The 57,671-nt window shown below is 60.3% G+C and carries 41 protein-coding genes, 1 pseudogene and 1 riboswitch (2 of these 43 only partly in view); of the genes and pseudogenes, 24 read left to right on the top strand and 18 right to left on the bottom strand.

Going from position 1 to position 57,671, the window contains the following annotated elements:
- The 8 genes from POF45_RS04750 to POF45_RS04720 all read left to right on the top strand — a co-directional run.
- Positions 1-273: the 3' portion of a pentapeptide MXKDX repeat protein gene (locus POF45_RS04750; RefSeq protein WP_259494819.1), read on the top strand. It extends 24 nt beyond the left edge of the window; the window shows 273 of its 297 coding nt (coding positions 25-297); the start codon falls outside the window, past its left edge; its stop codon occupies positions 271-273.
- A gap of 316 nt (positions 274-589) precedes the next feature.
- A complete protein-coding gene (locus tag POF45_RS04745) occupies positions 590-2,296 on the top strand; it encodes a ShlB/FhaC/HecB family hemolysin secretion/activation protein (RefSeq protein ID WP_282315215.1) in 1,707 nt (568 codons plus the stop codon).
- A 24-nt stretch (positions 2,297-2,320) separates the two neighbouring features.
- Positions 2,321-18,742: a two-partner secretion domain-containing protein gene (locus tag POF45_RS04740; protein WP_282315214.1), complete on the top strand. Its 16,422-nt coding sequence runs from the start codon at positions 2,321-2,323 to the stop codon at positions 18,740-18,742.
- 10 nt (positions 18,743-18,752) lie between these two features.
- A complete protein-coding gene (locus POF45_RS04735; protein WP_259494813.1) occupies positions 18,753-19,100 on the top strand; it encodes a hypothetical protein in 348 nt (115 codons plus the stop codon).
- Between the two features lie 480 nt (positions 19,101-19,580).
- Positions 19,581-19,964 carry a DUF6896 domain-containing protein gene (locus tag POF45_RS04730; protein WP_259494811.1) on the top strand — a complete coding sequence of 128 codons (384 nt, stop codon included), beginning with the start codon at positions 19,581-19,583 and terminating at the stop codon, positions 19,962-19,964.
- Between the two features lie 59 nt (positions 19,965-20,023).
- Complete coding sequence (locus POF45_RS29780; protein ID WP_431978589.1) at positions 20,024-20,386, top strand: deaminase domain-containing protein; 363 nt, start codon at positions 20,024-20,026, stop codon at positions 20,384-20,386.
- On the top strand, positions 20,383-20,844 hold the full coding sequence (locus tag POF45_RS04725) for an SMI1/KNR4 family protein (protein ID WP_282315213.1): 462 nt from the start codon (positions 20,383-20,385) through the stop codon (positions 20,842-20,844). The genes POF45_RS29780 and POF45_RS04725 overlap by 4 nt, the downstream gene beginning before the upstream one ends.
- 234 nt (positions 20,845-21,078) lie before the next feature.
- The gene (locus POF45_RS04720) at positions 21,079-21,639 is read left to right on the top strand and encodes a hypothetical protein (RefSeq protein WP_259494808.1); all 561 of its coding nucleotides are present in this window, start codon (positions 21,079-21,081) and stop codon (positions 21,637-21,639) included.
- Positions 21,640-21,859: 220 nt separating this feature from the next.
- Here the strand turns inward: POF45_RS04720 and POF45_RS04715 are convergent, their stop codons facing one another.
- Positions 21,860-22,072 carry a hypothetical protein gene (locus POF45_RS04715; RefSeq protein ID WP_259494807.1) on the bottom strand — a complete coding sequence of 71 codons (213 nt, stop codon included), beginning with the start codon at positions 22,070-22,072 and terminating at the stop codon, positions 21,860-21,862.
- On the opposite strand from POF45_RS04715, the gene POF45_RS04710 reads away from it, so the two are divergent.
- Together POF45_RS04710 and POF45_RS04705 are read left to right on the top strand one after the other, a co-directional pair.
- Positions 22,071-22,478 carry a response regulator gene (locus POF45_RS04710; RefSeq protein WP_259494805.1) on the top strand — a complete coding sequence of 136 codons (408 nt, stop codon included), beginning with the start codon at positions 22,071-22,073 and terminating at the stop codon, positions 22,476-22,478. The genes POF45_RS04715 and POF45_RS04710 overlap by 2 nt on opposite strands.
- Positions 22,479-22,554: 76 nt before the next feature.
- Positions 22,555-23,223: an HAD-IA family hydrolase gene (locus tag POF45_RS04705; RefSeq protein ID WP_282315212.1), complete on the top strand. Its 669-nt coding sequence runs from the start codon at positions 22,555-22,557 to the stop codon at positions 23,221-23,223.
- A 141-nt stretch (positions 23,224-23,364) separates the two neighbouring features.
- On the opposite strand, the gene POF45_RS04700 is transcribed toward POF45_RS04705, so the two are convergent.
- From POF45_RS04700 to POF45_RS04670, 7 genes are all read right to left on the bottom strand, one after another.
- Positions 23,365-24,024, bottom strand: a complete 660-nt coding sequence (locus tag POF45_RS04700) for a methyltransferase family protein (RefSeq protein WP_259494802.1) — start codon at positions 24,022-24,024, stop codon at positions 23,365-23,367.
- 88 nt (positions 24,025-24,112) lie between these two features.
- Positions 24,113-24,883 (bottom strand): PA4824 family protein, encoded by a 771-nt coding sequence (locus POF45_RS04695; protein ID WP_282315211.1) that lies wholly within the window; start codon positions 24,881-24,883, stop codon positions 24,113-24,115.
- Positions 24,884-24,918: 35 nt separating this feature from the next.
- Entirely contained in the window at positions 24,919-25,272 is a 354-nt protein-coding gene (locus POF45_RS04690) for a DUF2493 domain-containing protein (RefSeq protein WP_259494800.1), read from the bottom strand.
- On the bottom strand, positions 25,260-26,915 hold the full coding sequence (locus POF45_RS04685; RefSeq protein WP_259494798.1) for a Na/Pi cotransporter family protein: 1,656 nt from the start codon (positions 26,913-26,915) through the stop codon (positions 25,260-25,262). Before POF45_RS04685 ends, POF45_RS04690 begins: the two co-directional genes overlap by 13 nt.
- Positions 26,916-27,120: 205 nt before the next feature.
- Entirely contained in the window at positions 27,121-29,841 is a 2,721-nt protein-coding gene (gene mgtA, locus POF45_RS04680) for a magnesium-translocating P-type ATPase (RefSeq protein WP_282315210.1), read from the bottom strand.
- A gap of 284 nt (positions 29,842-30,125) precedes the next feature.
- On the bottom strand, positions 30,126-30,422 hold the full coding sequence (locus tag POF45_RS04675; RefSeq protein WP_282315209.1) for a hypothetical protein: 297 nt from the start codon (positions 30,420-30,422) through the stop codon (positions 30,126-30,128).
- Between the two features lie 407 nt (positions 30,423-30,829).
- On the bottom strand, positions 30,830-31,723 hold the full coding sequence (locus POF45_RS04670) for a LysR substrate-binding domain-containing protein (protein WP_282315208.1): 894 nt from the start codon (positions 31,721-31,723) through the stop codon (positions 30,830-30,832).
- Between the two features lie 112 nt (positions 31,724-31,835).
- On the opposite strand from POF45_RS04670, the gene POF45_RS04665 reads away from it, so the two are divergent.
- Genes POF45_RS04665 through POF45_RS04655 form a run of 3 tightly spaced genes read left to right on the top strand, consistent with a single transcriptional unit; the run spans position 31,836 to position 34,090 of the window.
- Positions 31,836-32,852, top strand: coding sequence for an aldo/keto reductase (locus POF45_RS04665; RefSeq protein WP_282315207.1), 1,017 nt, complete (start codon positions 31,836-31,838; stop codon positions 32,850-32,852).
- A gap of 2 nt (positions 32,853-32,854) precedes the next feature.
- The gene (locus tag POF45_RS04660; RefSeq protein WP_282315206.1) at positions 32,855-33,652 is read left to right on the top strand and encodes an SDR family NAD(P)-dependent oxidoreductase; all 798 of its coding nucleotides are present in this window, start codon (positions 32,855-32,857) and stop codon (positions 33,650-33,652) included.
- 27 nt (positions 33,653-33,679) lie between these two features.
- Positions 33,680-34,090 (top strand): SRPBCC family protein, encoded by a 411-nt coding sequence (locus POF45_RS04655; RefSeq protein ID WP_282315205.1) that lies wholly within the window; start codon positions 33,680-33,682, stop codon positions 34,088-34,090.
- Positions 34,091-35,194: 1,104 nt separating this feature from the next.
- Here the strand turns inward: POF45_RS04655 and POF45_RS04650 are convergent.
- Both POF45_RS04650 and POF45_RS04645 read right to left on the bottom strand, forming a co-directional pair.
- Positions 35,195-36,589 (bottom strand): sensor histidine kinase, encoded by a 1,395-nt coding sequence (locus POF45_RS04650; RefSeq protein ID WP_259494787.1) that lies wholly within the window; start codon positions 36,587-36,589, stop codon positions 35,195-35,197.
- Entirely contained in the window at positions 36,567-37,250 is a 684-nt protein-coding gene (locus tag POF45_RS04645; RefSeq protein WP_092269740.1) for a response regulator transcription factor, read from the bottom strand. Before POF45_RS04645 ends, POF45_RS04650 begins: the two co-directional genes overlap by 23 nt.
- Before the next feature lie 388 nt (positions 37,251-37,638).
- Here POF45_RS04645 and POF45_RS04640 point away from each other — a divergent pair, with 388 nt between their 5' ends.
- From POF45_RS04640 to mntP, 6 genes are all read left to right on the top strand, one after another.
- The gene (locus POF45_RS04640; RefSeq protein WP_259494786.1) at positions 37,639-38,580 is read left to right on the top strand and encodes a hypothetical protein; all 942 of its coding nucleotides are present in this window, start codon (positions 37,639-37,641) and stop codon (positions 38,578-38,580) included.
- A 240-nt stretch (positions 38,581-38,820) separates the two neighbouring features.
- The gene (locus tag POF45_RS04635) at positions 38,821-39,360 is read left to right on the top strand and encodes a hypothetical protein (RefSeq protein WP_259494785.1); all 540 of its coding nucleotides are present in this window, start codon (positions 38,821-38,823) and stop codon (positions 39,358-39,360) included.
- Positions 39,361-39,598: 238 nt separating this feature from the next.
- On the top strand, positions 39,599-39,913 hold the full coding sequence (hcnA, locus tag POF45_RS04630) for a cyanide-forming glycine dehydrogenase subunit HcnA (RefSeq protein WP_259494783.1): 315 nt from the start codon (positions 39,599-39,601) through the stop codon (positions 39,911-39,913).
- Positions 39,910-41,319: a cyanide-forming glycine dehydrogenase subunit HcnB gene (gene hcnB / locus POF45_RS04625; protein WP_259494782.1), complete on the top strand. Its 1,410-nt coding sequence runs from the start codon at positions 39,910-39,912 to the stop codon at positions 41,317-41,319. The genes hcnA and hcnB overlap by 4 nt, the downstream gene beginning before the upstream one ends.
- Positions 41,312-42,571, top strand: coding sequence for a cyanide-forming glycine dehydrogenase subunit HcnC (hcnC, locus tag POF45_RS04620; protein WP_282315204.1), 1,260 nt, complete (start codon positions 41,312-41,314; stop codon positions 42,569-42,571). Before hcnB ends, hcnC begins: the two co-directional genes overlap by 8 nt.
- 177 nt (positions 42,572-42,748) lie before the next feature.
- Positions 42,749-42,912: riboswitch (yybP-ykoY riboswitch) on the top strand.
- A gap of 5 nt (positions 42,913-42,917) precedes the next feature.
- Positions 42,918-43,487, top strand: a complete 570-nt coding sequence (gene mntP, locus POF45_RS04615; protein ID WP_259494780.1) for a manganese efflux pump MntP — start codon at positions 42,918-42,920, stop codon at positions 43,485-43,487.
- A 127-nt stretch (positions 43,488-43,614) separates the two neighbouring features.
- On the opposite strand, the gene POF45_RS04610 is transcribed toward mntP, so the two are convergent.
- The 6 genes and pseudogenes from POF45_RS04610 to POF45_RS04585 form a co-directional block, all read right to left on the bottom strand.
- Positions 43,615-44,232, bottom strand: a complete 618-nt coding sequence (locus POF45_RS04610; protein ID WP_282315203.1) for a DNA-3-methyladenine glycosylase family protein — start codon at positions 44,230-44,232, stop codon at positions 43,615-43,617.
- Positions 44,232-45,032 carry an isocitrate lyase/PEP mutase family protein gene (locus POF45_RS04605; RefSeq protein WP_282315202.1) on the bottom strand — a complete coding sequence of 267 codons (801 nt, stop codon included), beginning with the start codon at positions 45,030-45,032 and terminating at the stop codon, positions 44,232-44,234. Before POF45_RS04605 ends, POF45_RS04610 begins: the two co-directional genes overlap by 1 nt.
- A 34-nt stretch (positions 45,033-45,066) precedes the next feature.
- Positions 45,067-46,149: pseudogene (locus tag POF45_RS04600) on the bottom strand (bifunctional transcriptional activator/DNA repair enzyme AdaA).
- Between the two features lie 104 nt (positions 46,150-46,253).
- Complete coding sequence (locus POF45_RS04595; RefSeq protein WP_282315201.1) at positions 46,254-48,641, bottom strand: hypothetical protein; 2,388 nt, start codon at positions 48,639-48,641, stop codon at positions 46,254-46,256.
- A gap of 230 nt (positions 48,642-48,871) precedes the next feature.
- Positions 48,872-50,548 carry a hypothetical protein gene (locus tag POF45_RS04590; RefSeq protein WP_282315200.1) on the bottom strand — a complete coding sequence of 559 codons (1,677 nt, stop codon included), beginning with the start codon at positions 50,546-50,548 and terminating at the stop codon, positions 48,872-48,874.
- Positions 50,549-50,822: 274 nt separating this feature from the next.
- A complete protein-coding gene (locus POF45_RS04585) occupies positions 50,823-51,443 on the bottom strand; it encodes a LysE family translocator (RefSeq protein WP_282315199.1) in 621 nt (206 codons plus the stop codon).
- Positions 51,444-51,735: 292 nt separating this feature from the next.
- On the opposite strand from POF45_RS04585, the gene POF45_RS04580 reads away from it, so the two are divergent.
- Positions 51,736-52,323, top strand: coding sequence for a LysE family translocator (locus tag POF45_RS04580; RefSeq protein WP_259494776.1), 588 nt, complete (start codon positions 51,736-51,738; stop codon positions 52,321-52,323).
- Positions 52,324-52,342: 19 nt separating this feature from the next.
- On the opposite strand, the gene POF45_RS04575 is transcribed toward POF45_RS04580, so the two are convergent.
- On the bottom strand, positions 52,343-53,176 hold the full coding sequence (locus POF45_RS04575) for an AraC family transcriptional regulator (protein WP_259494775.1): 834 nt from the start codon (positions 53,174-53,176) through the stop codon (positions 52,343-52,345).
- 35 nt (positions 53,177-53,211) lie between these two features.
- Positions 53,212-53,709, bottom strand: a complete 498-nt coding sequence (locus tag POF45_RS04570) for a VOC family protein (protein WP_259494774.1) — start codon at positions 53,707-53,709, stop codon at positions 53,212-53,214.
- A 213-nt stretch (positions 53,710-53,922) separates the two neighbouring features.
- Between POF45_RS04570 and POF45_RS04565 the strand changes: the two genes are divergently transcribed.
- The 4 genes in view from POF45_RS04565 to POF45_RS04550 are tightly spaced (at most 59 nt apart) and all read left to right on the top strand, a layout consistent with a single transcriptional unit that may run on beyond the window.
- A complete protein-coding gene (locus POF45_RS04565; protein ID WP_259494772.1) occupies positions 53,923-54,378 on the top strand; it encodes a (2Fe-2S)-binding protein in 456 nt (151 codons plus the stop codon).
- A 26-nt stretch (positions 54,379-54,404) separates the two neighbouring features.
- Positions 54,405-56,573 carry a xanthine dehydrogenase family protein molybdopterin-binding subunit gene (locus POF45_RS04560; RefSeq protein ID WP_282315198.1) on the top strand — a complete coding sequence of 723 codons (2,169 nt, stop codon included), beginning with the start codon at positions 54,405-54,407 and terminating at the stop codon, positions 56,571-56,573.
- 1 nt (position 56,574) lies between these two features.
- On the top strand, positions 56,575-57,156 hold the full coding sequence (locus POF45_RS04555) for a hypothetical protein (protein ID WP_259494769.1): 582 nt from the start codon (positions 56,575-56,577) through the stop codon (positions 57,154-57,156).
- Positions 57,157-57,215: 59 nt separating this feature from the next.
- On the top strand, positions 57,216-57,671 hold the 5' end (the start) of the coding sequence (locus POF45_RS04550) for a GGDEF domain-containing protein (protein ID WP_282315197.1). 510 nt of this gene lie beyond the right edge of the window; 456 of the gene's 966 nt are visible here — the first part of the coding sequence; the start codon lies at positions 57,216-57,218; the stop codon falls past the right edge of the window.

Raw genomic sequence — 57,671 nt, 5'->3', positions numbered from 1 at the left:
CTGTCCCTGTGCCTGGCCATGGGCGTCGCCAGCGTGTACGCCGCCGATACCATGAGCAACGACAGCATGAGCAACGGCTCGATGTCCAAAGACAGCATGTCCAAGGACAGTATGAAAAAAGACACAATGAAAAAGGACTCCATGGGCAAGGACACCATGAAGAAAGACAGCATGAGCAAGGACGCAATGAAGAAAGACGCAATGTCCAAGGACGCGATGAAGAAAGACAATATGTCCAACGACAGCATGGGGGCAGAAGGCTCCATGAAGTAAGGACAGCATGTCGCAGTCAGCAAAAAGGTCCTGATTCCTTCAACAAACGAACGTTAAACCTGTGGCGAGGGAGCGTGCTCCCGCTGGGGCGCGAAGCGGCCCCTCTCTTTTCGAAAAGAGGGGGACTGCTCAACAGCCTGGCGGGAGCAAGCTCCCTCGCCACAGTTATTTTGTGGAGTAGTCAATTTCTTGACTGATGTCGTACGACCGTTCGTCGCCAATATTGTCAGAATTGATACAGAATTTGACGCCAGAATAGTGGCTCTCTAATATCGCGCCACTATTTTGCTATCAGTCTCCATTCGAGGGATCGAACATGTACCCACCCGCCCTCGTGGCGAGGTTGTGCCTGGCTTTGCTGTGCCTTTCTCCACTGAATCTTGCTTACGCCGCCACCAACCCCGGCGACACCGACCTTATCCGCGACCGTCAGAATCGCTTGCTCGAAGAGCAAAGCCGTCGTCTGGAAGAACTCAAGGATCTGCCTGGCAAGGAAGCCAGACCAACGACTCCGGCAGCCCCTGCCGACAGCCGTTGCTTTCCCATCAAAGACATCGAACTCAGCGGCGCCGACAGTCTGTCCGCCGCTGAGCAGCAGCGCCTGCTCAAGTCGTATATCGGCCAGTGCCTGGGCGTCACCCAGCTCAATGAACTGCTGAAAGTCATCACCGACCGCTACATCGAGAAAGGCCTGGTCACCAGCCGTGCCTACCTGCCGCAGCAGGATTTGTCCACCGGGCATCTGAAAGTGCTGGTGGTCGAAGGCCGGCTCGAAGGCTTGAAGGGCGCCGATGGCAGCAAGCTGTCGGAGCGCGAGCTGGCCATGGCGTTTCCCGGCAAGGCCGGCGAGCTGGTCAACCTGCGCGAGATCGAGCAGATGGTCGATCAGCTCAACCGTTTGCCGTCGAATCAGGCGCAGATGGAGTTGTCGCCGGGCAAGAACGTCGGTGGCAGTGAAGTGCTGGTCAAGAACACCCCGCAGACGCCCTGGCGAGCCGGGTTGTCGCGCAGTAACGACGGCCAGCGCAGCACCGGTGAGCAGCAGTGGGGCACCACCTTCGACTGGGACAGCCCACTGGGTCTGGCCGATCAGTTGAATCTTCGCGGTGGCCACGATGCGATGAGCGATCACCAGCACACCTCCAGCAACGCGATGCTCAACTACAGCCTGCCGTGGGGCTGGTGGACCTTCAATTACACCTATAACCAGAGCGACTACCGCTCGCAGATCGCCTCCAATGGCTACAACTTCAAGCAGACCGGCGACAGCGAAAACCATCAGTTGCGTGCCGAGCGCGTCATCTACCGCGACGCCATGAGCAAGACCTCGCTCAGCACCGGTCTGTCGTACCTGCGCACCAACAATTTCATCGAAGAGAGCAAGCTCAAGCAGAGCAGCAATCGCATCAGCGAAGCGCAGTTCGGCATCAACCACGGTCGCCGGATCGGCAGCGCGTTCGTCAACCTGGACCTGGGCATGCAGCAAGGCATCGGCGCGTTCGATGCCCAGGGCAACGGCCATCCCGGTCCCTCTGATCCAGATGCGCGTTACCGCAAATACACCGCCACGGCGAGCTACCTGCAACCGTTCAAACTGTGGGGCGAGTCGTTCAGTTTCAGCAGCCTGATGACCGGTCAACACAGTGAAGACGTGCTGTTCAGCCCGCAACGCACCAGCCTCGGCGGGCAGTCGTCGATTCGTGGCTACAAGGACCAGTCGCTGTCCGGCGACAGCGGCGGCTACTGGCGCAACGACCTGCGCTGGACCCGCCCGGTCAACGTTGAATGGCTGCGCCCGGTGTTCGCCGAATACGGCACCAGCCTGGGCTACGACCAGGGCGTGATCAGTGATGATCGCTACAACGGCGAGCAACACGGGCGCATGTCCAGCAATTCGCTGGAGTTGTTCGCCAAGGGCCAGCACCTGGCTGCCAGCGTGACGTTCGCCCATTCCCTGGAGCGACCGGCCGCGCTGACCGAGCGTGAAGCGCCGATCTATTTCCGTCTGGATTTCTTCCTTTAATTTTTGCCCGCCCGAGATTCTGAAATGGACATTCGTCACCTGACCTTCTTGGCCGGCCAACCTGCTGCTGCCGTAAAACCCTGTGAGCACTTCTGGGGTATGCCCAAGCGCGGGCTGGCGTTCCTGTTGGCGAACGTCATGTTCTGGCAACCGGTGTGGGCGCAGGCGGACGGGATTGTGGTGGCCAATCCGAACACCAGCCTCGGTCAGGCGGGCAACGGCGTGCCGATCATCAACATCGCCACGCCCAATGGCACCGGGCTGTCGCATAACCAGTTCCACGATTACAACGTCGGCACCCAAGGCGTGATCCTCAACAACGTCGCGGGGCAAACCGGCGCGACGCAGTTGGGCGGCATCATCGTCGGCAACCCGAACCTGACCAACCGGGTCGCGGCACAAACCATCCTCAACGAAGTGGTCGGCGGCAACCCGAGCCAGTTGCGCGGTTATACCGAAGTGGCGGGGCAGTCGGCCCGCGTGATCGTCGCCAACCCGTATGGCATCACCTGCAACGGTTGCGGCTTCATCAACACCCCGCGCGTCACACTCACCACCGGTAAGCCGGTACTCGACGGCGGCCGAGTCGACCATTATCAGGTCGATCAGGGCAGCGTCTCCATCGACGGCGCGGGGCTGAATGCGACCAACGTCGACAGCTTCGAAATCATCACCCGCAGCGCGAAAATCAACGCCGAGATTCAGGCGAAAAACCTGACGATCATTGCCGGTCGCAACGACGTCAACGCACAGACGCTCAACGCCACTGCAAGAGCCGACGACGGCAGCGCCAAACCGCAACTGGCCATCGACTCCTCTTCGCTGGGCGGCATGTACGCCGGCGCGATCAGGCTGATGGGCACCGAGGCGGGTGTCGGGGTGAAACTCGACGGCAAATTGATCGCCAGTGGTGGCGACATCCAACTCGACGCCAACGGTCAACTGAGCCTGGCCGAGACGTCGGCCGCCAACGGCGCGGTCAATGTCAAAGCCGCCGGCCTCAATGCCCAGGGACCGGTCTATGCCGGCACCGCATTGAATGTGCAGACCCAGGGCGACCTGGCCAGCCAGCAAACCCTCGCCGCGCGGGACAGCATCACCCTGAACGCGGGCGGTCAACTGAGCAACAACGGCGTCATTGAAGCCGGTGTGAACAGCGATAACAGCCGCAACAGCAGCGGCGATATCAGCCTCACGGCGCAAAATCTCAACAACAACGGGCACAGCGTTGTCGCCAGTCGCAACCTCACCGTCAACACGGCACAGACCGCCAGCAACCAGGGCGGCACCCTGAGCGCGCAGCAACAGCTGCAAGTGGCTGCCGGGACGCTGGACAACCAGAACCACGGTCGACTCCTGAGCAGCGGCACGCTGAACCTCAATGCCGATCAACTGCTCAATGCCCAATCCGGCCTGGTGACCAGTAACGGTCAACTCACGGCTGCCGTGGGTTATCTGAATAACCGCGCGGGCGAGCTGTCGAGCCTGAGCAACGTCAACCTGCGGGTGGCTGCGCTGGACAACGTCGCCGGCCTGGTGATGGCGGGCAACACGCTGGACATCAACGCCAGCGGCGCCCTGAACAATCAGGGCGGACGCCTGGTGGCCCCGCAAAATCTGCAGCTCAAGGTGGCGTCGCTGGATAACAGCAACCAGGGCTCGATCAGCAGCCAGGGCACGCTGGGCATCGTCGCCAGGGGTGCACTGGACAATCACCAGCGCGGCAACATTCAAAGCAGCGGTGCGGCGGTGATCAACGCCGGCACCTTCGGCAACCAGCAGGGCGGTCAACTCGTCAGCAGTAACACGCTGAGCCTGACCGCAGGCCAGGTGAACAACAGCGAAGGCGGGCGCATCGCCAGCGCCATGGCCCTGACGGCCAGCGTCACCGGGCTCGATCAACATGACCGGGGCCAGCTCAGCAGCAACACCGGCCTGAGCCTCGACCTGAACAACGGCCTGCTCAACAACCAGAACGCATTGATCACCACGCCCGGCGCGCTGCTGCTGAACAACCTCAACGCGGTGCTCAACCAGAACGGCGAAATATCCAGCCATACGGGCTTTACGTTGGCGGCCAACAGCCTCGACAACACGGCTGGCAAGGTGCTCAGTGATGCAAGTCTGACGCTGCTGATCAACCAGACCCTGAACAATCTCAACGGTCAGGTGGCCAGCCAGCAACTGCTGGTCAACGCCAACAGCCTGATCAACACCACCGGTGTCTTGTCCAGCCAGTCCACGCTGGACTTGAACACCGCCAATCTCGACAACAGCAGCGGCGGCAGCATTGCCGGCCTGGGGCGCTTGGGCCTCAACAATGCCGGCGCGCTGACGACTCAGGGCGGGCGGATCAACAGCGGGGCACAGCTGAACCTGACCACTGGCACGCTCGATAACAGTCAGCGGGGCGTGATTCACGGTGCAGGCGCAGTGAGCATCGCTACCGGTGCCTTGCAGAACCAGGGCGGACAACTTTCCAGCGACCAGACCCTCGACCTCAGCGCCACGCAAGTGAACAACGGCCTGGCCGGGCAGATCAGCAGCACCCAGGCACTCAACGCTCACGTCACCGGGCTCGATCAGCACGATGGCGGTCACCTGTTCAGCGCCACGCGCCTGAGCCTGGACATGAACCACGGCCTGCTGAACAACCAGGGCGGTCTGATCAACGCGCCGGGCCAGTTGCTGTTGAGCAACCTGGGCCTCGTCAATAACCGCCAGGGCGAGATTTCCAGCACGCTGGGTTTCAATCTGACGGCTGACAGTCTCGACAACACCGACGGCAAACTGCTGTCCGAACAAGCGCTGGTCGTGCGGATCGCACAGGCGCTGGACAATACCCGCGCACAGATTGCCGCGGCGGCCATTGATCTGCAGGCTCAGAGCCTGAACAACCAGTCCGGCAGCGTGAACGCCGGCAGCGGTTTGAGCCTGTTGCTCGCCGGTAGCCTGAACAATCAGGGCGGAAAACTCGGCGCCCGTGATCTGACTGTGCAAGTCGCTGACCTGGACAACCGTCACGGCCAGATGACCGCCGACACCCGTCTGTCGCTGGTGGCGCGCAACGGCATCAACAACGCCAGCGGTTCGATGACCGCCGGCCAGTTGTTGTCGGTGCAGGGCGCGAGCCTCGATAACACCCAGGGCACGCTGCTGAGCAGCGCCACCCTGACCGCGAACATCGCCGGGCAACTGATGAATCAGGCCGGCCTGCTGTCCTCGGACGGCTTGCTGACCCTCACCAGCGCCGGTCTGGACAACCAGCTCAAGGGCCGCATCGTCAGCAAAGCCGGGCTCAATCTGGCTGTTACCGGGTTGCTGGACAACCGCACTGGCAGCCTCGGCACCACCGGAGCCCTCAGCCTCAATGCCGACCGCGTGGACAACCGCCAGGGCGGTTCGCTGAATGCTGTCCAGGCCATGGATCTGGGCGTGCAGCACCTCGACAATCAGGGCGGGACCCTGTCCGGGCAAAGCGACCTGACCCTGACCGGCACGACGCTGGACAACAGCAACGGCGGTCAGTTGCTCGCCAACGGCAACCTCAAGCTGACCCTCGGCCAGCTCAACAATCAACGCAACGGTCAACTGTCCGGCCAGGCCGGGGTCCAGGTAAATGCAGCGCAACTGGACAACAGCCTGGGCGGCAATCTGTACGCCAAAGGCCGTCTGGGCCTGACGTTGAGTCAGCAGTTGCTCAACAACCAGGGCACGCTCAAGGGCGACGGCGCCATCGTGCTCAGCAGCGCCGGCGTGAATAACGATGGCGGCACGTTGTCCAGCGTCCGGGGCCTGAAACTGACCAGCCTCGGCACCGTGAGCAACCTCGGCGGCAGCCTGATCAGCGGCGACAGCCTCGACCTGAGCAGTGGCCAACTCAACAACGGCGCCGGCGGCAACATTTCCAGTGCCGGCGCGCTGAGCGCCAGTGTCAGCGGTCTTGATCAACAGGGCGGCAAGCTGTTCAGCAATAGCCGCTTGAGCCTTGATCTGAACAACGGCCAACTCAACAACCAGGGCGGTCTGATCAGCACCCCCGGGCAATTGCTGCTCAACAACCTCAAGGGCGTGGCTAACCAGAAGGGCGAGATATCCAGCGACAAGGCCTTTGGCTTCACGGCGGCAAGCCTGGACAACAGCGCCGGTAAAATCATCAGCCAGCAGGCGCTGATGCTGCGTGTCGATCAGGTGTTGAACACGGCCAAAGGGCTGGTCTCGGCCAACGGCCTGAACGTGCAGGCCGGCAGTCTGGACAACAGCGACGGCACGTTTGGCAGCGACGGGCAGATGACCCTGACCGTAAGTGGCGCCGTCATCAACCGCAACGGCGCGCTGACCAGCGCGGGTAATTCAACGCTCAAGGCAGCGAGTCTGGACAACACGGCCGGCCGGGTGGTCGGCGACCTCGGGCTGAGCATCGACCTCAGTGGTGCGCTGATCAACCAGGGCGCGACCCTGGGTTCGGGCGGTGACCTGAGCCTCACCGCTGCCAGCTTCGACAACCGCGCAGCCGGCACCTTGCTCGCTGCCGACGGCGTGCTGACCGGGCATATCAGCGGTGCTTTCGACAACCGTGAAATGGGCAAAGTACGCGCCACTGGCGGCATCGACCTGACCACCGGCAGCCTCGATAACCGCGGCGGCAGTGTGGCCGGCAAGGGCTATCTGACCCTGCACGGCGACTCGGCGGACAACCGTGGCGGGCTGATTCAGGCTGATCAGGCGTTGACCTTGCTGGTTGGGCAACTGGATAACCGCGACAAGGGCAACCTGATCGGCAAGGCCGGCATGGGCTACGAAGGCACGCGCCTGGACAACACCGGCGGCCTGCTCAGCGCCGTCGGCCCGTTGACCCTCAAGAGCCGTGAAGTCGCCAACGCCGGCGGGCGCATCGCCAGTCAGGCCGACCTGACGGCCAACATCGACACCCTCACTCAGCAGGGCGGCGCCCTGGTGGCTGCGGGCAACCTGAGCCTCACCGGCAACAGCCTGGATAACCGCAACCGCGGTGCCGTCGGCAGCGCAAAAGCGCTGAGCATCAATGTCGATCAGATCGATAACCGCGCCGGCGAACTGTCGAGCACGGGCGCCGACATCAGCACGGGCGGCGTGAAGCTGACCAGCCAACAGTTGGACAACAGCACCGGCGGCAAAATCATCTCGGGCGCGGGCCTTGAGTTGACCGTGGCGCAATTGATCAACCAGACCAAGGGCATGATCCATGCCGACGACGCCATTCACTTGACGGGTTCGCGTCTGGATAACCTCGGCGGCGCGATCGAGAGTGGCAGCGCGCTGGACATCCGCCTCGACGACGCCTTGCTCAACAGCAACGGCTCGATCGCAAGTCAGGCCGGTTTCAACGCGCAGGTCGCCAGTGTCGATAACAGCAACGGCGCAATGACCAGCCTCGGCCTGCTGACGATCAACAGTAAGGGCGCGCTGATCAACCGTGGTGCAACCCTGTACTCCAAGAGCGGCATGACCCTGCTCAGCGCCAGCCTGGACAACAGCCACAGCGGCAATCTGGCCAGCCTTGGCGCGGTGCGCATGACCACGGGCGCCGTGGACAACAGTCAGAACGGCAGCATGACCAGCAGCGATACCCTGGACCTGAACGCCACCCAGGTCAGCAACGGCGCGGGCGGCGCGATCAGCAGCGAAAAAACCCTGACCGCCAGTGTCACCGGCCTTGATCAGCAGGGCGGCGAGCTGTTCAGCAAGACCGCGCTGAGCCTGGACCTGAACCACGGCCAACTGAACAACCAGGGCGGTTACATCAACGCACCGGGCAGTTTGCTGCTTAAAAATCTCTACGGTGTCGCCAACCAGAATGGCGAAATCTCCAGCACACAAGCCTTCGACCTGACGGCACAAAGCCTCGACAACAGCCACGGCAAACTGCTGAGCGACCAGGGCTCGTTGACCCTGCGCATTGCACAGGCGCTGAACAACAGTGTCGGGGTGATAACCGGCGCGGCCATCGACAGCCGCAGCGACAGCCTGGACAACAGCAACGGCACGATGAGCAGCCGGGGACTGCTCGACCTGGGCGTCACTCAGGCCTTGAACAACCACAATGGTGTGATGATCGCCGACGGCTCCTTGCTGCTCGCCAGCGCCAGCCTGGACAACCGCGACGGCTCGATCTCCGGCAAGCGTGACATCGTCGCCAACGTCGGTGCGCTGGACAACCAGAACGGCAAGTTGATCGCCAGCACGTCCCTCGACCTCACGGGCAACACCCTCGACAACCGCAAGAGCGGTCTGGTAGCCGCTACAAAAGCGCTGAAACTCAGCGTCGGGCAGATGGACAACCGTGGCGGCGAACTGTCCAGCGGCGGCGGGGTGACGCTGGCCGGTCAACAACTGGATAACAGCGACAGCGGCCAGGTGATTGCCGGGCAAGACCTGAACCTGAGCCTGGATCAGGTGCAAAACGTCAACGGGCTGCTCAACGGCAAGGGTGTGCTGAGCCTCGATGGCGCCGTCCTCAACAACCTGGGCGGCAGCCTGTATGGCTTGCAGAAAATGCGCCTGACCCTCAGCGGCGACCTGGAAAACGGCCACGGCCTGATCGCCAGTGAAGGCGCCCTTGACGTCACGGCGACCCACCTCGGCAACACCGGCGGCAAGTTCTCCAGCGCCGATGCACTGACGCTGACGGCCCGTGGTGATGTGCATAACCAGGGCGGTACGTTGATTACCGGCAACAGCCTGACCCTGCACAGCGCCAGCCTCGACAACAGCCACAAAGGCAGCCTGAAAAGCAAAACCTCGATGCTGGTCAGCACCGGTGCGCTGGACAACAGCCAGGCCGGGCGCCTGGACAGTGACGACACGCTGGCTCTGACCGCAGGCCAAGTGACCAACCGCGACGGTGGCAGCATTGGCAGTATCAATGCACTCACGGCCACTGTCAGTGGCCTGGACCAACAGGGCGGCAAACTCTTCAGCAATACCCGCCTTGCGCTCGATCTGAATCACGGCCAGTTGAACAACCAGAACGGCCTGATCAACGCGCCGTTGCTGCAACTCGACAACCTCGATGGCGTCAACAACCAGAACGGCGAAATCTCCAGCGCCCAGGCGTTCAGCCTGGCGGCCACAAGTCTGGACAACAGCAACGGCAAGCTGCTCGGCAAGCAAGCCCTGACCTTGCGCGTCAATCAGGCGCTGAACAACCTCAAGGGCCAGATCGCGGCGGCGGCGCTGGATGTCGGTGCCGGCAGCCTGAACAACAACGAAGGGGCGATCTCCAGCGGCAGTGACCTGACCCTGAGCGTTGCCGGTGTGGTGAATAACCAGAGTGGCGGCTCGATCAACGCAGCCCAACGTCTGAGCCTCGGCAGCGCCGATCTGAACAATCAGGGCGGTGTGCTGCTGGGTGGCAGCGCCTTGACCCTCAACGCCATGGCCCTGAACAACAGCGCCAAGGGCCTGATCAACAGCCAGGGCGGTATGACCCTGACCGCCACCAGCCTGGACTCCAGCAATGGCGGCGAAGTGTCGGCCAAGGGCGATATCGACCTGAGCGTCGGCGCACTCAGCCAGAACGGCGGTCGCCTGTTGGGTGACGGCGCTGTGCATCTTGACCTGATCGGCGGCGACCTCGACAACCGCAACGGTACGTTGACCGCCAAAGGCCCGCTGAGCATCAGCCGTCTGCGCGACCTGAACAACCAGAACGGCGAGCTCTTCAGCAACCAGAGTTTCAACGTCACTGCACGTACGCTGGACAACAGCGGCGGCAAACTCATCAGCAGCAATGTACTGGGCCTGACCGGCGACACCCTGCTCAACCAGGGCGGCCTGATGTCCGGCTGGCAGGGCCTGAGCGTCAACGGCGCGAGCCTCGACAACCGCAACACCGGCACCCTGTCCAGTCGCAGCGGCAACCTCGACGTCAGCGTCAGCGGTGCGCTGCTCAACGGCAGCGCCGGCGCCCTGGTCAGCAACAATGACCTGAGCGTCAGCGCCGCCAGTCTCGACAACGTCGCCGGGGTTATTTCCAGCGGCGCCCATCAGCGCCTGAGCGTCAGCGGCCTGCTGAACAACGCCCAGGGCGGTTCGATTGACAGCGGTGCAAGCCTGACCCTGCAAGCCATGGCCTTGAGCAATGGCGCAACGATCAGCGCGCAGCAAGCCCTGAGCTTCACCGGCACCACTCTGGACAACAGCAACGGCAGCCTGGCCGGCAACGGCGCGGTGAACATCGACCTGCTCGGCGTCCTGACCAACACCAACGGCAAGCTCGTCAGTGGTGGGCCGATGGTCATCAGCCGCAGCACGCAGATCAACAACCAGGGCGGTCAGTTGATGAGCCAGGGCTTGTTGACCCTGTTCACCGGCGGCCTCGATAACCGCCACCGTGGCACCGTCGCCGCCAATGACAACCTGACCCTCATCAGCACCGGTGCGGTACAGAACAGTGACGACGGCCTGATCTACAGCCAGAACGCCAACCTGCAACTGCAAGCCGCCAGCCTCGGCAACGCCAAGGGCGCACTGCAAAGCCTGGGCAGCATGGGCGTCACCGTGGGCGGTGATATCGATAACCAGAGTGGCCGAATCATTGCCCAGAACGGCGACCTTGGCCTGAGCGCCGCCAACATCGACAACCGGGGCGGTACGCTCGCCAGCATCAAAGGCGCGCTGGATGCCCACGTGGTAGGCGTGTTGAAAAACGGCTACGACCTGACCAACAACCGCCAGGGCGGCATCACCCAGGCCCAGCGTCTGAACCTCAGCGCACTGGGCGGGATCGACAACTACGGCGGACGCATTTCGGCCCAGGGCGGCGATGCCGTCATCGAGACGGCCAGCGGCAACTTCGACAACCGCAACGGCGGGCTCTACGCCAAGGGACTGGTGAAGGTCCACGGCAACAACTTCGACAACAGCGGTGACAACGACGGCCAAATCGCCGGCAGCCAGATCGACCTCAGCCTCGATGGCGCCCTGAACAACCGACTGGGCATTATTGAAAGCGACAACACCCTGAGCGTGCGCGCCGCCAGCCTGGACAACCAGACCGGCCAGCTGCGGGCCTTGGGCACCAGCGGCAAAACCCAATTCCAGATCGGTGGCCTGTTCGACAACCGCAACGGCACCGTCGAAACCGCCAACACTGACCTGACGCTCAACGCAGCCGGCTTCGCCAACATCGGCGGCAAACTGCTGCACGTCGGCACGGGCACCTTTGATATCTCCATGCCCAATGTCAGCAATGCAGGCGGCACCCTGGTGACTCGAGGCGGCCTGACGTTGAACGCCGACACCTGGACCAACAACAGCGTGATCCAGGCCGGACGCCTGACGGTCAACGTGAACAATTTCAGCCAGACGGCGGGCGGCCAATTGTTGGCATCCAGCAGCTTCGTCGGCACGGGCGGCAACTGGAACAACGATGGCCTGCTTGCCAGTGATGGCAGCCTGAGCCTCAACCTGTGGGGCACCTATGGCGGCAATGGCCGTGCCAGCAGCCTCGGCAACCTGGGCCTGAGCGCAGGGCAACTGAACCTCAACAGCGGCACCAGCATCGCGGGCGGTGGCGACACCACGATCAACGTCGGTGGTCAGCTGACCAACGCCGGTCGCCTGACCTCCAGCAATAACATGACCCTGACCGCAGGCGGTGTGAGCAATACCGGCACCCTGGCCACCGGTGAAAACCTGACCTTGCGTACCGGCAACTTGCTCAACAGCAATGGCCTGATCTCCAGCGGCGGTGACATGCAACTGCTGGCCGCCAGCTTTACCAACGCGTATGCGCAGGTCTATGGCCTGGGCAATGTACTGATCGCCCGGGACGCCAGCCAGAACAAGGCCGACCTGCTGGACAACCGTTCCGGCAACATCGAGAGCGCGCAAAACCTGACCATCAGCGCCATGACCGTCAACAACGTCCGGGATGTTCTGGACTACACGGCGCATGAAAAAAGTTCTGTGAGCATCACCGAACGTGACTGCAACCTGGTCCCGATGTTTGGCTGCGACTTCCGCCATGGCGGGAAACAGAACGGCTATTGGCAGATCGATGAAGTCGACCGCTTGACCGTCAGCAGAAGCAGTGCCGCCTCGGGCCTTTCCAGTGGCGCGAATATCCTGATCAATGCTCAGACCCTCAACAACATGAGCAGCACCATCGCCGCCTCAGGAAGCGTGACGGCCAATGCCACCAACATCGTTAACCAGGGCGTGCAGGCTCAGGAGATCACGACCACCAACTTTTACGTCAGCTACGTCAAACAGATCTTCGCGGCCAGGCAGATGGCCAAGGATTTCAACGCGAAAAACAGCCCGACACCTTCGGCGACCGTCGAGGCTGACCTGAGCGCATTCACTGGTTTTGTGGAAGGCGGCAGGTCTTCAGGGTCCACGAAGACCACCAATACCGATGGCCAGTCGTATGACGCCGTGATCCAGGCCGGTGGCAACGTCAGCCTCAACGCGACCAACAACATCGAGAACGGCGTACGCCGACCGTATTACGCTTACGTCGCTGCCGGGCGCAACAAAGCCGATACGGGCTCGGGCAGCGCGTATTCCACGCCGATCTATGTCAACTCCCAGTTGCCGCCCAACCTTGCGCAGCAACAGGTCAACCCGCTCGCACTGCCAGGTTTCAGCCTGCCCACCGGCCAGAACGGTTTATTCCGTTTGAGCGGGCAGGGTGGTGGTAACCAGCAGGCGACCCAGGTCAACACCGCACCACAAAGCTGGAGCATGAGCAGTGCCACCGTCAGCACTGCCCAGCGTCAGCAAGAGCTGCCGACTGTTCAGGCGCGCAGCGTGCAGATTGCTGATGTCGCGCAGGTGGTCGCCAGCGACCGCAAGCTGGTTCAGATCACCGCTCCGACCGCTGCCAGCAACGTCACGGGCAGCGCGATCAACATCACTGCGCCAGTCGACAATGCCGGCAATGTTCAGCTGACCGGCCATGACCACACTGACGCCGCCATCACTCAGGTGAGCGCCGTGCATGTCGAGGCGTCCACCCAGCCTACGGTTGCAACCGGTCCGGACCTGAGCCTGCCGACATCGCTGCCGGCACGCCAGGACCCGGTGGTCACTGTCACTTCACCTGTCACCGCGCCTGTGGTGCCGGTAGCTCCCGTCGTGAACGCCAGTATCAGCGCGCCGGTGGCCGTTCCCGGCGCCGTGACCGCCGTGCCTGCCAGCACCGCCGTGGCCAGCCAGAGCGTGGCGCGGGTGCAGGGCCTGCCCGACACTTCGGCACGCTCCAATCCGCAAAAATACCTGATCGAAACCAACCCGGTGCTCACCGACCTCAAGCAGTTCATGAGCTCCGATTACCTGCTGGCAAACCTGGGCTACGACCCGGACAAGAGCGCCAAACGCCTGGGAGACGGTTTCTACGAACAGAAGCTGATCCAGCAAGCCGTGGTCGCCCGCACGGGCCAGCGTTTCATCGATGGCCAGACCTCGGACGAGAAGCTGTTCAAGTACCTGATGGACAACGCCATCACCAGTAAACAGCAACTCAATCTGTCCGTTGGCGTGACCCTGACTTCCGAGCAGGTCGCGGCCCTGACCCACGACATCGTCTGGATGGAAAACGCCACGGTCAACGGTGAATCAGTCCTGGTGCCGGTGCTGTACCTGGCCAACGCCAACAACCGCCTGGCCCCGACCGGCGCGCTGATTGCCGGCAACGACGTCTCGCTGATCGCCGGCAAAGACCTGACCAACGCCGGCACCTTGCGCGCCACCAATAACCTGTCGGCCACCGCCGGCAATGACCTGGTCAACAGCGGCCTGATCGAAGCGGGCAACCGCCTCGACCTGCTGGCGGGTAACAACATCGTCAACAAGGCCGGCGGCATCATCGCCGGTCGCGATGTCTCGATGACCGCCCAGCGCGGTGACGTGATCAACGAACGCACGATCACCACCCACGACAGCAGCAACGGCGTGGCCAGCGAGCGCCGCGACTTCACCGACAGCGCCGCACGCATCGAAGCCGCCAAGGCCCTGAGCGTGTCGGCCGGTCGTGACATCAACATCACCGGCGGCCAGGTAGAAAGCGGCACCGACATGCAGCTGAACGCCGGCCGAGACGTCAACATCGCGGCCGCCCAGGTCAGCAACAGCACCGTCAACGACAGCCAGCACAGCAACAGCAACATCACCCAACTGGGCGCCCGCATCAGCGCTGGCCAGGACCTGTCGGTCGTGGCCGGCCGCGACATCGCCGCCATCGCCAGCCAGATCGACGCCAAACGCGACCTGTCGCTGTCCGCCACGGAAAACCTGAACCTGAGCTCTGCGGCAGACGAGCAACACTCGCTGCTCAAAGTCAAAAAACTCACCGCCCAGGAAGACCACGTCAGCCAGGTCATGACCGAACTGTCGGCAGGCAGCAACGTAAAACTGAGCGCCGGCCAAAGCCTCACCGCCATCGCCAGCCGCATTACGGCGGGGGATGAAGCGTATCTGGTGGCAGGGGACAAGCTTGATCTTCTGGCGGCGCAGGACAGTGATTACAGCCTCTACAACAAGACCAAGAAAAGTTCTTCAGGCAAGAAGACTCGACTCGATGAGGTGGCCAGTACCACCAGCGTTGCCAGTGTCGTGACCTCTGGCGGCGACAGCACCCTGCTGGCCGGCAAAGACATGCTGATCAAAGGCAGTGAAATCGCCGCCGATAAAGGCAACGTGCAACTTGTCGCCGGCAATGATGTGCAGATCGTCGCGGCCACCGAATCCAACAGCGCTCGCCATGACAGCAGCTCCAGCAAAAGCAGCTGGGGCGGTTTGAAGTCGAGCAAGGTTCAGGATCAGCTGGCTGAGACACAAACCAAAGCGGTCGGCAGTGTCATCTCGGGTAATACCGTGAACGTGACGGCCAAGCGTGACGCGACAATCACCGGTTCATCCCTGGTCAGTACCGAGGACCTGACCGTACAAGCCGGTCGCGACCTGACCATCAATGCTGCTGAAAACACATTCAGCCGTGACGAATTCCACAAGGAAAAGAACCGCGATCTGAGCGGCATACTGACCGCCAACAAGCTGGGTCTTGATGACATCACCGGCAACCAGCACCTGTCGGTCAGCGGGCAGAACCACACCGGAAAATCCTCGCAGACCACCTTGACCGGCAGCACCATCGGCTCCAGCGAAGGCAACGTCAGCCTCACCAGTGGCCGTGAACTGAACGTGATCGCCAGCGACCTCGTCAGCACCAAAAACATGAGCCTGATCGGTTCCAAAGTGACCATCGCCGCCGGCATGGAAACTTCGAACCAGAGCAGCACCGACAAGAGCAACAGCCTGGCCGTGGGCCGGGTGGTCGGTGGCTCGATTGTCGATACGGTCAACACGATCCGCAGTTCAGTCAAAGCCGCAAACAGCGCAGACGATCCGCGCCTCAAAGCGGTGAAACTGGCTCAGGCGGCCATGGCGTTCAATGACCTGGGGGGCATGGCCGGCGGTGTAGCAGGCGCGAGTTCGGACTATGGAAACAAACAAGGCTCGGGCGGCAGTGGTTCGCTGATCAAGATCGGTACAGAACTGGCCAACACCCACAGCAAGAGCACCAGCGACTACACCAGCCAGACCGCCAAGCAAAGTTCGCTTAATGCGGGCAAAAACCTGCTGATTGTCGCCGATGGCGGCGTACCGGGAACGGCTGGCGATATACACGTTGTAGGCAGCACACTGAAAGCCGCCGACACCGTACTGCTGGCCAAAGACAACATCACTCTGGAAAGCGCGCAGAACACGGCGAAATGGGCCAACGACAGCACGCACAACAAAACCGCGATTGGTGCCAGCTTCAACCTTGGCCAACAAAATGGCTTCACCCTCGATCTGGGCGCGTCAATCGCCAAGAGCATGGGCACCGGCAGTTCCGTTACCCAAGTCAACACCACGCTGGATACCGGTTCCTTGTCCTTGCACAGTGGCAAGGACACGACCCTGGCAGGTGCGCAGGTTCGGGCGGACAGCATCAAGGCGTTGATTGACGGCAACCTCAACATCACGTCGCGCCAGGACAGCGAAATCCAGAAAAGCAAACAGGGCACTGCCGGTTTCGGTGGCAGCATCTGCGTGCCGCCGTTCTGCTACGGCGCGCCGGTAGCAGTTACCGCCAGCCTGTCCGCTGGCAACATGAACAGCGAGTACAAAGCGGTCACCGACCAGAGCGGTCTGTTCGCCGGCAAGGGCGGCTACGACCTCGACGTCGGCAAAAACACCACCCTGCAAGGCGCGGTAATTGCCAGCGAAGCGTCGGCAGACAAAAACCTGCTCAGCACCGATCGCCTGCTCGTCAGCGACATCAAGAACACCAGCGAGATCAGCAGCAAGTCCGCCGGTATTTCGGTGTCCTACGGCAGCAACACCGGCTCATCCCTGGGTGGCAGCGTTCCGCTGGCACTCAGCGACTCAGACCACAGCAGCACCCGCAGCGCGGTCAGCGATGGCACCATCGTCGTACGCAATGCCGACGGCGCGAATGATCTGGTCGGGCTGAACCGAGACACCAAAAACGCCAACCAGAAGCTGGACAAGCCTGATGAAAAGGCCATGCAGGAACGCATTGACCTGATTCAGAGCACGGTGGCGCTGTCCAAATCCGTGATCGACACCGTTGCCAATTCCCAGCAACAGGCGGCTGCTGAGAGGGGCAAGGCAGCGACGACTGATGAGGAGAAAGCGGCTGCGCGTGCTGATTACGACAGTTGGAACGTGGGCGGCAATAAACGAATCATGGCCGACGTGGCGGCTGGATTTATTGCAGCGAGTCTTGGGGGCGTTGGTGGATCTACCGCAATCGGCATCGTCGCCAACACCACTTCAAATGACGCGTTCAAAAAAGTGGGTGATTTCGCCAACGAGCAAAAACGCAACGCCACTGACACCGCAACTCAAGCAGCATGGGCCGAAGGCGGAGCTGCACGCGTGTTGCTGCACGCGTTGGTTGGCGCCGCGATGGGGTTGTCGAGCGGGAGCGCTGCAAGTGGTGCTTTGGGAGCCGGTGCTTCGGCTGCTCTGATGCCCGCTATTGGTGATGTTTTGGGCAAAAGCGGACTGACGGAGCGCGAGCAAAGTAGCTTTAGTACGTTGATTGCGGCTGGGCTGGGTGTTGCAGCGGGTGCCAGTGGTGGTGCATCAGGTGCAATTACCGGGGGGAATAGTGCGGTCGGTGTTGAAATGTTTAACCGCAAGTTGCACAAGGAGCAGGAAACTCCACTGCTGAAGAAAAAGGCCGAAGAGCTTGAAGCTACGCGGGGGAAACCACGGTCGAGCGCTCGATGGGAAGACCTTCTGCTCATGGCCAGCGGCGCTGAAGTTGACGCTGTCGACCTGACGCGTTTGACAAAACTGATGAAGCTAGCCACTGGGAATGATCCGGAGTCTGAGTCTTTTGCTCAGGACATGGGCGTTGCATATGACGTAGTCGCGAAGTTGGCAGCTCAGAAAATTCCTTTGACCTGGAGCGATGGTTCACAAATCTTGGCCAATGGTGCGCCGGTATACGCATTCAACTCGACAAAAGGACAATTCAACGATTCAACGTTGTTCGACGCCGCTGGGAATTATGGTCCGGGTGCTGTCTATCAGCAGTGGAGGCAATACGGCCAAGACCAGACAACTCAGCATGGGAATGAGCTCCCGAGCATATCCACCTCCGTGTCTGAGGTGGCAGATGCCGCAGAACGCTTGTCAGCGTTGGCTGGCAAGGGTGTACTGTCTGTTAGCATTATCGATGACGCGCTTCTTTCGATGACTGGCGTTCGAAGCGGTAAGGTTGTTATCGATGCGGTCCTGGAGGTTATGGCGAAAAGGCAAGCTGCGAGGGAAGCGGCAGCGGATGCTGTAAAAGGAGTGGTCAGCACAGAAAAAACAGCGCTCCCGGCGGGTTATCGCGAAGGCAGTTCTGCAGGTGCTGCTTTCAATGAAACTGGAGGGTTGCCTGATGGTTATCGCCGGGTTATTAATACTAAAACGGGCAACACTGAAGTTCTTGGTTCGGATGGAAATCTCTATTTTGAGACCAGCAATGGACTGAGGCCGAAGGCGGGGGGTAATCTTGCGGGATTGGTTGAGGCTGAAAAGGGTATTGCTGGTGCAAAAGGATTAGAAATTGCGCCAGGTAAGTTCGATTATCTGTTCGGCCGTGTCGCTAGTAACTCCCATAATGCCGCTCGTTCAAATCAGCTTGCGCTCGAAATGAAGAGACTTGGTGTTCCAGACAATGCCGCTGGTCGTCAGATGCTGACTGATCACTTGACCCTTTCTGCCAAAACTGACGGCAATGTGATGAACACCTTCTCCAATCAGTACGGAAAATTTGAGGTCAGAGAGTCCTTGTTTGTGGGACCATCGGGTAAGGCTGCTAATTTCCAGAGCACATTCCAGGTTCTTGATGACGGAACTCGTAAACTCAGCACAGTCATACCGCTTCACTGAGGAGGTCGTAATGGAATTTCCAAGCACAAGTGACTTTTTGGAGGAGTTTGGTATCGAGCCTGTTGAGGTTGATCCAACCTTGGCTCTATGTCGCTATACTAAGAAGTCAAAATATAATGAACTCGAGGTTGATATTTCTTTTAGTGCTGTGATGAAATCGTTCCAAGTCGTGCTGAGACTTTCAATGCAAGAGTTGGCAGTTATTTCGTCGGAAAACGTCAAGTCTATTGAGTTGGTGCGGGATGGTTCGGGGGCTGGAGTTCATGTTGTATTTGAAATTCGTGAATCGATTTCGGAGGCTAGAGTGATATTTGAACCTGATGTCAGTTGTCGATGGTGGACATTGCGTAACGTATAAATGGTGCAAAAGCAAATGTGGGATCAATTAGTCATATCTCTGGAGTGAATTGCTGATTTTAAGCAGCAGGGTACCCAACAAAACCAGTAGTTTCTCCGACCAGCGGAAATGTGGTCGAAACTCAATACATCTTGCCTGATGGTTCGCGAGTTCGGGTGATGCAGGCGGATGGTCGAAGTCCCCAGCGCATCATTCGAGAACGCTAATGGCGGACCTGTTGATCCTACTACTGGAAAGCCGCCGCAGCCCCCGCAGGGTTTATCGAAGGCTGAACGGAAGCAGTGGATTAGAGAGCGTACACATATTGAGCAAGTGGAAAGTTGATTATCCTTGATGGCCACCATCGCGCGGAGGCTGCTTCAAAAGCTGGGATCAAAGACGTGCCAGTCAATGTGCATAGCGTGACTAAGGAAGAGGCAGACCAACTTATGCGAGAGGCTGCTGAAGCTCGGGTGAGATACTAGTTATGAGGCAATTAGTATGAATGATGTATTTCTTTTCGTAGAGCTTCAGTGCCAATTGGTGTTTGCGTTCGCAGAACTACATCCCAACGTAAAGGATTTGAAATGGCTTATCGATTTTCCTCAGAGTGGAGAAATGATAGTTGATGGTGCTCAGTGGCGATTTGTTAAGCATGGTGCAGGATTGCGTTTTGAGAAAACGTCATGCGAGCCGCATTGGGTTGTGGACGTACATAAGTTTTTTGGTGAGCCAAAAAGAATCGATGAATGGCGGCTAATCAAGTTTCTAGAGTCGTGTGGGAAATGTGTAGATAGGAGAAAAGTTTCATCGTTACTAATAGAAATGTGCTTGGAAGGTCATTTGATTGATCTCGGTAGTGGGCAGTACTTTTTTGTCGGGTAGTTGTCGGTGCAAAAGAGGCTGCCGCCGCCAATGAATTAGCAAGATTATTTGAACGGGCGGTGCAAGTTTGCTCGGAGCTAAATATTGGTAGCGGTAGGAATATTGCTGTTGCTGAGTATTCAATTGATGGACAAAGCGCTGAGCTTGTAGGGGTAAGCGGGCTAGCGAAGCGCCCTGGAACGGTCGATGTCCCTGAAAAACAGGTCTCCGACACAATACAAACTGGTAACAATCCAAGGACGATGGACTCAGAGTATAAAATATTGTCGAGTTTGGCAGATAAGCTAACCCCCTCGTCACAAGGGGTCGTGAATATTTACTCAGAGCTCCCAGTTTGCGTTTCATGCAGCGGAGTTATAAGTCAGTTTCAACAAAGGATCCCCGGTGTGATTGTTAACGTAGAAACAGGAAAGCTAAGATGAAAAACGTTCGGGATATTTTTCATGAGTTAGTGCTGCGGGGAGTAATTTTAGATTCTGCTCTTGTTGGTTGCTCCGAAGTGGAGATTGCATCAATCGAGCAACATTTTGGTTGTAAAGTTCCTTTGGCATATCGTGAGTTTTTGACGATTGCGGGGCGTTCGGCTGGTAAGATTTTTTGTGGTGTTGATATATTTTATCCGAGATTACTTAGCCTAAAGTTTGAGGCGGATGAGTTGCTTGATGAGTTAGGTCTCTCTGATTTTCTGCCTACGGATGCTAAGGTATTCTGCATGCATCAAGGATATGAAATTAATTATTTTCTACCGGTCTCTGACGATCCGCCAGTATTTCAGTTTTTTGAAGGTCAGAGTTCGATAACTAAAACTTGGGATAGCTTTTCAAGCTTCTTAGTTGCATCAATAGGAAACCATCTTTTACAATGGTCGGACTTAAATTAACGCGGTTCAAGGTGTTACTTCGAATGCAATAAGGTCCAAAAGGTATTTCGCCGGTTGTCACCGCAGAGGGAAAAATTGGAGATGCGGCAGTCTTTCCGATATTTATGACGATGGTAAATCGGAGAGCGTTCGGCGCGAGCAAATTGCCGTCACGACCATGGTGGAAAACAAAGAACCAAAGTAAGTCGATACCTTTCAATATTGAAATTAATCTACGCTAACAAGGAATACCCCGTGAAGAAAAACATACTGCTAACACTGTCCCTGTTCCTCATATTGCCAGGCTGCCACTCCAACGTCAGGGACTCTTCTCCCAGTCTGTTGAAGGACGGCGTCCAGCTCCACCAGAACACGGTGACCGTCGATCCCGAGCACGCCAAAGTCATCATGAAAGCAACAGGCAATACGCGTGCGGTAGAGTTTTCGATCAGGCGCGCCGCTGACCCGGACCAGCGCATGGAGAAACTTGGGGTTGTGGTGAATTCTGGTCGGGGCAAGGTGTTTGGCTGGATTGCCAAGCTGAATGAAACAGCCAACAGTGCTGCGCTTAAACGCTTTCCGCAATTAGAGACACTGGCCGATGCCGGTCAGGTATTTCTGGTATCCGGTTATGCAGGCGCCGGGCCTCATGAGAACACCTATATTTGCGGTCCATTGGAGAGCACCTTCACACCAGAGAAAGGCAAGGTCTATCAGGTGGAGTTTGAGTTCGTGGGCGACTCCTGCCAGCAGCATGTCTACGATGTGACGCAGCCGCAGCAACGTATTCCGGTGGTGAGCCAGCCTGCCGCATAAGGCAAGAGTGGACGGACTTATTTGGTTAGGGCGAGACAATAATCCATTTATCTTCGATCTCAATAAATGCCTCCACTGTTCACAATGTGAAGCGGGCGACCCCAAAAAGGTCGCCCGTTTTCATTCCGTCCGTAGCCCGCGCCTTCAACCGCCGACGAAACACATCCAAGCAGATCACAACCGTCGCGCTACGAGCCGGGGCAGGCGTATGCCTGTCGAGTCAGGCTCTTTGCGCAGCCGAATATCCGATCAAACTATAACGTTGCAGGCGAACAAGGCCGCGATCTGTAGCGACCTGAATGGTGGCCTTCGCATTGATTTCGTCGCCCAACTGTATCAAAAATGAATTTCCGCGAAGTGCGCCGCTCATACCTTTTAGGCGGCGGATTTGATCCGCGAATTTGTTCAGGTTTTCAGGGAGTGGCAAGGTCATGAATCCAGTATCGACGGGCAGCGGGCAGCAACCTGGAGGCGTGATTCTGGTGGTTGAGGACGACCCGCTGATTCTGGAGTTTCTGTGCGAGATTCTTCAGGATGAAGGCTTTGCCGTCGAGCCGCAGACCAGCGCCGACGCGGCAGACAAATACCTGGAGCAGCATGCGGACGAGGTCAGGCTGCTGCTCACGGACATCACCATGCCGGGCCGGCTCAATGGCGCGGATCTGGCCAATCTGTTCGGTGATCGCTGGCCCGACAAGCCGATCATGATCATGTCCGGCTACGAGACGCCGGAGACGTCGGGGGTCAAGCATTCGGTGGCATTCATCAAGAAGCCCTGGGCGATCGGGCAGTTGCTTGATTGTGTGGATGGCGCGTTGAAGTCGCACCCGGTCAACTGATCCCGGAGGGTCAACCGGGATTGGCGATGTTACATTGCCCGGCATTCGTAAGGCCCCAGTGAAAGGAAGTGTTCCCTTGTCTGCACCCGAATCCATTTTCGATACCCCTTACCGTGCCTTTCTGTTCGACATGGACGGCACCGTGCTCAATTCCATCGCCGCTGCCGAGCGCATCTGGACCGCCTGGGCCGTGCGCCACGGGCTGGATGTCGCGACGTTCCTGCCGACCATCCACGGCGCTCGCGCGATTGATACGGTGAACCGTCAGCACTTGCCCGGTATCGATGCCGAGGCCGAGGCGGCGTTCATTACCCAGGCGGAAACTGATGACGTCGAAGGCATTGTCGAGGTGGCGGGGGCGGCGGCCTTTCTGAAGTCGCTGCCAGCCGGGCAATGGGCGATTGTGACCTCGGCGCCGCGTGTGCTGGCGTTGCGGCGGATGGCGGCGGCGGGGATTCCGGAGCCGGCAACGCTGGTCACTGCCGAGGACGTCAAGGCTGGCAAGCCTGATCCGGCCGGGTTTCGGTTGGCGGCGCAGCGGTTGGGGGTTGAGGTGACGGATTGTCTGATCTTTGAAGACGCCAGCGTGGGGATTCAGGCGGCCGAAGCGTCGGGGGCGGATCTGGTGATTATCACCTCGACGCACGATTACCCGATTCAGACTGCGCATGCCACGTTGGTTGATTATCAGGCGGTTGAGGCGCATCGGGATGCTGAGGGGTTGATGCGCCTGCAAAAAACTTGAGTTCGACACCGTCCCCCCTGTGGGAGCGAGCTTGCTCGCGATTACGGAGTGTCAGCCACCACCATTACTAACTGACCCACTGCAATCGCGAGCAAGCTCGCTCCCACAGTAGATTGATGTCGTGCCAGGATTCTGTGGTCGTCAATAAACCCCAGGAATCAACCGCCAGCTGCGCGCGCAATAAGCCTCGTACTGCGCGCCAAATTGCCCTCGCAGCAGCGCCTCTTCCGAGTGAATCCGTGCAATCAGCGGGATCAGTGTCAGTGCCGCCAGCACCAGCCCCACGCCCGAGCGAAACACCAGCGCCCAACCCACGGCAAGTACCAACACGCCCAGGTAACTGGGGTTGCGCAGGCGGTGATAAATGCCCTCAGTGACCAACTGGTGCCCCGGCTGAATCGCCACCAGCCCACTAAACCGCTTGCCCAACACAAACACCGGCCACAGCCGCAGGGCGCCGCCGATGATGAACAGCACGGCGCCGAGCCAGCGCACGCCTTCGCCGCCGAAGGTCCAGAAATCGATACGGTCGGTGTAGGCCGGCAAGTAACCGCTGACCACGCCGATGATCCCGAAAGCCGGAATCACCCAGCGGTTGTCGCGGTCCTCCCGTTCACCGCTGCTCAGATTGACCTCGGTGAACAGCGATGCCACGGTCATCGCCAGCGTGGCCAGGGCTGTCACTACCAGTGCGCCATGGGAGAAAAACGCCGCAAACCCGCCCAGCCCCCAAACGGCCAGGCCGAGGTAGGCGAGGGAGCTGACGACGGCGAGAACGGCCAGCCGGGCTGAAATTTTCATGACCACCTCCACAACCGCTTGAGTTCGTACGGCCTTACGGTCATACCTTCATACATTGTAGGAGCTGTGGGGCGAGTCATTGGCGCCGTCAGAACCGCAACGTTGCCCCGGTGGTCAGCCATTGATCGCGCTCGCCGATCAGGCTGCGCCCGACGATCAGGTCGACATCGATCCGCTCGCCAATATGCAATCGCGGCCCGGCCTGCCACGCCTGTTCGCCACCGCGCTGACCATAGCGTTCGGCGATCAACGTCAGGGAGCGGGCCAGGTCGTATTCCACCCCGGTGCCCCAGGTCCAGCGATGATTCTGCTCGCCGTCGTCATAGGCGTGGGTCCAGCCGGTGTTGAGGTTCAGGCGCAGCGCTTCAAACGGTTGCCAGGTGATCGGCAGGTTCAGGTCGGCACCGTCGAAGGAATGGGCGCGATCAAAGGCAAAGTGGGTTGAACCGGCCAGTGCCAGTTGCAGGCCCAGGTCTTCACGGGAAAACAGCTGTGCCTTGAATTGCGGGCTGAGCTGGGTTTCGCCCTGACCATCCGCACGATTGCGCTGTATCGCCGCGCCGAGTTGCACGGTGGGCAGCTCCTTGAACGTGCAGGCCGGGGACACCACCGAACTGCTGTTTGGCGAATGCCGGGCGTCCTGATACCAGACGTCGACGTTGCATTCGCCGGGAGCGTTGATGCCGGCGTCGTCCACCACATAGGCGCCACCGGCAGCAAAGGCGTCGGACATCAGACTGAGTAACCCGATCATGCTCAGGGTAATGCTGACAAACAGCAGGTTGCGCCGCAGCGTCCGCCCTTGAGCGGGCGGCAAATGGCGGACGAAGGAGGGGAGTAGGCGATTGGCTTTTGGCATAAGCGATACCTCGAAATAATGTGGAGGACGGCGGGTCAGCCGCGGTCCTCGACCGATAGGGTTTGCAGGCCGCTGTTGCGGGCCTGGGCGAGCAGTTCTTCGGTGTCTTCGCCACCGGGCAGGGCGATCACCACGTCCGGGCGGCTGTCGCGCAACATGAAGTGGTTGCGCAGGCGTTCGGCCAACTTGCCGTGGCGCTGCCAGTTCGGCGGGTAACGCACGATGTCGGCGCCGTGTTCGCGGGCCCATTCCTCGATGTCGGCACCCAGGAACTGATTGCCGCCATGGATCAGCACTTGCACCGGGTGCAGGCGCTGGAAGGCGTCGAGCACGCGCCGGCACTGGCGCTGGTCGGCGTAATAGCGCCCGGCGCAAATCAGGAGGCGCATGGCGGCACGTCCCGAATCAGCTCGTTGCTCTCGAGGGTCCGTTCACCGGCACGCTCGAGCAGCGGGTAGGCGAGGGCGGCGATGTGGTGATGCACGCGGCGATAGTCGCGCAGCACGCGCTGGAAAATGTCGCCGGACTCGGCCCAGGTATTCTTGTCCTCCTGCAACTTGCGAAAGTGCTCACGGCTGGCCGTTGCTTCGAGCCTTCTGACGAACTCCTTGCGGTGCACCAGGTGGTGCGCGGTGCCAATGTCTTCGCGCAGGAACACAGTGATCGCCAGGCTCAGACTCTCCAGCAGCGCCTCGTGCAGCGGCGCGATGTTGCGCAACTCGAACGTCGAGAAGTGCTCGCCACGACGCAAGCGGCGCATGGCCAGTTGCGCCAGGCTGCTGGACAGAATGTCCGCCGCGTGTTCGAGGTTGATCACGAAGGCGAGGATTTCCTGCGAGCGATCGGCATCGCTGTCGCTGATGCCTTCCTGGCCGATGTCCGCCAGATAAGCGCGGATAGCGGCGCTGAGCAGGTCCAGCGACTGGTCGATACTGCGTACTTCATCGACATGCCGGGGCAGCGAGGTGTCGAACAGTTGCAGCATCCGCTCCAGCATCGCCGAGAACATATCGGCCATGCGCAAAGCTTCGCGGGCAGCATTGGACAGGCCGATATTGGCCACCTCCAACCCGGCTTCGTCCAGGTACTGCGGCATACCGGGATCGACATCCCGCACCGGCGCCGGCAGCCAGCGAGTGAGCAATTGCGCCATGGGTTCGGTCAGGCCGATGAAGGCCAACGCCAGCAGCAGGTTGAAGCCAGTGTGCAGGTACACCACCAGCGCTGCCGGGGCGACCGCAACGTGCGCCAGCCAGCCGGCACACGGCAACACCAGCGCGGAGCCGAACGCACGAATCAGCAGGTTGCCCAGCGGCAGGCGCCGGCCAACACTGGAACCGGCGTTGAGCACCGACGGCAACGCACCGCCGATGTTCGCGCCGAGTACCAGCGCCACAATCGTGGTCGACGACAGCAAGCCGGTGGCGGCGAGCGAGACGATCAACAGCACCACCGCGACGCTGGAATGACACAGCCACGTCAGGATCAGCGCTACCAGCAGGGCAATCAACAGGTCGCCGTCCAGGCTCTGCATGATCAGCCGGAACACCGGCGTGCTTTCGACATTCGACAGTGTCGCGCCGAGCATGTGCAGGGCCAGCAGCATCAGCCCCAGGCCGATCAGCGCGCAGCCGATGCTTTCAAAGCGCGAGTCGTCGCGCAGACGGAAGATGATCACGCCGGTCAGCAACACGATGGGCGTGAGGATCGACACATCAATGCTGAGCAGTTGCACCACCAGCGTCGAACCGATATTGGCGCCCAGCATGACGGCCAGCGCCGGGGCCAGGCCCAGAGTACCGGCGGCGGTGAAGGAGGTCGCCATCATGCTGACGGCGGTGCTGCTTTGCAGGATGCCGGTGATGCCGATGCCCGAGAGCAAAGCCAGCCAGCGGTTGTTGAGGTTATGCCCCAGCCATTGGCGCAAGGGCGTTCCGAAGCCGCGCAGCAGGGCAGAAGAAATCATGTGCGTGCCCCACAGCAGAAGTGCGATGGCACCGGCGAGGTTGATCAGTAGAGTCGTTCCCGACATGAGAACTCTCCTTAATTTCGGTGTGACATTGATTGACGGCCCATGGGCCGGATCGTGGTGTTGCGATGAACATGGAATCTGTGGGAGCGAGCCTGCTCGCGAAGAGGCCATCACATTCAGCATCAATGTTGAATGACCCGATGCCTTCGCGAGCAAGCTCGCTCCCACAATGGGCTGCGGTGTTCAGCTCCTTAACGGGTCGCTATCAGTACCACTGCTTGAAGCGGCGGATGTAGATGGTTTTCATGACCTGCGCGAACACGCAGTAGCTCAGCAGGGTGCCCACCAGCCAAGGGAAGTATTCCCATGGCAACGGCACCAGGCCGACCATCGTGCCCAGCGGCGAGAACGGCAGGTAGATGCCCAGGCAGATCACCACCATGGTCATCAGGATCACGGGCAGTGCGGCAGTGCTCTGGAAGAACGGGATCTTGCGGGTACGCAGCATATGCACCACCAGGGTTTGGGACAGCAACCCTTCAATGAACCAGCCGGACTGGAACAGGCTCTGCATTTCCACGCTGTTGGCGGCGAACACGTACCACATCAGGGCGAAGGTGGTCATATCGAAGACCGACGAGGTCGGCCCGATCCACAGCATGAAGCGGCCAATGTTCTTCGCGTCCCACTTGCGTGGTTTGCTCAGGTATTCCTTGTCCATCTTGTCCCATGGCAGCGCCAACTGAGAGATGTCGTACATCAGGTTTTGCAACAGCAGGTGGATCGACAGCATCGGCAGGAACGGAATGAACGCACTGGCCACCAGCACCGAGAACACGTTGCCGAAGTTGGAGCTGGCAGTCATGTTCAGGTACTTCATGATATTGCCGAAGGTTTCGCGGCCCTTGAGCACGCCTTCTTCGAGCACCATCAGGCTCTTTTCCAGGAGGATGATGTCGGCCGATTCCTTGGCAATGTCAGTGCCGCTGTCCACCGAAATACCGACGTCGGCATCGCGCAGGGCTGGAGCATCATTGATGCCGTCGCCGAGGAAACCCACGGTGTGGCCGTTGGCTTGCAGCGCCTTGAGCACCCGGGACTTTTGCAGCGGTGTCAGCTTGGCAAACACCGTGCGTTCTTCGACCCGCAACTTGAGGGTGGTGTCGTCCATGTGCTCGATGTCCTGGCCGAGCAGCGGGGTACCCGGGTCCAGTCCGACTTCGCGGCAGATCTTGCAAGTGACCACAGCGTTGTCGCCAGTCAGTACCTTGACGGTCACGCCCATGTCACGCAGCGCAGCGATGGCCGGGCCGGCGGTTTCCTTCGGTGGATCGAGGAAGGTCAGGAAGCCGCGGATAACCAGCTCGCGCTCATCGCTGGTCTTGTACTGGTTCTTGCTCTGGGCTTTCGGGATCTCGCGGGTGGCGACCAGCAACACGCGGAAGCCGTCTTCGTTGTACTCGTTGGCCAGGGCCAGCAGGTCTTTGCGGCGTTGTTCATCCAGTGCCACGACGCTGCCGTTTTCATTGATGTGGCTGGCGATGGCGAGCATTTCCTCCACCGCGCCTTTGCACACCATCAGGTGATCGTCGCGGCTGTCCTTGACGATGATCGACAGGCGCCGACGCACGAAATCGAACGGCAGTTCATCGACCTTGCTGTAGGCGAACGGCACACGGAACTTCGGGTTGCGGTCGGCGAACTGCACGACCGCCTGGTCCATCAGGTTTTTCAGGCCGCTCTGGTGATGGCTGTTGAGCCACGCCAGTTCGAGGATCGAGTCGTCGCGCCGACCGTTGGCGTCAACGTGGTGCTCAAGAATGATCTTGTCCTGGGTCAGGGTGCCGGTCTTGTCGGTGCACAGCACGTCCATCGAACCGAAGTTCTGGATCGCGTTGAGGCGCTTGACCACCACTTTGCGCTTGGCCATGGCCATGGCGCCTTTGGCCAGGTTGGCGCTGACGATCATCGGCAGCATTTCCGGGGTCAGGCCGACCGCCACCGCCAGTGCAAAGAGGAATGCGTCGCCCCAGTCACCCTTGGAGAAGCCGTTGAGCAGGAACACAATCGGCACCATCACCAGCATGAAACGGATCAGCAGCCAGCTGACGCTGTTCACGCCACGGTCGAACGCGGTTTGCACTCGCGAGCCGACGATGGCCTTGGCCAGAGAACCGAAGTAGGTTCGCGCACCGGTCGCCACCACCACTGCTTTGGCGGTGCCGCTGACGACGTTGGTGCCCATGAAGCAGATGTTCGGCAGGTCCAGCAGGTCCGACTGATCGGCCGCCTTTGCGGTCGCCGACTTCTGTGCCACGTTGCCCAGGGTGTCGTACTTTTCCACCGGCAAGGCTTCACCGGTCAGCACTGCCTGACTGATGAACAGGTCACGAGATTCGATCAGGCGGATATCCGCCGGGATCATGTCGCCAGCGCTGAGCTGAACGATGTCGCCGACCACCAGGTCGCGCATCGGCACTTCACGCAATACGGATTTACCGTCCTGATGCTCGCGGCGCAGCACGGTAGCGGTGGTGCGCACCATCGCCTTGAGCGCTTCGGCGGATTTGGCCGAGCGGTATTCCTGCCAGAACCGCAGCAGGCTGCTCAGGCTGACCATGGTCATGATAATGATGACCTTGGTCAGGTCGGCGTCGTCGGCTTCACCTTTGCTGATTGGCAACCAGTAGTCGGTAAAGAAGCTGATACCGGCCAGGGTCAGCAGCACATAGATGAAGGGGTTGTGCAGGGATTTGAGCAGCTGGAAGAGCGCATGAGGCGGCTTGTCGTGGGCCACTTCGTTGTGGCCGTTGCGGGCCAGGCGGCCTTCGGCTTCGAGTTGGGTCAGGCCGTCGGTGGTGGCATTGAGGTTGGTCAGGGTAACGGCCAGGCCGTTCTGCGCTTCCCGGGCGGCGCGCATCGACAGTTTCGCGTCGTCGCGGGTGGCGCCCTGAGTGGTTTTTTTTGCGGTGTTTGCAAGGGTCATTGCTGTGCTCCTGCCGCAGGCTTGCGGCACGACACACAGGCCACTCAGCTATTCAAAGACGAGCGCACGTATGTCGAGCCGCAAATAAGCGATCGATTCTGATAGTTGCGTTTTCTATGTTTTAACGTTCGCTGCCCGCCCACGGGAAAGTTGCAGGCAGCGAACCGTCTACTGGCTTCGTCCATAGGTAATTCCAATAAATCTATTAATTAACAGGCAATAGAAAGTTGCCGAGTTCCTATATAAGGAAACCGTGGAAGAAGGACGTTCAGAGTGCCTTCAGATCAATTGAACGAGCGCGCCCCAAGGGGCAGGCCAAGCATCAGGCTCGCCTGCTGAAACAGGCGAGCGGTGCTCCGACTCTGCGGGTCCTGACTGTCGTCCACGCTCCAGCGTTGCTGGAGTTGACCCGTCACCGGGCAGACGCGCCAGTTGGCACGGGGTTGTGCCTTGGCAGGGGAGGAAGGGCTGGAAAATGGCGCGCAGGCCCGGGCCGACACGAGACGCTCACGGCAGAGCTTGACCCGCATGGTCGAGGCGAAGGCGCGTACGCCTGGCATTACTGTGGTTGTGAAGTTCATAACATACCTCTGCACCGGACTGAGGCCGGCGAGGCAAGTTACGGTGGAGCATCAAGCTCTAGCGCAGCTTACCCGACCGAAAAGTCGAGTCCCGTGTTGTTCTGGGTTGTGTGCCAGATTCTGCGTTTGAGCAGCAATCCGACAGCGTCTAGATACTGTGTCCATTGGCTTCTTTTGTGAGTTGAAAAAAGGCCTGTGTAACCGGCCCGGGCAATGTACTCAGGCAGGTATGTGAAGTCAACCTCAAATGTCCGGTTGATTGCTGTTTCGGGCAGAAAGAACCGGATCCGCTAAGTGAGTCGGGAAGTGGTTCAGGTAAATGACAGTTAGATATAGTTACATGAACTCTCACCGATATATATCGAGTGTATGAAAGTCCCCATGTGGGAGTGAGTCTGCTCCCACATTTATTGATTCGGTTCTGTCAGCACTTTTCGGAACGTCTCCACCAGCGGCCGCAAGTTGATCCGGTGCCACGCCGCCCACAATGGCGTGGTAAAGCAAATCCACGGTACTTCGCGCAGTACCACCCCCGGCGGTGCATTACGGCTCAAGCCTTTTTGAATCATCGCAATCCCCAGCCCCGATGCCACCAGCCCCAGCGCGGTGAACGGTTCGGTGGCTTCCATGCGGATGTCCGGGGTGAAACCGGCGCGGATGCAGGCGCTGACGAAGTCGTCGCGGCTGGCGGCGTCCTGACGCGGTTGCACCCCGATCCATTGCTGGCTGCCCAGGTCCGCCGGGGTCAGTTCTGTTTGATGAGCCAATGGATGATGCTCGGGCAAGGCCAGCAACATGGGGTCGTCCAGCACCTGAAAACCCAGCAGGTCCGGATCATCAAGGGCGGGTGGTTCGCTGACCAGGGCGATATCGAGACTACGCTGACGCAAGCCTTCGAGCTGTTCGGCGGAACTCAGGTTGTACAGCGCGACGTGCACGTTCGGTCGGTCCACCCGCAGCACCCGCAAGGCGTTGGGCAGGACACCCGCGTGCATGGCGTTTTCGATGTAGCCGATGCACAGCCCGCCTTCTTCGCCGCGACCGAGGCGCTTGCCCAGCGATTCCAGGCGATTGGCGTGGGTCAGCAAGGCGCGGGTTTCGGCGAGGAACGTCTGGCCGTCGCGAGTCAGGCGAATACGTTGCTGGCTGCGTTCGAACAGGGTCAGGCCCAGCCGTTCTTCGAGCTGGGCGATCTGCCGGCTCAACGGCGACTGGGAGATGTGCAGGCGTTCGGCGGCGCGACCGACGTGTTCTTCTTCGGCGACGGCGACGAAGTAACGCAATTGGCGGATGTCGATCATGTCAGACCTGTAGGGACTCAAGTGCTGCATATTATGTCTTGGACGGTCCGACCCTCGCAATCTAGCATCGGCTCAACGGTCAACAGACCTCAATCACTCAGAGGAAACCACCATGAGCTTGAAAGACAAACTGCCAGGTCAGCTGGGTTTCGGCACCGCGCCATTGGGCAACATGTTCCGCGCCATCCCCGAAGCCGAAGCCGAAGCCACTGTGCACGCCGCCTGGGAGGCCGGCGTGCGTTACTTCGACACTGCGCCGTTCTACGGCTCGGGCCTGTCGGAAATTCGCCTGGGTGCCGCACTGGCTCAGTACAACCGCGACGACTATGTGCTGAGCACCAAGGTCGGTCGGGTGATTCTCGATGAAGTCGAAGACGCCGCTGCCCGTGACCTGGGCGAGAAGAGCGGGGTATTCGAGCATGGCCGGGCGAACAAGATAGTCAACGACTACAGCGCCGATGCAACGATGCGCTCTATCGAAGACAGCCTCAAGCGTCTGCAAACCGACCGCCTGGACATCGTCTGGGTGCACGATATCGCCCAGGACTTCTATGGCGATCAGTGGCTGGAATACTTCAACCAGGCCCGAACCGGTGCATTCAAAGTGCTGACCCGTTTGAGCGAAGAAGGCGTGATCAAGGGCTGGGGTTTGGGCGTCAACAAAGTCGAGCCGTGCGAGCTGACCCTCGATCTGAGCGAAGCGCAGCCGGACGGTTTTCTGCTGGCCGGTCGCTACACGCTGCTGGACCATGACCGTGCCTTGCAGCGGTTGATGGACGCGGCGTTGGCGCAGAACGTCGAGATCGTGGTCGGCGGTCCTTACAGCTCGGGGATTCTCGCCGGTGGTGCACACTTCGAATACCAGAAGGCGAGCCCGGCGATCATCAGCAAGGTCGAGCAGATCAAGCGCATTGCTGCTACGTATGGCGTGGCTATCAAAGCGGCGGCGTTGCAGTTCTCGCTGGCGAATCCGGCAGTGGCGGCGGTGATTCCGGGCTCCAGCCGTCCTGAGCGGATTGCTGAAGATGTGGCGGCGCTGTCGGCGGTGATTCCGGCAGCATTCTGGCAGGCGATGCGAGAGGCGAAATTGATTTGCGAGCGTGCGCCGTTGCCGGTCATTGGAGCTTGAGCATGAACATCGATCTGAATGGAAAACTGGCGATCGTCAGTGGCAGCACTGCCGGTATCGGCCTGGGGATCAGCAAGGCGCTGGCCGAGTGCGGCGCGACGGTGGTGGTAATCGGGCGTGACGCAGCCAAGGTCGAGCAAGCGCTGGCGAGCATTCGTCAACGCGTTCCGGGGGCGCAGTTGCGTGGCCTGACCGCCGACCTCGGCACCGCTGAAGGCGCCGCGCAGTTATTCGCCGCAGAACCGCGTGCGGACATTCTGGTGAACAACCTCGGGATTTTCGACGACGTGGATTTCTTCGACGCAGCGGACAGCGAATGGACGCGCTTCTATGAGGTCAATGTGATCTGCGGCGTGCGTCTGGCCCGGCATTACACACCGGCCATGGTCAGTCAGGGCTGGGGGCGGGTGATCTTCTTGTCGTCTGAATCCGGCGTGGCCATTCCGGCCGACATGATCAACTATGGCGTGACCAAAAGCGCGAACCTGGCGGTGTCCCATGGTCTGGCCAAGCGGCTGGCAGGCACTGGGGTGACGGTCAACGCGATCCTGCCCGGCCCGACCTTCACCGACGGCCTGGAGCAGATGCTCAAGGACGCCACCGCCGAGTCCGGCCGCAGCGCCCGGGAAGAAGCCGACGCCTTCGTGCGTAAGGCCCGGCCGAGTTCGATCATCCAGCGTGTGGCCGATGTCGAGGAAGTCGCCAACCTGGTGGCCTACATCGCTTCGCCGCTGTCCTCGGCCACCACCGGCGCGGCATTGCGGGTCGATGGCGGTGTCGTCGACAGCATGGCAATCTGAACCGAATTCATCGAGAGAGCATTTCACATGGCAACTGCATCAGCATTCATCGATATCCCGGCTTCGGCCGATCAGGTCTGGCAATTGGTCGGCGGCTTCAACGCGCTGCCGGACTGGCTGCCGTTCATTCCCAAGAGTGAACTGAGCGAAGGCGGACGCGTTCGCACGCTGCAAACGTCCGATGGCACCGTGGTGATTGAGCGCCTGGAGACGTTCGACAACGCGGCCAGAACCTACAGCTACTCGTTCGTGCAGTCGCCGTTTCCGGCGACTGATTATCTGGCGACGTTGCGCGTGGAAGCACAAGGGCAGGGCGCACGAGTGACCTGGTCCGGACGTTTTACCGCTGTGGGTGTGAGCGACGAGGAAGTGCAAGCGTTGTTTGCAGGCATCTATCAGGGTGGGCTGGAAGCGCTACGAGGCAACTACCCGGCCTGATCCAATCCCCAAAGCGATGAAGATCCCCGTGGGAGCGAGCCTGCCCGCGAAGGCGGTGTGTCAGCTAACACTGATGCTGAATGTCATACCGTCTTCGCGGGCAAGCCCGCTCCCACAGTTGATCGGGGTTGTACGCCAAATTTTGTTCTGACAACAAAACCCTGTGGGAGCGGGCTTGCCCGCGAAGACGGTGTGTCAGTCAGCAAAGATGTCGAATGTGCTGACCCCTTCGCGGGCAAGCCCGCTCCCACAGTTGATCGTGGACGTACACCCATTTCTGGCCTGACAATGAAACCCTGTGGGAGCGGGGTTGTACGCCAAATTTTGGTCTGACAACAAAACCCTGTGGGAGCGAGCTTGCTCGCGAAGGCGGTGTGTCAGTCAGCAAAGATGTCGAATGTGCTGACCCCTTCGCGGGCAAGCCCGCTCCCACAGTTGATCGTGGACGTACACCCATTTCTGGCCTGACAATGAAACCTTGTGGGAGCGGGCTTGCTCGCGAAGGCGGTGTGTCAGTCAGCGAAGATGTCGAATGTGCTGACCCCTTCGCGGGCAAGCCCGCTCCCACAGTAGATCGGGGGTCGTACACCCATTTTTGGCCAGACAACAAAAACCCTGTGGGAGCGGGGTTGCTCGCGAAGGCGGTGTGTCAGTCAGCAAAGATGTCGAATGTGCTGACCCCTTCGCGGGCAAGCCCGCTCCCACAGTTGATCGGGGTTGTACGCCAAATTTTGGTCTGACAACAAAACCCTGTGGGAGCGGGCTTGCCCGCGAAGACGGTGTGTCAGTCAGCAAAGATGTCGAATGTGCTAACCCCTTCGCGGGCAAGCCCACTCCCACAGTTGATCGTGGACGTACACCCATTTCTGGCCTGACAATGAAACCCTGTGGGAGCGGGGTTGTACGCCAAATTTTGGTCTGACAACAAAACCCTGTGGGAGCGAGCTTGCTCGCGAAGGCGGTGTGTCAGTCAGCAAAGATGTCGAATGTGCTGACCCCTTCGCGGGCAAGCCCGCTCCCACAGTTGATCGGGGTCGTACACCCATTTTTGGCCAGACAACAAAACCCTGTGGGAGCGGGTGTGTGTTCAGTCAGGAATATGGTTCATGTCGGCGCAATCAGACTCTGCCGACAATCCATCGCCAATCGCGCGCCGCCGCTCTCGCTGCTGCCGACTTCCAGGGTGAAGCCGTGCAGGTTGACAATCGCCGCGACGATGGACAGCCCGAGCCCGAAACCACTTTGCTGGTTGCCACCCTCGGCCCGATAGAAGCGCTGGAACACCGCTTCGCGTTCCGCCAATGGAATCCCCGGGCCGGAGTCGAGGACTTCGATCCGCGTGCTGCCACCGTCATTGATTCCGCGCAAAATCACCACGCCACCGGGCGGGGTGAATTTGATCGAGTTGCTCAGCAGGTTGGCCAGTGCCTCGAACAGCAAGGCGCGGTCGCCGTTGAGGGCGGGCAGTGCGACCGGGATTTGCAGTTGAAAAGTCAGCTCGCCTTCTTCGGCCAGTGGCAGATAAAAGTCATGCAGTTCGTGCAGCAGCGGCACCGGGTCCAGTTGTATGAACCCCGATCGCCGTTGGCGATCTTCCAGCTCTGAAATCCGCAACAACCCGCGAAACCGTGCCATCAATGTATCGGCCTCGGCGAGTACGGAATCCAGCTGTACCGACAGTGGCGAGGCGTCGCCAGCCTGCTGCTGGATCCGGTACAACTGTGCTCGCAATCGAGTCAGTGGTGTGCGCAAGTCGTGGGCGATGTTGTCACAGACGCCCTTGACCTCATGCATCAGGCGTTCGATGCGCGCGAGCATGGCGTTGACGATGGCGGCGAGCATGTCCAGTTCGTCGCGGCGATTGGACAGCGGCAGGCGGCGGGTCAGGTCGCCGGCGACGATGGCCTCGGCGCTGGCCTGAATTGCGCGGATGCGCCGCAACGGTCGGCGCCGCAACAGATGCCAGCCGGCGATCCCCGGCAGGATGGTCAGCGAAACTCCCCAGAACAGCGCATGCAAGATAATCCGGTTTACCGCAAACAACGAACCGTTGTCCCGTACCAGCACCAGCCAGCGGCCATCCGCCGTGCGCGTGGCTACCGCGTCGCAGCTATTGGACGGCAGGGTCGGATCGTCAGGTTCGGCACAGTCTTCGAGCACATGGATCTTGCCGTCCAGTGGCAAGATATCGGGGATTTCCCGCAGGGCGCCGCTGAGGTAATTGCGATTGGCGTCGAACAGGCCATAGGCATCGATGCCGCGAATGTCGAAGGTCATGCTGGCGGCGAGGGCATCCACCAGTTGCTCGCCCTGGAAGCGCGCAAACAGATGCTGGCGTTGCATCAGCGAGTGCTTGGCGAGGTTGTCCAGGTAAGCGGACACCTCGTAATACATGACCCCCATGAGGATCCCGCTCCAAGCCACGAACAGCGAACTGTACAGCGCCAGCAAGCGGCTGCTGGAAGAACGCCAGCCTTTAGAGGGGTTCAGCAATGACATACCCCGAGCCTCGCACGGTCCGAATCAGTGGGACGTTGCCGGGCGGGTCGATTTTCTTGCGCAGGCGGCCAATGTGGACGTCGATCAGGTTGGTGCCGGGGTCGAAGTGATAGCCCCATACCTCTTCGAAAATCATCATCCGCGAGAGAATCTGTCCGGTGTTGCGCATCAGGAATTCCAGCAGCTTGTACTCGGTGGGCAGCAAGGTCAGCAGCTCACCATTGCGGCTGGCTTCGTGGCTGATCAGGTTCAGCTCAAGGTCCGCGACCCGCAACGTGGTGGCCTGGGCGCTGACCGTGTTCTGGCGGCGCAGCAGCACTTCGACGCGGGCCGCCATTTCATCGGTGGCGAAGGGTTTGGTCAGGTAGTCATCGCCGCCGGCACGCAGCCCCCGCACACGTTCATCGACATCGGAAAGGGCGCTGATCATCAGAATAGGCGTGGCCACGCCCATGGTGCGCAGGGTGGTGACAATCGCCAGACCGTCGAGCTCGGGCAGCATGCGATCAAGGGTGATCAGGTCATAGTCACCGCTGACGGCACGCGCCAGACCCTCGCGGCCGTTATCGACCCAATCCACGTCCAGGCCGTGGCTGCTCAATTCGGCAACAATCTCGCGGGCGGTCACGGCGTCGTCTTCGATGGTCAAGATGCGGGTCATAGGGCAGCCTTTTCCGGGATTCACAGCGTTGCGTGGCATTTTGCCTATAAATGTCAGGCCGCTTTCTAAATAAAAGTTCATATAACCCGATGTGGGTTGCAAAAAGCAAAGATCGCAGCCTTCGGCAGCGCTTACGTGAACGCGGTCAGTGTGGAGCTGCCGCAGGCTGCAGTCTTTTGCTTTGGCTGCTCAAAAGCAGCAGAACTGATCAATGCATAAAACCCGCTGATATTAAGCATCTCTTGCAAATTGCATGGTCCTGAGAAATCTGAAATTCATAACTGATTGAAATAAAACGATTTATTAAATTCTGCTGACTGGCACGGTCGCTGCAATTCCTCTCCCGACGAGTTGTAACATCATTTTTCCTGCCGGGAGCAGAACAACAATGAATAGATCCTCTGATGGTTTTTACCCTGCCAACGAAGAGTCCAGCACACTCTCGGGTGTGTCCTGGGGCGCCATTTTCGCCGGTGCCGCTGCGGCGGCCGCATTGTCGATGATCCTGGTGCTGCTCGGTTTTGGTTTGGGTTTTTCTGCCGTTTCACCTTGGGCTAACGAAGGTGTCAGCGCCAAGGGCCTGGGTATCTCGACGATTATCTGGCTGGCAGTGACGCAGATTATTGCGTCCGGCCTTGGCGGTTATATCGCCGGGCGCCTGCGGGTGAAGTGGGCGAACATGCACGGTGACGAAGTCTATTTCCGTGACACCGCCCATGGTTTCCTGGCCTGGTGCGTGGCAACGCTGGTGACGGCGGTGCTGGTGGTCAGCTCGGTCAGCAGTGTAATCGGTGGTGGCGTTGAAGCCGGGGCGAATGTCGCCGGCGGTGCCGCCAGTGCCATGACTCAGGCAGCCGGTTCGGCGGCCAGTAACGCTAACGGCGAGCAGTACGGTTATTTCGTCGACAGCCTGTTCCGTGATGATCGTCCTGCCGCGGTGACTGACGATGCCGCTCGTGGCACCGTGACCCGGATCATGGTCCGCACGCTCAGCACCGACGGCCAACTGACCGCCGAGGACCGGACTTACCTGGCGCAACTGGTGGCCCAACGCACCAACCTCAGCCAGGCCGACGCTGAACGTCGTGTCGATGAAGTGTTCGCCAAGGTCCACAAAGCGGTAGACGACGCCAAACTGGCTGCCAAACAAGCCGCTGACACCGCTGCCAAGGTCGCTGCCTGGACCGCGCTGTGGATGTTCGTTGCGCTGCTGGCCGGTGCGTTCTTCGCCAGCCTTGCCGCTACCTTCGGCGGTCGTCGCCGGGATGCGGTGGTGTACCTGACCACCGATGCCTATGTGGCCACTGCCCCAGTGCCCCCTGTTCGCTAACCAAGGAGAATCATCATGCGCTCACTACTGTTGTTTTTTCTCGGCGTGCCAATCCCGATCATCATCCTGATTGCACTGTTCATGCACTGATATCCCTCTGGGGCAATTGCCTCGGCCGCTTCTGCCTCTGGTAGAAGCGGCTTTTTGCTATCTATCCCCTAATGCAGCGAGAATGGCCTTTGTGGGAGCGAGCAGGCTCGCTCCCACATTTATTTTTGTGTGCATTTAGGGAGAGCAGCGTTGGACAAAAAGGAAATCAAGCAGCAACTGGTGGCGATGCTTCAAGGCGGTCGTTCGAAGACCGAGACCTTCAAGGCGCTGTCCGGTGGGGCGATCAAGGACCGGGTGCTGGCTTACTGGATTGGCGCCTACGCGGACCCGGCGTTGCTTGAACGTCATGCCGGCAAGATCAAGATCCTCATCGTGCTGACTTGTATTCAAGCGTTGTTGGGTCTTTTGATCGGCCTGTTTGTCGGCGCGATGATGGTGCCTGTCGCGGCGGTCGTGTTGGGGCTGATCGGGGGGGCAGTGCCGCTGCTGTTTGCCTGGGGCTTCTACAAAAATGCGGCGCAGGCCTACACCGTGTACGTGATTCTTTCCATCAGCCAGATGCCGCGTCTGTTCAAGGGCTACGCCGAAGATCCGACCAGCACCCTGATCGGTGTCGCAATTACCCTGGCCGTGGTGTTTTACGTCGCGTGGCTGAAAAACCTGCTGTTCCCGGACCTGGGCTTCCTCGGTTCGAAGAAGGTCAAGGGGCAGTACGTATTCTCCAACTGACCGGTGGGTCGAGCCACAGTGGTTTTCACTGGCCTGGATCAATATTTCGCTCAGGGATATCCCTTACCGTAAATGATCAAGGCCTTTTCTGCGGCATCGACTACCTTATGTGGCGCGCACCTGTTGCGTCGCCGAGGTACCCGTGCAGGCCCCCGGTTTTTCCGGTGGCCTGCACGGTGAATGCAGCAGGAAGCTGACAACCTTTCACCCCTGAACCTTTCACGGAAGAACATCGCAGATGCAACGCCAAGACAGAACGTTCGATATCCAGCCGCTGGTGCATGCGGACATGACTTTGCACATCAATGGCCAAGCGGTCAGTGCCGCTATCGGCGAAACCGTCCTTACCGTCATTCAGTCCCTTGGCCTGCGCCAGGTGGCGCGCAACGATCACGATCAAATCAGCGGTGCCTATTGCGGCATGGGCGTGTGCCAGTGCTGCCTGGTGAAAATCGATGGCCGGCACAAGCGCCGCGCCTGCCAGACTATCGTGCGCGATGGCATGGTGATCGACACCCAGGTCAATCGCATCGCCGAGCAGGAGTCCGTATGAACCAGCATCCGGTGATTGTCGGCGGCGGGCCGGCGGGCATGGCTGCGGCCATTGAACTGGCGCGCCATGGCGTGCGCAGCATCCTGTTGGAAGAGGCCTCGCGCCTCGGCGGCGTGGTCTATCGCGGGCCGTTGCGTGATGGTGTTCAGCTCGACTATCTGGGGCCACGTTACTCGGAAGCGCTGGCCAAACTGCACGGCGACTTTCAGGAGCAGGCGGGCCTGATCGATGTGCGTTTGAACCATCGCGTGGTCGGCGCCGAAGGCACTCGCGCGCTGGTGGTGCTGGATGCCGACGAACACTTGCAGGAGATCGAGTGCCCGCAACTGCTGTTGGCCGCCGGTTGCCATGAACGCAGCGTGCCGTTCCCTGGCTGGACCTTGCCGGGTGTGATTCTGTTGGGCGGTTTGCAGCTGCAAATCAAGAGTGGCGTGGTCAAGCCGCAGGGACCGGTGGTGATTGCCGGCACCGGGCCGCTGCTGCCGCTGGTGGCCTGTCAGTTGCACGCATCAGGCGTTACCGTGGCTGGCGTCTACGAGGCTTGCGCCTTCGGCAAGATCGCTCGGGAAAGCCTGGCGCTGCTGAACAAGCCGCAGCTGTTCCTCGACGGCTTGAGCATGCTGGCGTTCCTGAAATTGCACGGCATTCCCATGTACTACGGCTGGGGTGTGGTCGAAGCCCAAGGCGAGGGTGAACTGAATTCGGTGACCGTGGCGCCGTATTCTGCCACCTGGGTGCCGGACCTGAACCGCGCCGAGCGGATCAATGCCCAGACCCTGGCGGTCGGCTACGGCTTTATTCCACGCACGCAACTCAGCCAGCAGATGGGCCTGGATCATGGTTTCAGCGACGACGGCTATTTGCGCGCCACGGCCAGTAGCTGGCAGCAAAGCAGCGAACCGCGTGTGCACCTGGCCGGTGACATGGGCGGCATTCGCGGGGGCGAAGCGGCCATGCTCGCCGGCAAGATCGCGGCGGTGTCGATCCTGTTGCAACGGGGCGTCCTCGAAGCCGAGTTGGCTCGCGTGCGTCGTGACCGCTATCTGTCGAAACTCAAGGCCATCGTGCGCTTCCGTGCCGCCGTTGATCGCTACACCGAACGCGGCGCCGGGCAAACCGCATTGCCGGCGGCCGACACGGTGATCTGCCGCTGCGAACACGCGACCCGCGCCGACATCGACCTGGCGCTGGCGCAAGGCGTACAAGACATGGCCAGCCTGAAAATGCGCACCCGTGTGAGCATGGGCGACTGCCAGGGGCGGATGTGCGTCGGCTATTGCAGCGACCGTCTGCGCGAAGCCACTGGACGTTCAGACGTCGGTTGGCTGCGTCCGCGTTTCCCGATCGATCCGGTACCGTTTTCGGCTTTCCACAACGCGGCCACGGAGGCCCATTCCCATGAGTAAGTTCTACGACGTGGTCATCGCCGGCGGCGGTGTGATTGGCGCGTCCTGCGCCTATCAGTTGTCCAAGCGCAAAGACCTGCGCATCGCCATGATCGACGCCAAGCGTCCCGGCAACGCGACCCGTGCTTCAGCGGGCGGTTTGTGGGCCATCGGTGAGTCGGTCGGCCTGGGCTGCGGGGTGATTTTCTTTCGCATGATGTCGGCCAATCGCAAGCGCGAGGCCCAGGGCTCGGCGGTGGTGGTGGACGCCAGCACGCCGCACATCCTGCCGCAGTCGTTCTTCGATTTCGCCTTGCAGTCCAACGCCCTGTACCCGGCTCTGCACCGCGAGTTGCGGGACAACCACGGGATGGATTTCAAGTTCGAGAAGACCGGTTTGAAATTTGTCATCTATGACGAAGAAGACCGGCTCTACGCCGAGCACATCGTCGCCTGCATTCCGCACCTCGCCGACCAGATCCGCTGGCTCGATCAGGCAGCCCTGCGCGAGGCCGAACCGAGCGTCAGCCATGAGGCGCGAGGGGCGCTGGAGTTCCTTTGCGATCACCAGGTCAGCCCGTTCCGCCTGTGCGATGCCTACACCGAGGGTGCCCGGCAGAATGGCGTGGACATGTACTTCAACACCAACGTCACCGGGGTGCTGCACCACGGATCGCGGGTCACCGGCGTGCAAACCGCCGAAGCCGGGGTGTTCCATTGCGCCACCTTGATCAACGCGGCGGGGGCGTGGGCGGCGGACCTGAGCGAGATGGCCACCGGCATCCGGATTCCGGTGAACCCGGTGAAGGGGCAAATCCTGCTCACCGAGCGCATGCCGAAAATCCTGCGCGGTTGCCTGACCACCAGCGACTGCTACGTGGCGCAAAAGGACAACGGCGAGATCCTGATTGGCAGCACCACCGAGGACAAGGGTTTTGACGTGACCACCACCTACCCGGAAATCGCCGGGCTGGTGCAGGGCGCAGTACGCTGCATTCCGGAACTGGCGGACGTCAACCTCAAGCGTACCTGGGCCGGGTTGCGTCCAGGGTCGCCGGACGAGCTACCGATCCTCGGGCCGATGAAAGGGGTGGGCGGTTACCTCAATGCCTGCGGGCACTTCCGTACCGGCATTCTGACGTCGGCAATCACCGGGGTGCTGCTCGATAAACTGGTGAACGATGAAGCGCTGCCGCTCGACATCACACCGTTTCTGGCGGACCGCTTCGAGGCGAAGCCGTCGGTCGAGGTCAAGGAACTGGAGCTGGCCTGACAACCCGTAGCTGAACCGGTGCCTGTACTTGTGGGAGTCGAGCTTGCTCGCGATGGCGGTGTATCAGCCGACCTTGATGGTCGGAGCACCGCCCGGAGCACGCTCTCTCCTGCAATCCAGTCAACCTGTCAAACCCAAACAGATGGATTTTTCACATCCGCCCGGTTAAGCTGCGCGCCTCTTTGGGGAGTAGCCTGTTTGCGATTCGTCGCAAGCGCCCGTATCAACATTCTCGGCAACATGCCGTGGTGCGGGCACCTTCTGGTTGGTGAGACCATCGACATATCTGCGCTGAAGTCGGGCGTGCGGTTATGTCGTGGACTCAAGCCCGACCGGATGTTTCAGCGTGAACCTAGCCTCTCTTGTATTCCTTGCCTTCGCCATGTCCACCGACGCCTTCGCGGCCGCCATCGGCAAAGGCTCCAGCCTGCACAAACCCAAACTGCTGCAAGCCCTGCGCGTCGGCGTTATCTTCGGCGTAATCGAAGCCATCACCCCGATTGTCGGCTGGTTCATCGGCCAGGCCGCCTCGCAGTTCGTCGCCAGCTGGGACCACTGGATCGCCTTCACCCTGCTGCTGCTCCTCGGCCTGCACATGATCTATAACGGGGTCAAACCTGAAGACGCCGACGAGCAGACGGAAAAACCGCAACAACATGGTTTCTGGTTATTGGCCGTCACCGGTTTCGCCACCAGCATTGATGCGCTGGCAGTGGGCGTGGGCCTGGCCTTCGTCAACGTCAACATCTGGCTGGCAGCCGGCCTGATCGGCCTGGCGACCATGACCATGGTCACTATCGGCGTGATGCTCGGCCGGGTCATTGGCAGCGTGATGGGCAAGCGTGCGGAGATGCTCGGCGGTGTGGTACTGATCATCGTCGGTGCGACGATTCTTTATGAGCACCTGTCGGCCTGATAGACCGAGCCGCCTGCTTCGCGGGCAAGCCCGACTCCCACACTTGATCTGTGCCGTACACAAAAATTGTGTCCACTGAAGATCCAATGTGGGGGCCGAGCCTGCTCGCGAAGAACGATAACGCGGTCTACCTGCCGCCCACCCGCCACAAATACCAGGCCGCCACCGTCCGATACGGACTCCACGCCAACCCGATCTCAATCATCTGCCGCCGATTCGGCTGTACCTCCAGCCCCTTCAATCGTCGATAACCCTCGCGTACGCCAAAGTCATCTGCCGGCAAGACATCCGGGCGTTCCAGGCTGTAGATCAGCAGCATCTCCACGGTCCAGCGACCGACCCCGCGCAAACTCACCAGGCGCTCAATCAGCCCCTCGTCGTCCATCGCCAGCGCCGTGGCGTAGTCCGGCACCACGCCGTCCAGCGTGGCTTGGGCGATGCCCTGGATCGTGGCGATTTTGCTGGCGGAAAAGCCGCAGCTGCGCAGTTGATCGAATTCGGTTGCCAGGATCTGCTCGGGCCGGGGAAAGCCAGAAGCAGGGAATAGCGCCAGCAACCGGCCGAGAATCGCATCGCCGGCTTTTGCGTGCAGTTGCTGATAGGCAATCGCCCGCACCAGCGATTCATAGGGATCGCGCGCCGGATGCGGTTGATGCAGGCACGGACCGGTCGCCGCGATGTGGCGGCGCCAGTCGTCGTCAAGGGCCGCCAGGAAGTGGCTGGCGGCCCGGTAGCGGTCGGGCATCAGGGTGCCAACAGGCCGTTCACCTGACCATAGGTGAAAGCCTTGAGGTCATGGCTGTCGAGCTTGCCGGTTTCCAGAAAGCTTTTGGCCAGCGAACCCATGGCGCCATACAGGAACTCGGCGATGCTGGAACCGGCGCTCAAACGGCGCACGCCAAGGCCTTGCAGCGTTTCGGGAGAGGGCAGGCACGGGAAGCCAAGCACGTTGACCGGCAGCGGCGTACCACGGCAGATCGCGGCGATTTCATACTCGGCAGTGACGCCAGCGGCGAACAGGCCATCGGCCCCGGCGGCCTGGTACAACGCGGCGCGCTTGAGCGTCTCGGCGACGCGATCTTCAGCGCTCACCAGGCTCTTTAGATAGACATCGGTGCGGGCATTGATGAACAGCTTGACGTTACGGCGCTCAGCCACCTGACGGGCGATTTCGATCTTGCGTGCCAGCAAATCCGGCGCCGAAAAACCATCCTCGATATTGATCCCGACCGCACCGGCGGCAATCACCGCATCAATGACGTTGGCCACCCGCACCAGGTCATCGGAATAACCCGCCTCAATGTCCACGGTCAGCGGCACGCTGATTACCCGGGCGATGGATTCGACCGTGGAAACCAGGCGTTCAAGGGGCAGGGAATTGCCGTCCTGATAACCGTGCACCCAGGCCACCGCCGCGCTGCTGGTGGCCACGGCTTTGCTGCCCAGTTGCTGTACCAATTTTGCTCCGGCCGCATCGGCAACGTTGGTCAGGATCAGCAGGCCATCCTGGTGCAGGGTGTGAAACTGTTGGTCGAGCGCTTCCATCGATTTTCCTTTCCTTTGAAAAAACTTCGGTTGGTCAGAATGCGAGTTGTTGCGTGATCTGCAACACGGCGTGTTCCAGCCTGAGCAAAAACGCCTTGCGCGGTTGACCGCCACCATAGCCTGTCCGCGAGCCGTCGGCACCTGTTACCCGGTGACAGGGCAGGACGATGGCCAGTCGGTTTTGCCCGTTGGCCAGGCCCACGGCACGACTGGCGCCGGGTTTGCCGAGTCGTGTGGCGAGGGCGCCGTAGGTGCTTGTCTGGCCATAGGGGATCTGCGCCAGCTCGGCCCAGACCTGCCGGGCAAAGTCGCTGCCGGGCGTGTGCAATGGCACGTTGAACGCGGTCAACTGGCCGGTAAAATACTGCGCCAGTTCAGCTTCGATTTGCTGCAAGTGAACGTTGTGCCCCGGTGCCACGGCATAGCCATAACGGTTTTGCAGGGCTTCGATTTCGCGGGTCAGGGCCGGGCGATCGAGAAATTCCAGCAACACCAGCCCGCGCCGCTCGGCCATCGCAATCATCGGCCCCAGAGGCGTGGTCAATCGGGTGAACAGCAGCGGCTCGCTGTTGGCGGCGCGACCCGGCGTGATACGGAAAGACTTTTGAAACGCATCGCGAAAACCGCTCAGGGATTCGTAGCCGGAATCGAATGCCACGTTATCGATTGACTCGCCCTGTCTGATCCCGCCCAACGCCATGCCCAGGCGCCGGGTGCGCAGCCAGGCGTGGAAGGTCATGCCGAAATGCTGCTTGAACCAGCGCCGCAGTTTCAACGGCTCGATGCCTTCGGCGTGCAGTTGCGCGTCGGTCTAGCGCTGTTCGGGCTGGGCGTCCACCGAGGCGAGCAGCCGCTGCACCCAGTCCGGGGCGATGGCCGCAGCGTCCAGCGGCTTGCAGCGCAGACAGGCGCGGTAACCCGCCGACAGACACTCATCGGTATGGGCAAAAAACTCGACATTCTCGGGTTTGGGTTTACGCGCCGTGCAACTGGGGCGACAGAAAATACCGGTGGTTTTCACCGCCGTGAAAAACACCCCCTCGTAGGCGGTGTCTCGTTCGAGCATGGCGCGAACCATCTCGGCGTGGGGCGGCAGGATCGGATTTTGTAGGTTCATGGGCTGAGCATAAGGCCGGTTATCCGCCGTCTCCACCGTAAAATCGACAGCGAATTCTGCCGGCAGCGGCGGCATTGCAGCCGCTGCCGACAATTGCACAGACGTTACTTTGCTGTTGGCTCACGCCGCAGCTTGTAATCCCTCAGAGCGCCAACAGGTCCTGATGGAACGGGCAGCGGCGCCTTTTTCGCGCCCACCAGGTCGACACAACGCGAGCAGAATCCTCGGCCACGCGCCTGCGCACGGTTGAAGTAGTAGTCTTTGGTGGCTTCGACGGGAGAGTGGTCGGCCACGCCACACCAGAAGCGCAGGCGCGTCTTGGTGGTGCTCACTTCGTTCTTGTCGGATATCTCACCTGAGACGAATTCTACGGTGGGTGCCTCCAGTGGTTTTGGCAGCGATGCAGTCTTGCCGATCTCGTCTCGCAACACCCACATGGCTGCGACGAGGTCTTCGAGGGTCTTGCTGCGTCCGCCCACCTGGCCGGCCAGCAAGCCACATGTACCGCAAAGGTGGTTTGAAGGCCGAACTTCGGCGGCTTTCTGCAAATTTCGAAATGAGATCCGGATGGGGGGATGGGGTGAGCCGTCACTGTGTAGTGCGCCGCAGGTATACATCTCATCGCCCAATGAGGTGTGATCGAAGCCTCCCATGTACCCGGCTTTCGGATACATTCCTTGCAACACATGCAGGCGATGGAACACCGTACTGCGTGAAATGACGATGTCTGCGAAGCTCAAACCAGGAAAGCAGCACGTCGGACATGCCCACGGCACCACCTGACGGTCTGCCAGGCATTTGTTAAGTAGCATCAGCCGTACTGTTTCCCTGTCGAGAACATGCAGATGCCCTAGCGGGCAACGGATCTCGGCCTCCATCACCTGCTCGCGATACGGCAGGTACTGCTCCACGGTCAGTCCCAGCGCCTGGACGTCACGCGAGAAACTTTCACGATAACGAGGCAGTTGTGCGACATGACTGGCCGGGATGCCGACGCGCTGACTGTGGCATTCGGGACAGGCGAAAGCGCCTTTATGTACGTGTGCGAGGGTTCTTTCCATGGAGTGCAGGACCGTGATGTGTTGCTGGTCGCACCGGTATTCGTAACGGCCACCTTCACCCACTTCCACTGCGGCGATGACTTCGGGCGGCACGCCGGCCTCTACCCATTTCGCCAGCGCGAGTGCCCGGCTGCGGTTACCCATCTGTTTCGCAGCGCAGTTTGCGCAGAACTGCAGGGCCGCCCCTTCTGCGATCCCCTTTGCCTTCACCTCGTTGATCGTCGTACAGGTGCCGCACCTGTATTTGACGGTAGTTGCTTTTCCGATCCGTGCGAGCTCGGGTGACAACAGTTCGTGAATTCCCAGTCCCTCCATGAACTTGTCCTGGAAGGATTTCAGCGGGTTGGCGCAGAGGTCTTTCCAGCGTGCCGTGATCCGATCCAGCGAAGGCGTGGCGTTGCCAGGCTGCAAGCCCATTTCGCGGATAATGGCCAAGATGGACGCAAGAAAAGCGTCGGGGTCGAGGGGGGCGTCTGGCACCTCCACCAGCTTCACGTTAACATCAGAATCGGCACAACGCTTGCGTTTGAAGATGTCTCGCGCTTGCCATTCGGCGAACTGCGCTTTGTCTTCCTCGCTCTCGGAGTGTGGCTCGTAGTGATGCTTGCCCTGGTACTCCAGTGCGAGTTTCAGGCTCGGACTGTAGCCATCGAGCTCAAGTCGGTAGCCATTCTCTTGCAGGAGGAAAGCGGGACGGGTGTTGCGCGCCCAGTCGCTCGCAGGGAACAGTTCGGCCATGATCACCAGCGCAAGCGTTTCGCCCCGGCGAAAGCCTGACTGGCCCCAGAATTTCTCTCTGGCGCGCCAGCGAGTATCGAGGCCCATGAAGCCAGTCCTGCTCACATACCTGATGTGGAAGCCACCCTTGCCCAGAAACTCGTAGCCCAGAATCCTGGCGCCATGAAGCTGCGCCTGGGTGTGCAGCTCCTCGTCTAGCGCCCAATCTTTTTGCTCCTGGCGACAGTGTTTCAGAATGCCCGCGGCGCTGAGCGCTTCGTCCACAACGGGCGCGCGAATTCGCCGCTTGCCGGTATCAATGCAGTAGAACGGGCCCGGAGAAGTGCTACCGGTTTTCGACTCGCCGGCGAATCGAATCGTCCCGTGCTTGAACGCAGCGGCGAAGGCCTTGGTGGTCGCAAGCAGGCCCTCATACTTTCGCAGTGCGTCTACGCCAGGCAGTTGAAAACTGCGCAATGCGATTTGTACTGATTGGTGGGTCAGCTTCGGTAGTTCCCACCCAAATTGTGCGGGCAGTTCCCAGGGTGCCGGGCTGATCTGATAGAGCGTGAGTGTTGGTGCAGGAGGGCCTTTCATCACAATACAGGGTTCAATCACATAGCCTGGGAACTGTGCCTGGAACTGCGAAGTGATGGATTGAAGAGCCGCGCAGCCGCGGCAGCCCTGGCCATACAGTACGTTGTGGATCTGCATGAGCCAGCCACCTTCAGAGCCTGCCCTGCAGTCCAGGCACTCAAACTCGATTCTGGTCTTTGCGTTCGAACACTCGTGTGCGCTCTGTCTGATACGCAGACGACCGAGGCGTCCGCCAGCCTGCTCGATAGCAGCGATCTGTTCGTTACGCTGCGTGAGTGTGGGAGTCGTTCTTGCCATTGCTCTTGCGTTCCTTTGCGAGCCGCTCCACGCAGCTGATTACCGAGGTTTCAGGACGTCACAGCTTCATCCGCATCGTGCGACCTGGCGAACCGAGAAGTGACAAATTTCAGTTTGTTTTTATTCTGATCAAACGTGTAGATCGCAGTCAGTGGCACGGCGGTAACCAGTACTCCAGTCAATACGCTGGTGATCTGGTTGTTGAAATTGTTGAGTAACGGAACCCCGGCCAGTGCGTTGCTGATCACTCGCCCGACATACACCCCGACAATGGCTGAAGCGGTGCCGGCCAACACGACGGCGATCGCGTCCATTTTTTCACTGTCTTTGCTGAGCAGGATGCGCACGCAGCGAACGAGGCTCAGCGTACACTCGCGTACTAGCGCCAGCACAAAGGCAGGCATCTTGATGATCAATGAAATGAGTATCTGCGGGATCACGCTCAGGGCACCGGCAACGCCGGCCTCCAGGCCCAGCGATCTGGCGCGCGTCCAGATCTGCTTCTCCTCGAAGCGCTCGTTCAGGCGTTGCTGAATGCGCGCAGTGGAATCCCAGGTGTTCTGTAGCCAGCCATCTTCGTTGAGGATGCGGCCGTTTACAGTCAGCTCGCGAATTTCATCGACAAAGATATCGATCGTTTCCAGCACGATTAACCCGACTACCTGTTGGGCCGCCATGGTCGCACCGGTCATGGCCACCGTCGTGCCGATTTCCTTGGCTGCTTGCAGGCGATGGTGGTTGCGATTTTCTTCTGCCTTGGTGAAGGCTTCATCGATATCGGATTTGCATACCGTCACCATGCGTCCTGAACTCTTGATTTTTACGTCGATCAGGTCGGGATTGTCGGCGTGTGGCGTGCCGTTCTGCGCAAGGTATTCATGGATATTCCGGTCCTGGAGGGAGCGGTTGAGCGATGCGTCGGCAAATACCAGATTTTCCCTGGAATTGATCAAGGTAAAAAAATCATCGTCTGTGGTTCCTGCACGCAACAGCAGATCATCGTAGTAGTCCTTGCGTGCAACCACGTGTTCGACATCCGCCCCCCAAGGGTCAAGTGTCAGGTCCTTGTGGTAGCCATTTTCAAGTTGTGTCCATTGTTTGCGTGCGTCGTCGCGGGTGTTATACATGGCCGCGAAATTGGGATCGTCAAACATGGCAGCGCCCGTGCGCTGGGAGAACGCTTTATAGGAGTCGGAGAGGTTCTCGTATTTGGCGGCGCTGTGATTGTCCATGTCTTGCATCACGCCGCCCAAGGCGAAGGAGGCGATGGCTCGACGCATCGCCTCGCGTTTGCATTGAGTGAAGATGTCGTCAACGGTCCGGGCGGGAACAGGCAGGCTGCTGCGGATGCCCTCGACCATTTCCATGGTGGATTTTTCTATCTCGAACGTTGAGCGAAAATACGCCGAGACCTTGGTCGAACCCAGGTCTTTGTATTGGGTGAACGTATCTTTGTAATAGTCAGCCCGTTGCAGCGCCGCAAAATCGAAACCGCGCACGCTGTCCGAGACGACCGTGTAGGTGCTGACCGTTTTTTCCCTGGTCACGCTGTAGGCATTGAGGGATGTGTCTCTGGTCTTCTCGGCCGCGCTGATGGCGGCACTCTTGACGCTTAGGGCCGCGTCCTTGACATCAAAAGATGAAACGGTCTCGGTGACCTTGGTGGTGGCCTCTGACAGGGCATCCTTCATGGACGCGATAGCTGCTTTGGTCGGTAGCCAAGCCATATTATCTTCCTTGATATCAAATTGGCATCACCTTATCAGTTATCATCCTTGACCCCAAGGCGACACGCAAACTATTGAAGAATAGCCCACAGGCATTTCATCCATCGCAGCAGTGATCGTCTCTGTGCGCAATAGCAATGGCACGTGCACGGCGTGCAAACGACTAGCTGGACGTCGGCGGAAATTGTTAGACCACAGGGCCGGCTGAGCTGAACCATATCAATGTGAGCGAGGCCTGCGAGCACAACATGTCGATCCATTGAGGTGACTGAACTCAAGCCCGACGCGCCATCAACAGCACCGATGCCGCCGCCGACAACAACCCCGCGCAGCAGCGGTTGAATATCCGCTTGCCCCGAGGCTCGGCGAACCAGCGGCGCATGTGCAGGCCCATGTAGGCGTAGGCGCTGATGGCTACCCATTCCAGCAGCAGAAACAGCACGCCCAGCACGGCGAATTGCGGCGCTACGGGCCGGGCCGGGTCGACGAATTGCGGCAGAAACGCGGTGAACAGGAGGATCGCTTTCGGATTGCCCGCCGCGACGAGGAACTCCTGCCGCGCCAGCGCCACGATGCCGACTGTCGGCGTGTTCACCTGTTGCTCGGCCTCGGTGTTGGCGTGCCACAGCTTCCAGGCCATGTACAACAAGTACGCGGCGCCGACGATCTTGATCGCATCGAACAGCCATTCGGATGTATGCAGCACCGCCGACAAGCCCGCAGCAGCGAGGGCAATCATCCCGGCAAACGCCAGCAATCGCCCGACCCCGGCGACACAGGCGCGACGATAGCCATAGCGGGTGGAGTTGCTGACGGACAGCAGATTGTTCGGGCCGGGCGCCATGTTCAGGGCAAAACAGGCGGGCAGAAACAGGGTGAGGGTGGCGAGGTCCATGGCGAGCGCTCCGGTAACGAGAGCGGCATTTTTAGCACAGGAACGGGGCGGATTGACCCGTACAGTGGCGTGCTGCGCTGACGGTACACCTGGCGCAGCAATCTCTGTGGGAGCGAGCCTGCTCGCGAAGACCTTTTCCCAGTCAACAAAGATGTCGACTGACACGCCGCCTTCGCGCGCAGGCTCGCTCCCACAGTATTTTGTGGCGTGCGCAGGAGGGGTGTTTTGTTCAATACAGCCATCCAGCTGTCGCTTACCTTGCAGACTGGTTCAATCAGGATGAGGGTCAATAATGAGTGTGTTGATTTCCATGGCGGCGTTTGCATGGGTGGCGTCGATCACCCCGGGCCCGGTGAATATCGTGGCGCTGAGTTCTGGCGCGCAGTTCGGCTTTCGCGCCAGCCAGCGGCATGTCGCCGGCGCCACCCTGGGTTTTGTGCTGTTGCTGGTGTTGATGGGCCTGGGGCTGCACGAGCTGTTGCGGTTGTGGCCGGGGTTGACGCAGGTCGTGCGGTTGGCCGGTGTGGCGTTTCTGCTGTTCATGGCCTGGAAACTGGCAATGGACGATGGACAGTTGGGGGCGGGCAAGCACGGCAAGGCGCCGTCGATGTTTTACGGCGCGTTGATGCAGTGGCTCAATCCCAAGGCCTGGCTGGCGTGCGTCGCGGGGATGGGCGCGTTTGTCGCCGATGGCGAGGCGCGGCTGGTGTGGCAGTTTGCGGCGATCTATCTGGTGGTCTGTTATGCGTCGGTGGCCTGTTGGGCGTATGCCGGGACGTACCTGCGCGGCTATTTGAGCAATGCCCGAGGCCTGCGCTGGTTCAACCGCGCCATGGCATTGCTGCTGGCAATGAGTGCCGGGTATCTGCTGTGGTCATAAGTGGCCGGCTCCACGGCCGCTAGCCGCGATACTGCCCCGGTGTCGCCGCCAGATGCTGTTTGAACGCCCGCTGAAAGTGCGCCTGATCGGCAAATCCCGCCTGCAGCGCGACATCGGCAATCAACCCGCCGTTACGCAGACGATCCCGGGCGAACTGGATTCGCCGGTTGACCAGAAACGCATGAGGCGTCATGCCGTAATGCTGCTTGAAGGCTCGGATCAGGTAGGACGGCGACAGCTGAGCGGCTTCGCAGATGTCTTCGAGCTTGAGCAGTTGCGTGCAGTTGTCGCGGATGTAGTCGGCGGCGCGTTCCAGTTTGAAATTGGGTTCGCGCAGGGCTTGCTCGCCAGGGTTGAGCCGTTGCTGCACCTCGGTGAAAAACTCCACGGCAGCACTGTGTTTGCACAGCACGTCTTGCCGCTCGTCGACCAGTACCCTGTACACATCCTGCAAGCCGGCGAACAGGCTGCTGTCGCGCACATGGCTGGTGGAAAAACGCCGAAAGGCCAAGTCCTGCGCGAAGCCCAGTTGATGCTGCAAATCGGTCAGCCAAGGCGTCTCGACGTACAGCATCAGGTACGACCATGGCTGATCGTCGATCGGGTTGCAGGCGTGCACATCGCCCGGGTTCATCAGCACCACCGTGCCGGCGCTGACCTGAAACCGCGACTGCTCGTGAATATAAGTACTGCACCCGGCGGTGATGGCGCCGATGGAAAAGTGCTCGTGGGAGTGGCGGGCGTAACAGACCTCGCGCCCATCGGCGATTGCCCGCGCCTCAATGAAGGGCAGGGCGTCGTCGCGCCAGAAGCGCGGGGCTTTGTCGGCATCTTTGGCAACGGCGTGCGTCATCGTCGGCATCCCTGGCAGGTCAGCGTTGGAGTGTATTAGCTCTGGCCGGCAAAGGCTCGTTGCAGTGTGGCGATGTCGATCTTTTTCATCTGCAACATGGCTTGCATGGCGCGTTGGGATTTGGCGGGATCGGGGTCTTTGAGCATGTCCATCAACAATACCGGAATGATCTGCCAGGACAGGCCGAACTTGTCCTTTACCCAGCCACACTGTTCATTCTGCGGATGGGCGGACAGGGCGTTCCAGAAATGATCGACTTCTGCCTGGTCCAGGCAGTTGACCTGCAACGAAATCGCTTCGCTGAAGGTAAATACCGGGCCACCGTTGAGTCCGGTAACACTCTGGCCATCGAGTTCGAAGCTGACCGTCATCACCGAGCCATCCGGGCGGCCGTGGAACTCGAAACCGGCCTTGCCATAGTGGGTGATGGCGGTGATTTTCGAGTTTTCGAAGACCGAGCAGTAAAACGTTGCGGCGGCTTCGGCCTGATTGTCGAACCAGAGGCAGGGGGTGAGTTTTTGAATGCGCGTCATGGCGGTTCTCCTCTTCGGGTTAATCACGCTGGGCTATCAGCGTAGTCAGTTGTTGGTCGTTCGACAGGACCGTAGATCGACTACCGGTGGTCGCTGAAACTGCCCTCCCTGGCAAATTGCGCTTAGCTGTATGGATAACCCGAGGCGCGCACAGGCATTTTCCGGCCTCAGCGACGCCCCCTTCAGCGCACCGTGAGCCTGAGGAAAATCGCAATGCTGACCCTGAACATCAATGGCAAGGACCAGACGCTGGATGTCCCTGCGGACATGCCGCTGCTCTGGGTGCTGCGCGATGTCGCGCACCTGACCGGGACCAAATTCGGCTGCGGCATGGCCCAGTGCGGCGCCTGCACGGTGCATGTCGATGGTGCGCCGTTGCGCTCCTGCATCACGCCTGTCACCGCCGTGGCCAACGGGCAAAAAATTCTCACCATCGAAGGCCTGTCCACCGATGGCTCGCACCCGGTGCAGCAGGCCTGGGCCGAGCTGGACGTGGTGCAGTGCGGCTACTGCCAGTCGGGGCAGATCATGTCGGCAGCGGCGTTGCTCGCCAAGATCCCCAAACCCACCGACAGCGATATCGATCAGGCACTGTCCGGCAACATCTGCCGCTGTGGCACGTACCCGAGGATTCGCGCTGCGGTCAAACGCGCCGCCGAGATCGGTTGATGCCAACTAGCGGGGAGCCTTGTGCAATGAACAGCTTCAATCCTGTATCACGTCGTGGTTTTCTCAAGGGCAGCGCGATGCTCGGCGGCGGGCTGGTGGTGGCATTTGTCATCCCCGGCGCGCATCGCTTTGCCATGGGCGCCGAGGCCTCGGGCAAGGTGTTCGCCCCCAATGCCTTTTTACGCATCGCCAATGACGAGAGCGTCACCATCCTGCTCGGTCATTCGGAAATGGGCCAGGGCATCTGGACTGGCCTGACCATGTTGATCGCCGAAGAACTGGACGCCGACTGGTCGAAAATCCGCGTCGAACATTCCCCGGCCTCGGCCAGGGATTATGGGTTGGCCGGGTTTGGCGGCATGCAGATTACCGGTGGTTCGACCTCGACCTGGATGGAGTTCGACCGCTACCGCCAGGCCGGCGCCGCGGCGCGCTTGATGCTGATCGAGGCGGCTGCCAAGCGCTTCAACGTCGCGCCTTCGACCATTCGCACCGAGCCGGGCGTAGTGATTGCCGGCGACCAGCGTGCCACCTACGGCGAACTCGCCGATGACGCCGGTACGTTGCCGGTGCCGGACCCGGCGTCGATCACCTTGAAGGAGGCCAAGGACTGGACAATCATCGGTAAGCCGACCCAACGCCTGGACACCCCGGAGAAAATCACTGGCCGCGCCAAGTTCGGCATGGACGTGCAGTTCGATGGCCTGATGACCGCGATGGTCGCTCGCGCACCTGTGTTTGGCGCCAGCGTCAAATCCTTCGAAGGCGCCGAGGCGCTGGCGGTGCCCGGCGTACACAAAGTGGTGCAGGTGCCGACGGGTGTGGCGGTGATTGCCGATCATTACTGGGCGGCGAAGCTGGGGCGTGATGCACTGAAAGTTGATTGGGACCTTGGCCCGAACACCGGGCTTGACAGCTTGAAACTGCTGGAGAGTTTTCGCCAGCTCGCGACGACCCCCGGCACCCCGGCCAGTCAGGCCGGTGATGCGTCCGCCGCGCTGGGCAAGGCGGCGAAAACCATCGACGTCGAATACAGCGTGCCGTACCTGGCCCATGCGCCGATGGAGCCGCTGAACTGCACGGTGAAAATCACTGCCGACACATGCGAAATCTGGACCGGCACTCAGTTCCAGACCCTGGATCAGATGGTCGCCGGCAAGATCACCGGACTCAAACCCGAGCAGGTGCAGATTCATACCGAGTTTCTCGGCGGCGGTTTCGGACGCCGGGCCAATCCGACCTCGGACTTCGTCAGCGAAGCGGTGCAGGTCGCCAAGGCGGCGGGTGTGCCGGTGAAAACCGTGTGGTCGCGTGAAGACGATATCCGTGGCGGCTATTACCGCTCGATGTTCCTGCACCACGCGCAGATCGGCCTTGATGGCGGCGGCCTGCCGGTGGCCTGGAAACATGTGATGGTCGGTCAGTCGATCATGGCCGGCACCATGATGGAAGCCAAGATGGTCAAGGACGGCATCGACAAGACCTCGGTCGAAGGCGTGGCGGACAGCCCTTATATCGAAGGGCTGGCGGGTCATCAGGTCGATCTGCACTCACCGAAAACCGGGATCAATGTGCTGTGGCTGCGTTCGGTCGGGCACAGCCATACCGGTTTCGTCATGGAATCGCTGATCGATGAGCTGGCCGTCGCGGCCGGCAAGGACCCGGTGGAATACCGGCGAACCCTGCTCAAGGACCATCCACGGCATCTGGGCGTGCTGAACCTGGCGGTGGAGAAAGCCAACTGGAACGCACCGTTGCCCGAGGGCCATGCGCTGGGCGTGGCGGTGCACGAGTCGTTCGGCAGTTTCGTGGCCCATGTGGCCGAGGTGTCCCAGGACAACCTGAAGATCCGCGTGCATCGCGTGGTGTGCGCCGTGGATTGCGGAATTGCAGTCAACCCGCGCAGCATCGCCGCGCAAATGGAGTCGTGCGTCACCTTCGGTCTCAGTTTTGCGTTGCACAGCAAACTGACGCTCAAGGACGGTCGGGTGGTGCAGTCCAATTACCACGACTATCAGGTGCTGCGGCTCAACGAAATGCCGGTGGTGGAAGTGCACATCGTGCCCAGCAGCGACAAACCCGGTGGCATCGGCGAGGCCGGCGTGCCGCCTGTGGCACCCGCAGTGGCCAACGCGCTGTATGCCCTCACTGGCCAGCGTCTGCGGGAACTGCCACTGCAACTGGCGGGGGTGTGAGATGAAACGACATGCGATGCTGGGCGCCGTATTACTGGTGGGTTTGGGCGGTTACGCCTCGGACTTGTTCGCCGACGATCAGGCCGCCGCGTTGGCGGCATTCGGCACGGTGCAGAAAGTCTTTCAGAGCCCGCGCTGCCAGAACTGCCATATCCCCGGCAACTCGCCGCTGCAATTCGATGCCGGCATTCCTCACGCCATGAACGTGGTGCGCGGCATGGACGGCAAGGGCGCGGCCGGCTTGCCCTGCGCCACCTGCCACGCCGAGAGCAATCCACCGGCCAGCTACGGCCCCCACGCGCCGCCGGGTGCGCCGCACTGGGGCCTGCCGCCAGAGGCGCACAAAATGGCCTGGATCGGCCTGCCCGCGGACAAGTTGTGCGCGCTGATCAAGGACCGCTCCAGCAATGGTGACCGGGATTTCGCCGCGCTGATCAAACACGTCAGCGACGACAAACTGGTGCTCTGGGGCTGGAATCCCGGGGGCAATCGCGCGCCGGTGCCGGTGCCGCACGACATCTTCGTCACCCAGTTCAAGCTCTGGGCGGACGCGGGCGGGCCGTGCCCCGTGGTCGGTAGCTGATCGGCCCTGAAGGTCAGGGTGGTCTACGCTTAACAGCACACCTTTCAATGGAGTGAGTGATGCTGGCCCCAAGCAAATCGGTGAATGAGCACGCCCGAGTCGAGACCCTGCGCTCGCTGAATGTGCTCGACAGCGCCCCGGAAGAACGTTTTGACAGGCTGACCCGTCTGGCCCGGCGCCTGTTTGACGTGCCGATTGCGCTGGTCAGCCTGGTGGATGCCGAGCGGCAGTGGTTCAAGTCCTGCGTTGGATTGGCCGCGAGTGAAACCGGGCGCGATGTGTCGTTCTGCGGTCATGCGATCCTCGGCGACCAGATCCTGATGGTCAACGATGCGGCGCTGGATGAGCGCTTTCACGACAATCCACTGGTGGTGGGCGATCCGAATATTCGTTTTTACGCGGGCTGCCCGTTGACCGTGGGCAATGGCAGCAAACTGGGCACCTTGTGCCTGATCGATACCCGGCCCCGGCATCTGGATGACGAAGAACGGCAATTGCTGCGCGATCTGGCACGC

Source organism: Pseudomonas fungipugnans, assembly GCF_029955235.1.
In the GTDB taxonomy this organism is placed as follows: domain Bacteria; phylum Pseudomonadota; class Gammaproteobacteria; order Pseudomonadales; family Pseudomonadaceae; genus Aquipseudomonas; species Aquipseudomonas fungipugnans.
The sequence above is the reverse complement of the archived record's forward strand: the minus strand, read 5'-3'. Positions and strand labels throughout refer to the sequence as shown.

Coding starts and splice junctions, on each gene's coding strand:
- POF45_RS04745 (WP_282315215.1), top strand. CDS start 590: ATGTACCCACCCGCCCTCGTGGCGAGGTTGTGCCTGGCTTTGCTGTGC.
- POF45_RS04740 (WP_282315214.1), top strand. CDS start 2,321: ATGGACATTCGTCACCTGACCTTCTTGGCCGGCCAACCTGCTGCTGCC.
- POF45_RS04735 (WP_259494813.1), top strand. CDS start 18,753: ATGGAATTTCCAAGCACAAGTGACTTTTTGGAGGAGTTTGGTATCGAG.
- POF45_RS04730 (WP_259494811.1), top strand. CDS start 19,581: ATGAATGATGTATTTCTTTTCGTAGAGCTTCAGTGCCAATTGGTGTTT.
- POF45_RS04725 (WP_282315213.1), top strand. CDS start 20,383: ATGAAAAACGTTCGGGATATTTTTCATGAGTTAGTGCTGCGGGGAGTA.
- POF45_RS04710 (WP_259494805.1), top strand. CDS start 22,071: ATGAATCCAGTATCGACGGGCAGCGGGCAGCAACCTGGAGGCGTGATT.
- POF45_RS04715 (WP_259494807.1), bottom strand. CDS start 22,072: ATGACCTTGCCACTCCCTGAAAACCTGAACAAATTCGCGGATCAAATC.
- POF45_RS04700 (WP_259494802.1), bottom strand. CDS start 24,024: ATGAAAATTTCAGCCCGGCTGGCCGTTCTCGCCGTCGTCAGCTCCCTC.
- POF45_RS04695 (WP_282315211.1), bottom strand. CDS start 24,883: ATGCCAAAAGCCAATCGCCTACTCCCCTCCTTCGTCCGCCATTTGCCG.
- POF45_RS04690 (WP_259494800.1), bottom strand. CDS start 25,272: ATGCGCCTCCTGATTTGCGCCGGGCGCTATTACGCCGACCAGCGCCAG.
- POF45_RS04685 (WP_259494798.1), bottom strand. CDS start 26,915: ATGTCGGGAACGACTCTACTGATCAACCTCGCCGGTGCCATCGCACTT.
- mgtA (WP_282315210.1), bottom strand. CDS start 29,841: ATGACCCTTGCAAACACCGCAAAAAAAACCACTCAGGGCGCCACCCGC.
- POF45_RS04675 (WP_282315209.1), bottom strand. CDS start 30,422: ATGAACTTCACAACCACAGTAATGCCAGGCGTACGCGCCTTCGCCTCG.
- POF45_RS04670 (WP_282315208.1), bottom strand. CDS start 31,723: ATGATCGACATCCGCCAATTGCGTTACTTCGTCGCCGTCGCCGAAGAA.
- POF45_RS04665 (WP_282315207.1), top strand. CDS start 31,836: ATGAGCTTGAAAGACAAACTGCCAGGTCAGCTGGGTTTCGGCACCGCG.
- POF45_RS04660 (WP_282315206.1), top strand. CDS start 32,855: ATGAACATCGATCTGAATGGAAAACTGGCGATCGTCAGTGGCAGCACT.
- POF45_RS04655 (WP_282315205.1), top strand. CDS start 33,680: ATGGCAACTGCATCAGCATTCATCGATATCCCGGCTTCGGCCGATCAG.
- POF45_RS04650 (WP_259494787.1), bottom strand. CDS start 36,589: ATGTCATTGCTGAACCCCTCTAAAGGCTGGCGTTCTTCCAGCAGCCGC.
- POF45_RS04645 (WP_092269740.1), bottom strand. CDS start 37,250: ATGACCCGCATCTTGACCATCGAAGACGACGCCGTGACCGCCCGCGAG.
- POF45_RS04640 (WP_259494786.1), top strand. CDS start 37,639: ATGAATAGATCCTCTGATGGTTTTTACCCTGCCAACGAAGAGTCCAGC.
- hcnA (WP_259494783.1), top strand. CDS start 39,599: ATGCAACGCCAAGACAGAACGTTCGATATCCAGCCGCTGGTGCATGCG.
- hcnB (WP_259494782.1), top strand. CDS start 39,910: ATGAACCAGCATCCGGTGATTGTCGGCGGCGGGCCGGCGGGCATGGCT.
- hcnC (WP_282315204.1), top strand. CDS start 41,312: ATGAGTAAGTTCTACGACGTGGTCATCGCCGGCGGCGGTGTGATTGGC.
- POF45_RS04610 (WP_282315203.1), bottom strand. CDS start 44,232: ATGCCCGACCGCTACCGGGCCGCCAGCCACTTCCTGGCGGCCCTTGAC.
- POF45_RS04605 (WP_282315202.1), bottom strand. CDS start 45,032: ATGGAAGCGCTCGACCAACAGTTTCACACCCTGCACCAGGATGGCCTG.
- POF45_RS04595 (WP_282315201.1), bottom strand. CDS start 48,641: ATGCAGATCCACAACGTACTGTATGGCCAGGGCTGCCGCGGCTGCGCG.
- POF45_RS04590 (WP_282315200.1), bottom strand. CDS start 50,548: ATGGCTTGGCTACCGACCAAAGCAGCTATCGCGTCCATGAAGGATGCC.
- POF45_RS04585 (WP_282315199.1), bottom strand. CDS start 51,443: ATGGACCTCGCCACCCTCACCCTGTTTCTGCCCGCCTGTTTTGCCCTG.
- POF45_RS04580 (WP_259494776.1), top strand. CDS start 51,736: ATGAGTGTGTTGATTTCCATGGCGGCGTTTGCATGGGTGGCGTCGATC.
- POF45_RS04575 (WP_259494775.1), bottom strand. CDS start 53,176: ATGACGCACGCCGTTGCCAAAGATGCCGACAAAGCCCCGCGCTTCTGG.
- POF45_RS04570 (WP_259494774.1), bottom strand. CDS start 53,709: ATGACGCGCATTCAAAAACTCACCCCCTGCCTCTGGTTCGACAATCAG.
- POF45_RS04565 (WP_259494772.1), top strand. CDS start 53,923: ATGCTGACCCTGAACATCAATGGCAAGGACCAGACGCTGGATGTCCCT.
- POF45_RS04560 (WP_282315198.1), top strand. CDS start 54,405: ATGAACAGCTTCAATCCTGTATCACGTCGTGGTTTTCTCAAGGGCAGC.
- POF45_RS04555 (WP_259494769.1), top strand. CDS start 56,575: ATGAAACGACATGCGATGCTGGGCGCCGTATTACTGGTGGGTTTGGGC.